This window comes from Microbacterium oleivorans NBRC 103075, assembly GCF_001552475.1.
Classification (GTDB): domain Bacteria; phylum Actinomycetota; class Actinomycetes; order Actinomycetales; family Microbacteriaceae; genus Microbacterium; species Microbacterium oleivorans.
Window position 1 is genome coordinate 169,528 of sequence record NZ_BCRG01000004.1, and the last position, 56,991, is coordinate 226,518.

Annotated in this window: 49 protein-coding genes, 2 tRNA genes and 1 other RNA gene (2 of these 52 cut by a window edge); 31 read left to right on the forward strand and 21 right to left on the reverse strand. The window is 69.8% G+C overall.

The features are described from left to right. The 3 genes in view from MO1_RS06585 to MO1_RS06595 are tightly spaced (at most 15 nt apart) and all read left to right on the forward strand, a layout consistent with a single transcriptional unit that may run on beyond the window. Nucleotides 1-431: the 3' portion of an ABC transporter ATP-binding protein gene (locus MO1_RS06585; protein WP_060915569.1), read on the forward strand. Its footprint begins 385 nt before the window's first position; 431 of the gene's 816 nt are visible here — the last part of the coding sequence; its start codon lies off the left edge, out of view; its stop codon occupies nucleotides 429-431. Next, a complete protein-coding gene (locus tag MO1_RS06590; protein ID WP_060915570.1) occupies nucleotides 428-1,273 on the forward strand; it encodes a siderophore-interacting protein in 846 nt (281 codons plus the stop codon). The genes MO1_RS06585 and MO1_RS06590 overlap by 4 nt, the downstream gene beginning before the upstream one ends. A 15-nt stretch (nucleotides 1,274-1,288) precedes the next feature. Then, entirely contained in the window at nucleotides 1,289-1,762 is a 474-nt protein-coding gene (locus tag MO1_RS06595) for an ASCH domain-containing protein (protein WP_036309965.1), read from the forward strand. A gap of 65 nt (nucleotides 1,763-1,827) precedes the next feature. Here the strand turns inward: MO1_RS06595 and MO1_RS06600 are convergent, their stop codons facing one another. Both MO1_RS06600 and MO1_RS06605 read right to left on the reverse strand, forming a co-directional pair. Next, nucleotides 1,828-2,868 carry an LLM class flavin-dependent oxidoreductase gene (locus MO1_RS06600; protein ID WP_060915571.1) on the reverse strand — a complete coding sequence of 347 codons (1,041 nt, stop codon included), beginning with the start codon at nucleotides 2,866-2,868 and terminating at the stop codon, nucleotides 1,828-1,830. A gap of 74 nt (nucleotides 2,869-2,942) precedes the next feature. Further along, entirely contained in the window at nucleotides 2,943-3,803 is an 861-nt protein-coding gene (locus MO1_RS06605; protein ID WP_060915625.1) for an SDR family oxidoreductase, read from the reverse strand. A 108-nt stretch (nucleotides 3,804-3,911) separates the two neighbouring features. Between MO1_RS06605 and MO1_RS06610 the strand changes: the two genes are divergently transcribed. From MO1_RS06610 to MO1_RS06625, 4 genes are read left to right on the forward strand one after another with little or no spacing between them, the layout of a single operon-like run. Beyond that, a complete protein-coding gene (locus MO1_RS06610) occupies nucleotides 3,912-4,274 on the forward strand; it encodes a winged helix-turn-helix transcriptional regulator (RefSeq protein ID WP_036309960.1) in 363 nt (120 codons plus the stop codon). 54 nt (nucleotides 4,275-4,328) lie between these two features. Beyond that, nucleotides 4,329-5,267, forward strand: a complete 939-nt coding sequence (locus MO1_RS06615; protein ID WP_036309959.1) for an aldo/keto reductase — start codon at nucleotides 4,329-4,331, stop codon at nucleotides 5,265-5,267. A gap of 41 nt (nucleotides 5,268-5,308) precedes the next feature. Then, nucleotides 5,309-6,040, forward strand: a complete 732-nt coding sequence (locus MO1_RS06620; protein ID WP_082724382.1) for a sulfurtransferase — start codon at nucleotides 5,309-5,311, stop codon at nucleotides 6,038-6,040. Between the two features lie 36 nt (nucleotides 6,041-6,076). Further along, on the forward strand, nucleotides 6,077-7,156 hold the full coding sequence (locus MO1_RS06625; RefSeq protein WP_060915573.1) for a DNA glycosylase AlkZ-like family protein: 1,080 nt from the start codon (nucleotides 6,077-6,079) through the stop codon (nucleotides 7,154-7,156). Between the two features lie 10 nt (nucleotides 7,157-7,166). Here the strand turns inward: MO1_RS06625 and MO1_RS06630 are convergent, their stop codons facing one another. The 5 genes from MO1_RS06630 to MO1_RS06650 all read right to left on the reverse strand — a co-directional run bounded on the left by MO1_RS06630 (nucleotide 7,167) and on the right by MO1_RS06650 (nucleotide 14,688). Then, nucleotides 7,167-10,160 (reverse strand): alpha-mannosidase, encoded by a 2,994-nt coding sequence (locus MO1_RS06630; RefSeq protein ID WP_060915574.1) that lies wholly within the window; start codon nucleotides 10,158-10,160, stop codon nucleotides 7,167-7,169. Nucleotides 10,161-10,214: 54 nt separating this feature from the next. After that, nucleotides 10,215-11,090: a carbohydrate ABC transporter permease gene (locus MO1_RS06635; RefSeq protein ID WP_060915575.1), complete on the reverse strand. Its 876-nt coding sequence runs from the start codon at nucleotides 11,088-11,090 to the stop codon at nucleotides 10,215-10,217. Next, the gene (locus tag MO1_RS06640) at nucleotides 11,087-12,031 is read right to left on the reverse strand and encodes a carbohydrate ABC transporter permease (RefSeq protein ID WP_060915576.1); all 945 of its coding nucleotides are present in this window, start codon (nucleotides 12,029-12,031) and stop codon (nucleotides 11,087-11,089) included. Before MO1_RS06640 ends, MO1_RS06635 begins: the two co-directional genes overlap by 4 nt. A 4-nt stretch (nucleotides 12,032-12,035) precedes the next feature. Beyond that, nucleotides 12,036-13,397 (reverse strand): extracellular solute-binding protein, encoded by a 1,362-nt coding sequence (locus tag MO1_RS06645; RefSeq protein ID WP_060915577.1) that lies wholly within the window; start codon nucleotides 13,395-13,397, stop codon nucleotides 12,036-12,038. Between the two features lie 112 nt (nucleotides 13,398-13,509). After that, nucleotides 13,510-14,688, reverse strand: coding sequence for an ROK family transcriptional regulator (locus tag MO1_RS06650; protein ID WP_060915578.1), 1,179 nt, complete (start codon nucleotides 14,686-14,688; stop codon nucleotides 13,510-13,512). Nucleotides 14,689-14,833: 145 nt separating this feature from the next. Here MO1_RS06650 and MO1_RS06655 point away from each other — a divergent pair, with 145 nt between their 5' ends. Beyond that, nucleotides 14,834-15,352 carry a GNAT family N-acetyltransferase gene (locus MO1_RS06655; protein ID WP_174520560.1) on the forward strand — a complete coding sequence of 173 codons (519 nt, stop codon included), beginning with the start codon at nucleotides 14,834-14,836 and terminating at the stop codon, nucleotides 15,350-15,352. A 6-nt stretch (nucleotides 15,353-15,358) separates the two neighbouring features. Here MO1_RS06655 and MO1_RS06660 read toward each other — a convergent pair whose 3' ends face one another. Then, on the reverse strand, nucleotides 15,359-16,162 hold the full coding sequence (locus MO1_RS06660) for a hypothetical protein (RefSeq protein ID WP_060915579.1): 804 nt from the start codon (nucleotides 16,160-16,162) through the stop codon (nucleotides 15,359-15,361). 148 nt (nucleotides 16,163-16,310) lie between these two features. Here MO1_RS06660 and MO1_RS06665 point away from each other — a divergent pair, with 148 nt between their 5' ends. From MO1_RS06665 to MO1_RS06675, 3 genes are all read left to right on the forward strand, one after another. Continuing rightward, a complete protein-coding gene (locus tag MO1_RS06665; protein WP_060915580.1) occupies nucleotides 16,311-16,757 on the forward strand; it encodes an SRPBCC family protein in 447 nt (148 codons plus the stop codon). A 73-nt stretch (nucleotides 16,758-16,830) separates the two neighbouring features. Beyond that, a complete protein-coding gene (locus MO1_RS06670) occupies nucleotides 16,831-17,607 on the forward strand; it encodes an isocitrate lyase/PEP mutase family protein (protein WP_036309948.1) in 777 nt (258 codons plus the stop codon). A gap of 75 nt (nucleotides 17,608-17,682) precedes the next feature. Then, nucleotides 17,683-17,774 (forward strand) — tRNA-Ser (locus MO1_RS06675). Nucleotides 17,775-17,834: 60 nt separating this feature from the next. On the opposite strand, the gene MO1_RS06680 is transcribed toward MO1_RS06675, so the two are convergent. From MO1_RS06680 to MO1_RS06690, 3 genes are read right to left on the reverse strand one after another with little or no spacing between them, the layout of a single operon-like run. Continuing rightward, nucleotides 17,835-20,078 (reverse strand): transglutaminase TgpA family protein, encoded by a 2,244-nt coding sequence (locus tag MO1_RS06680; RefSeq protein ID WP_060915581.1) that lies wholly within the window; start codon nucleotides 20,076-20,078, stop codon nucleotides 17,835-17,837. Then, entirely contained in the window at nucleotides 20,068-21,315 is a 1,248-nt protein-coding gene (locus MO1_RS06685; protein ID WP_060915582.1) for a DUF58 domain-containing protein, read from the reverse strand. The genes MO1_RS06680 and MO1_RS06685 overlap by 11 nt, the downstream gene beginning before the upstream one ends. Before the next feature lie 11 nt (nucleotides 21,316-21,326). Continuing rightward, entirely contained in the window at nucleotides 21,327-22,358 is a 1,032-nt protein-coding gene (locus tag MO1_RS06690) for an AAA family ATPase (RefSeq protein ID WP_174520561.1), read from the reverse strand. 91 nt (nucleotides 22,359-22,449) lie between these two features. Here MO1_RS06690 and ffs point away from each other — a divergent pair. The 5 genes from ffs to MO1_RS06715 all read left to right on the forward strand — a co-directional run bounded on the left by ffs (nucleotide 22,450) and on the right by MO1_RS06715 (nucleotide 29,389). Next, an RNA gene (gene ffs, locus MO1_RS06695) (signal recognition particle sRNA small type) lies at nucleotides 22,450-22,546 on the forward strand. Between the two features lie 72 nt (nucleotides 22,547-22,618). Further along, nucleotides 22,619-24,757 carry a phosphate acetyltransferase gene (gene pta, locus MO1_RS06700; RefSeq protein ID WP_036313355.1) on the forward strand — a complete coding sequence of 713 codons (2,139 nt, stop codon included), beginning with the start codon at nucleotides 22,619-22,621 and terminating at the stop codon, nucleotides 24,755-24,757. Beyond that, the gene (locus MO1_RS06705) at nucleotides 24,754-25,977 is read left to right on the forward strand and encodes an acetate/propionate family kinase (RefSeq protein WP_036313358.1); all 1,224 of its coding nucleotides are present in this window, start codon (nucleotides 24,754-24,756) and stop codon (nucleotides 25,975-25,977) included. The genes pta and MO1_RS06705 overlap by 4 nt, the downstream gene beginning before the upstream one ends. A gap of 31 nt (nucleotides 25,978-26,008) precedes the next feature. Then, complete coding sequence (locus MO1_RS06710; RefSeq protein ID WP_036313820.1) at nucleotides 26,009-26,731, forward strand: HAD family hydrolase; 723 nt, start codon at nucleotides 26,009-26,011, stop codon at nucleotides 26,729-26,731. Between the two features lie 60 nt (nucleotides 26,732-26,791). Continuing rightward, nucleotides 26,792-29,389: a glycoside hydrolase family 65 protein gene (locus MO1_RS06715; protein WP_060915583.1), complete on the forward strand. Its 2,598-nt coding sequence runs from the start codon at nucleotides 26,792-26,794 to the stop codon at nucleotides 29,387-29,389. Between the two features lie 2 nt (nucleotides 29,390-29,391). Here MO1_RS06715 and MO1_RS06720 read toward each other — a convergent pair whose 3' ends face one another. Next, nucleotides 29,392-30,498, reverse strand: a complete 1,107-nt coding sequence (locus MO1_RS06720; protein ID WP_060915584.1) for an NAD(P)-binding domain-containing protein — start codon at nucleotides 30,496-30,498, stop codon at nucleotides 29,392-29,394. Nucleotides 30,499-30,611: 113 nt separating this feature from the next. Here MO1_RS06720 and MO1_RS06725 point away from each other — a divergent pair, with 113 nt between their 5' ends. Further along, nucleotides 30,612-31,301: a FadR/GntR family transcriptional regulator gene (locus MO1_RS06725; protein ID WP_060915585.1), complete on the forward strand. Its 690-nt coding sequence runs from the start codon at nucleotides 30,612-30,614 to the stop codon at nucleotides 31,299-31,301. Here MO1_RS06725 and MO1_RS06730 read toward each other — a convergent pair. Then, on the reverse strand, nucleotides 31,261-32,664 hold the full coding sequence (locus MO1_RS06730; RefSeq protein WP_060915586.1) for an aspartate ammonia-lyase: 1,404 nt from the start codon (nucleotides 32,662-32,664) through the stop codon (nucleotides 31,261-31,263). The two genes, MO1_RS06725 and MO1_RS06730, sit on opposite strands and share 41 nt — an antisense overlap. 187 nt (nucleotides 32,665-32,851) lie before the next feature. Between MO1_RS06730 and MO1_RS06735 the strand changes: the two genes are divergently transcribed. From MO1_RS06735 to recR, 4 genes are read left to right on the forward strand one after another with little or no spacing between them, the layout of a single operon-like run. After that, nucleotides 32,852-34,354: an amino acid permease gene (locus tag MO1_RS06735; RefSeq protein WP_060915587.1), complete on the forward strand. Its 1,503-nt coding sequence runs from the start codon at nucleotides 32,852-32,854 to the stop codon at nucleotides 34,352-34,354. Beyond that, complete coding sequence (locus MO1_RS06740) at nucleotides 34,351-35,313, forward strand: asparaginase domain-containing protein (protein ID WP_060915588.1); 963 nt, start codon at nucleotides 34,351-34,353, stop codon at nucleotides 35,311-35,313. Before MO1_RS06735 ends, MO1_RS06740 begins: the two co-directional genes overlap by 4 nt. Further along, on the forward strand, nucleotides 35,310-37,379 hold the full coding sequence (locus tag MO1_RS06745) for a DNA polymerase III subunit gamma and tau (protein ID WP_174520562.1): 2,070 nt from the start codon (nucleotides 35,310-35,312) through the stop codon (nucleotides 37,377-37,379). The genes MO1_RS06740 and MO1_RS06745 overlap by 4 nt, the downstream gene beginning before the upstream one ends. A gap of 3 nt (nucleotides 37,380-37,382) precedes the next feature. Continuing rightward, nucleotides 37,383-37,976: a recombination mediator RecR gene (gene recR, locus MO1_RS06750; RefSeq protein WP_036313373.1), complete on the forward strand. Its 594-nt coding sequence runs from the start codon at nucleotides 37,383-37,385 to the stop codon at nucleotides 37,974-37,976. A gap of 3 nt (nucleotides 37,977-37,979) precedes the next feature. On the opposite strand, the gene MO1_RS06755 is transcribed toward recR, so the two are convergent. Further along, entirely contained in the window at nucleotides 37,980-38,378 is a 399-nt protein-coding gene (locus tag MO1_RS06755) for a DMP19 family protein (protein ID WP_060915590.1), read from the reverse strand. 37 nt (nucleotides 38,379-38,415) lie between these two features. Then, nucleotides 38,416-39,807 (reverse strand): threonine/serine exporter family protein, encoded by a 1,392-nt coding sequence (locus MO1_RS06760; protein ID WP_060915591.1) that lies wholly within the window; start codon nucleotides 39,805-39,807, stop codon nucleotides 38,416-38,418. 144 nt (nucleotides 39,808-39,951) lie between these two features. On the opposite strand from MO1_RS06760, the gene MO1_RS06765 reads away from it, so the two are divergent. Then, nucleotides 39,952-41,238, forward strand: a complete 1,287-nt coding sequence (locus MO1_RS06765; RefSeq protein WP_036313381.1) for an aspartate kinase — start codon at nucleotides 39,952-39,954, stop codon at nucleotides 41,236-41,238. A gap of 18 nt (nucleotides 41,239-41,256) precedes the next feature. Here MO1_RS06765 and MO1_RS06770 read toward each other — a convergent pair whose 3' ends face one another. Then, on the reverse strand, nucleotides 41,257-42,000 hold the full coding sequence (locus MO1_RS06770) for an SDR family oxidoreductase (protein ID WP_060915592.1): 744 nt from the start codon (nucleotides 41,998-42,000) through the stop codon (nucleotides 41,257-41,259). 52 nt (nucleotides 42,001-42,052) lie between these two features. Here MO1_RS06770 and sigJ point away from each other — a divergent pair, with 52 nt between their 5' ends. The 4 genes from sigJ to MO1_RS06790 all read left to right on the forward strand — a co-directional run bounded on the left by sigJ (nucleotide 42,053) and on the right by MO1_RS06790 (nucleotide 46,489). Then, nucleotides 42,053-42,958 (forward strand): RNA polymerase sigma factor SigJ, encoded by a 906-nt coding sequence (sigJ, locus tag MO1_RS06775; RefSeq protein ID WP_255209236.1) that lies wholly within the window; start codon nucleotides 42,053-42,055, stop codon nucleotides 42,956-42,958. Nucleotides 42,959-43,086: 128 nt separating this feature from the next. Further along, complete coding sequence (locus MO1_RS06780; protein ID WP_036313386.1) at nucleotides 43,087-44,157, forward strand: aspartate-semialdehyde dehydrogenase; 1,071 nt, start codon at nucleotides 43,087-43,089, stop codon at nucleotides 44,155-44,157. A gap of 133 nt (nucleotides 44,158-44,290) precedes the next feature. Next, the gene (locus MO1_RS06785; RefSeq protein WP_060915594.1) at nucleotides 44,291-45,841 is read left to right on the forward strand and encodes a malate:quinone oxidoreductase; all 1,551 of its coding nucleotides are present in this window, start codon (nucleotides 44,291-44,293) and stop codon (nucleotides 45,839-45,841) included. A gap of 9 nt (nucleotides 45,842-45,850) precedes the next feature. Next, nucleotides 45,851-46,489, forward strand: a complete 639-nt coding sequence (locus tag MO1_RS06790; RefSeq protein ID WP_036313391.1) for a thymidine kinase — start codon at nucleotides 45,851-45,853, stop codon at nucleotides 46,487-46,489. A gap of 35 nt (nucleotides 46,490-46,524) precedes the next feature. On the opposite strand, the gene MO1_RS06795 is transcribed toward MO1_RS06790, so the two are convergent. The 4 genes from MO1_RS06795 to MO1_RS06810 form a co-directional block, all read right to left on the reverse strand. Next, complete coding sequence (locus MO1_RS06795) at nucleotides 46,525-47,289, reverse strand: HAD-IIB family hydrolase (protein ID WP_036313394.1); 765 nt, start codon at nucleotides 47,287-47,289, stop codon at nucleotides 46,525-46,527. Nucleotides 47,290-47,375: 86 nt separating this feature from the next. After that, a tRNA-Pro gene (locus tag MO1_RS06800) sits at nucleotides 47,376-47,449 on the reverse strand. A 16-nt stretch (nucleotides 47,450-47,465) separates the two neighbouring features. After that, nucleotides 47,466-48,431 carry a metallophosphoesterase gene (locus MO1_RS06805; protein WP_060915595.1) on the reverse strand — a complete coding sequence of 322 codons (966 nt, stop codon included), beginning with the start codon at nucleotides 48,429-48,431 and terminating at the stop codon, nucleotides 47,466-47,468. Continuing rightward, nucleotides 48,428-51,106, reverse strand: a complete 2,679-nt coding sequence (locus MO1_RS06810) for a transglycosylase domain-containing protein (RefSeq protein ID WP_060915596.1) — start codon at nucleotides 51,104-51,106, stop codon at nucleotides 48,428-48,430. Before MO1_RS06810 ends, MO1_RS06805 begins: the two co-directional genes overlap by 4 nt. A gap of 97 nt (nucleotides 51,107-51,203) precedes the next feature. Here MO1_RS06810 and sp36 point away from each other — a divergent pair, with 97 nt between their 5' ends. The 3 genes from sp36 to MO1_RS06825 all read left to right on the forward strand — a co-directional run bounded on the left by sp36 (nucleotide 51,204) and on the right by MO1_RS06825 (nucleotide 52,935). Continuing rightward, entirely contained in the window at nucleotides 51,204-51,422 is a 219-nt protein-coding gene (gene sp36 / locus MO1_RS06815) for a Sp36 family protein (protein ID WP_036313401.1), read from the forward strand. Beyond that, nucleotides 51,422-51,889 carry a RidA family protein gene (locus MO1_RS06820; protein ID WP_036313403.1) on the forward strand — a complete coding sequence of 156 codons (468 nt, stop codon included), beginning with the start codon at nucleotides 51,422-51,424 and terminating at the stop codon, nucleotides 51,887-51,889. Before sp36 ends, MO1_RS06820 begins: the two co-directional genes overlap by 1 nt. A 74-nt stretch (nucleotides 51,890-51,963) precedes the next feature. Further along, nucleotides 51,964-52,935 carry a nuclear transport factor 2 family protein gene (locus MO1_RS06825; protein WP_036313406.1) on the forward strand — a complete coding sequence of 324 codons (972 nt, stop codon included), beginning with the start codon at nucleotides 51,964-51,966 and terminating at the stop codon, nucleotides 52,933-52,935. Between the two features lie 6 nt (nucleotides 52,936-52,941). Here the strand turns inward: MO1_RS06825 and acs are convergent, their stop codons facing one another. After that, complete coding sequence (gene acs, locus MO1_RS06830) at nucleotides 52,942-54,912, reverse strand: acetate--CoA ligase (RefSeq protein WP_060915597.1); 1,971 nt, start codon at nucleotides 54,910-54,912, stop codon at nucleotides 52,942-52,944. Nucleotides 54,913-55,277: 365 nt separating this feature from the next. Here acs and MO1_RS06835 point away from each other — a divergent pair, with 365 nt between their 5' ends. Beyond that, nucleotides 55,278-56,267: a TadA family conjugal transfer-associated ATPase gene (locus MO1_RS06835; protein ID WP_167542026.1), complete on the forward strand. Its 990-nt coding sequence runs from the start codon at nucleotides 55,278-55,280 to the stop codon at nucleotides 56,265-56,267. Next, on the forward strand, nucleotides 56,264-56,991 hold the 5' portion of the coding sequence (locus tag MO1_RS06840; protein ID WP_060915598.1) for a type II secretion system F family protein. The gene runs 163 nt beyond the window's last position; only the first 728 of its 891 coding nucleotides appear in the window; its start codon is at nucleotides 56,264-56,266; its stop codon lies off the right edge, out of view. Before MO1_RS06835 ends, MO1_RS06840 begins: the two co-directional genes overlap by 4 nt.

The following is a 56,991-nucleotide window of genomic DNA, read 5'->3' on the forward strand; positions in this document are numbered from 1 at the left end:
TCGAGGCGACGGGCACCACCGCGCTGGCGGACAGTCCGGTGGACGCCCTGTCGGGCGGCCAGCGCCAGCGGGTATGGATCGCCATGGTCCTCGCCCAGCAGACCGAGGTGCTCCTCCTCGACGAACCGACCACGTACCTCGACGTGGCGCATCAGGTGGAGCTGCTCGAACTCCTCGCCACGCTCCACGAGCAGGGCAGGACGGTCGTCGCGGTGCTGCACGATCTCAACCAGGCGGCGCGATACGCGACGACGGTCGTCGCGATGCGAGACGGGCGGGTCATCGCAGAGGGTCCGCCCGCCGAGGTCGTCACGAGCGAGAACGTCTCGGCGGTGTTCGGCCTCGCCAACACCGTCATCCCCGATCCCGTCACGGGAGGGCCGCTCGTCGTCCCGCTCCGCACGCCCTACACCACGGAGGTCCACCGATGACCGCAACTCTCGACCGTCCCTGGGCGTACAGTGCGTTCGAGGTGGAGGTCACCGCGTCCGTGCGGCTGAGCCCGAGGTTCGTGCGGATCACCCTGCGGGGCGAGGCGCTCCGGAACTTTGCGCCGTGGGGGCTCGACCAGCGCATCAAGCTCGTCCTGCCGTTGCCTGGCGGCGGGCTCGCCGATTTCGGATTGCTCGAGGAACCCACACCGCATCCGTCCGACTGGTACAGCCGGTGGAAGGAGCTCGACGAGGGGGAGCGGAACGTCCTCCGCACCTACACGCCCGCCGCGATCCGATCCGACGCGGGCGAGATCGACGTCGACGTGTACCTGCACACTCCCGCCGGTCCGGCCTCCGCCTGGACCGCGTCGGCCCGCCCCGGTGACCGGCTCGTCGTGACCGGGCCTGATCGTCGCATGGGGTGGACGGGATACGGTCTGCACTGGCATCCCGGGTCGGCGCGGCGGGTGCTGCTGGTTGCGGACGAGACCGCGTACCCGGCGGCGCGGAACATCGTGTCAGCGCTGGACGACGGTGTCGTCGCCGACGTGGTGGTGGATGCCGCGACCCCCGACGACGATCTGCTGTCACCGTACGTCGGTGCTCCGCATCGAGCCGTCCGGGTGGAACGCGAGGACTCGGGGGCACTCGAGCGCGCGGTCATCCAGTGGGCGACGGCGACGGCGGAACTGCCCCGAGAGGACCTCTACGTCTGGCTCGCCGGCGAGTCCGGCACTGTCACGTCGCTCCGTCGCCTACTGACCGGTCGGCTGGATATTCCGAAGGAGCAGGTCGCGTTCCTCGGCTATTGGCGCCAAGGCGGTCCGCTCGTCGGGTGAGGATAGGGTCGCGGGATGGGTTCGCGTGCGTCGGTGTCCGAGTTCTGGCAGGAGTGCCGTGAGATCGTCGGCGGGCTTCCCGAAGCCGAGCCGGAGGCGTGGGGTTTCGGGGCGACTCCGCCGCAGGCCGACGACCTGCTCTCACTGGTCCTCGCCGGCACCAAGACCGCCACGGCGTCGTCGCTGCGCGATTACGAGGTCGACGGCGACCCGGTGCCGGCGGCCGGCGACCTCAGCATCGTGCTCGACGGAAGCGGGGTGCCTCGCGCACTGATCCGGACGATCGCCGTCGACATCGTCCCGTTCCGCGAGGTGACGGCCGACCACGCCGTCGCGGAGGGGGAGGGCGACCTCTCGCTCGAATGGTGGCGCGCGGCGCACGAACGGTTCTGGCGCACCCACTCCAGCGACCCGCGGGGGTTCGAGCCCGACATGCCCGTCGTCTGCGAGCGCTTCGAGGTGCTGCATCCGGCGGCCGGGAGGCACTGAGGGCCTCGTCCTCGCACTGGCGCTGCGACCGCGCACGCCTCGCGCGGTCGCAGCCCGGGTGCGCGTCAGACGGTCGCGACCGCGTTCGACGGCACCCAGCCGAGCGACGGGGCGACGTACTTCGCGAACGAGTCGACGAGGCGCAGGTTGAAGGCGACGCCCAGCTGGCTCGGGATGGTGAGCATGAGGGTGTCGGCTTCGCGCACTGCGGCGTCGTGCTGCAACTGCTCGACCAGTTCGTCGGGCGTGCCGGCGTAGGTCTTGCCGAAGGTCGACCTCATCCCGTCGATGACGCCGATCTGGTCGCCGTCCGAGCGTCCGCCGAAGTACATGGCGTCCTCCGCCGTGGTGATCGGGAAGATGCTGCGGCTCACCGACACCCGCGGCGTACCGGCGTGCCCGGCCTCGCGCCACGAGGTGCGGAACGCGTCGATCTGCTCGGCCTGCAGGATGTCGAAAGGCCGTCCGTCGGCTGAGGTGAGGAGCGTCGACGACATGAGGTTGACACCCATGCGACCGGCCCATTCGGCCGAGTCGCGGTTGCCCGCGCCCCACCAGACGCGAGAGCGGAGCCCGGGGGAGTGCGGTTCGATCCGCTGCATCCCCTGTCCGCCGCCGAACGGGCTGTGCGGGTCGCTTTCGGCGAGGCCTTCGCCGTCGATCGCGCGGAGGAAGAGGTCGAAGTGCTCGCGGGCGAGGTCCGCGCCGCGGGGGTCTTCCGAGCCGGTGTATCCGAAGGTCTCGTAGCCGCGGACGACGCTCTCGGGTGACCCACGGCTGACGCCGAGGGCGAGTCGGCCGTCGCTGATGAGGTCGAGGGCCGCGGCCTCTTCGGCGAGGTAGAGCGGGTTCTCGTACCGCATGTCGATGACGCCGGTCCCGACCTCGATGTGCGAGGTGCGCGCCGCGATCGCGGCGAGCAGCGGCATGGGCGACGCCTGCTGGCGGGCGAAGTGGTGCACGCGGAAGTAGGCACCGTTGACACCCAGCTCGTCCATGCCCTGGGCCAGGTCGATCGCCTGCTTCAGCGAGTCGCCGGCGGTGAGTTCGCGACCCCCACCGAGGGGGCCGTAATGACCGAAGGACAGCGTTCCGAAGCTCTGCATACCCGTCCCAACGCCGAAGCCGCGGCATCCATTCCGATGAATATGGATGCCGCGGCTTCGGCAGTGTCGGTGGGTCAGCTCGCGGGGGCGATGGCGCGGAGTGCGTCGACCCACGACGTGGCGGGACGCCCGATGAGGTCGGTGAGGGCCGGGTCCGTCACGTCGAGGTCGCCGCGCGCGATGCCGGCGTCGAGCGCCACGACGAACCCGACCGTGCCCTCATCGAGCCCGAAGGACGACAGAAGGGCGGCGAGCTCGTCGGCAGTGGCCGGCGCGTAGACGACCTCGCGACCGAGCACCTCGCTCATCGCGGCGGCGATGTCGGCGTAGGTGGCCCGGGGGCCGGCCAGCTCGTAGGTGCGCCCGATGTGGGCAGCGTCCAACATGACCACCGCGGCCGCCTCCGCGAAGTCGATCCGCGCAGCAGCGGAGACGACGCCGTCGCCGACCGCGGCCGAGAGCACACCTGTCTGCGCGGCGGTGGCGAGGTCGCCCGCCGAGTTCTCGATGTACCAGTTGTTGCGCAGCAGAACGGCCGGGATGCCGCTGGCCGCGATCGCCTCTTCGGTCGCCTTGTGGTCGGGAGCGAGGACGAGCTCGCTCGTGTCGGCGTGGGAGACGCTCGTGTAGGCCAGCTTCTTCACGCCGGCGCGTGCCGCGGCTTCGATGACGTTGAGGTGACCGGCGAGGCGCACGCCCGGGTCGGACCCCGAGATCAGTAGCACGCTGTCGACGCCGTCGAGGGCGGCATCGATCGACTCGGGAACGGTGTAGTCGAGCGGCACGACGCGGACTCCCTTGTCGGCGAGGTCGGCGGCCTTCGCCACCGTGCGAGCACCCGCGACGATGCTGTCGGGGGAGGCCCCGCGGGCGATGAGCGCGTCGACGACGAGGTGTCCGAGTTGTCCGCTGGCGGCGGTGACGAGGATGGTCATGGCGAGTCCTTTCGATGATCGAGCGAGATGCGCGACATCGGGGAGAACCCGCGTTGCGGCCTTGAACATTCCATCTGGAGGGTACCCACTTTAAGGTAAGCTGCTCACATGTCGGTCAGTTACGCGCAGTTGCAGCAGGAGTCGCCGGGGATCTTCACGGAGGCCTGCCCCTCGCGGACCGTTCTCGATCACATCATGAGCAAGTGGGGCGTGCTCGTCCTCCTCTCCCTCACCGACGGCACGCGCCGATGGGGCGAATTGCGGCGCAGCGTCGACGGCATCAGCGAGAAGATGCTGGCGACCACTCTCCGCACCCTCGCCGCCGACGGCATCGTCGAGCGGACGTCGTACCCCGAGGTCCCGCCGCGGGTCGAGTACTCCCTGACGCCCCGAGGCATCGAGCTGATGGAGCGTGTCATGCCCCTCATGAGCTGGATCCAGGCCAACGCGGAGGACATCGTCACGCGCTGACATACGCCCGCGGACCCGCCCCCGGGCATCCGTCACCGTGTCAGGATCGAGATTATGACTGTTCTCGGCACGAGCGACCTGACTGTGTTCCCCCTGTCCTTCGGCGGCAACGTCTTCGGATGGACCGCGGACCGCGACACCTCGTTCGCCGTCCTCGACGCCTTCGCTGCTGCCGGCGGCGACTTCGTCGACACGGCGGACGTCTACAGCGCCTGGGCGCCGGGCAACTCCGGCGGCGAGAGCGAGACCATCCTCGGCGAGTGGATCGCTGCGCGGCGCCCGTCCGGCGTCGTGATCGCCACGAAGGTGTCGAAGCACCCCGAGTTCCCTGGTCTGTCGGCGGGCAACGTGCGGGCCGGTGCCGAGGCCTCGCTGAAGCGACTCGGAGTCGACACGATCGACGTCTACTACGCGCACGCCGAAGACGACGAGACTCCCCTCGAAGAGACGGTGGCCGCGTTCGGCGCGCTCGTCTCCGACGGCCTCATCCGCTACCCGGCGATCTCGAACTTCTCCGCCGAGAACACCCGTGAGTGGGTGCGCCTGGCCCGCGAACAGGGCGTCGCAGCGCCGATCGTCGCCCAGCCCCGGTACAACCTCGTCGACCGCGCGATCGAGCGCGACGTGAAGCCCGCGGCCGAGGAGCTCGGCCTCACGGTCGTCCCGTACTCGGCCCTGGCCAGCGGGTTCCTCACCGGCAAGTACCGCTCCACCGACGCGTCGGGTCAGTCCTCGCCGCGTGCCGGATCGGCCGCGGCCTACGCGACCCCCGAGGGACTCGCCGTGCTCTCGGCGCTCGACGACGTCGCAGCGGCGCACGATGTTGCCCCTGCATCCGTCGCCCTCGCCTGGCTGCGCGCGAAGGGCACCGTCCCCATTGCGTCGGCGTCGCGGGTCGACCAGGTCGACGCTCTCATCGCCGGCGCGACGATCGATCTCACCGCCGACGAGGTCGCCGCTCTCGACGCGGCATCCGCTCCGTTCGCGAGCTGACTGCTGAGGAACGGATGCCGCCTCCCGCCTACGCTGGTGGGGTGGCATCCGTCCTGAACATCTCCGCCTACCTCTTCACGCACATCGCCGACCCGGCGTCGCTGCGTCCCGTGCTGCAGGAGCGCGCAGATGCGAGCGGCCTGCGCGGCACGATCCTCATCGCCGAAGAGGGGATCAACCTGTTCCTGGCGGGACCGGCGGAGGACGTGCGCGGATTCGTCGACGCGCTGCGCGAAGACGAGCGCTTCGCTGCGCTGACGACGAAGGAGAGCTGGTCGGCCGACCAGCCGTTCCAGAAGATGCTCGTCAAGCACAAGCGCGAGATCATCCGCATGGACCGTCCGACGATCCGTCCCGAAGCCGGACGCGCTCCGGCCGTCGACCCGCTGACACTCCGCCGCTGGCTCGAGAGCGGCGTCGACGACGACGGCCGCGAGATCGTCCTGCTCGACACGCGCAACGCGTTCGAAGTCGATCACGGCACGTTCGCGGGTGCGCTCGACTGGCGCATCGAGAAGTTCACCGAGTTTCCGGATGCCGCGGCCGCGCACCGCGACGAGCTCGTCGGCAAGACTGTCGTCAGCTTCTGCACCGGCGGCATCCGCTGCGAGAAGGCGGCGCTCGTCCTCCGTGAGGACGGAATCGACGCGCGGCAGCTCGACGGCGGCATCCTCGGGTACTTCGAGCACGCCGGGGGAGACGGTTTCGAGGGGGACTGCTTCGTCTTCGACGAGCGACGGACCGTCGACGCGAAGCTCCAGCCCACGGGCTGATCCGCGGGCGTCGGAGGCGAGCGCTAGCCTCGTGCCATGCACCGGCTCACGAGGGACGAGGCCCGTCGCATCGCGGTGCGCGCGCAGCTGCTCGATGCGGACCGCCCCGGCGACGTCGTCGAGGTCGCCGAGCAGATCGGTGCGATCAAGATCGACCCGACGGCGGTCATCGCCCCCAGCGAGCAGTCCGTCTGCTGGACGCGGATCGGCTGGGCGTACGAACCCGGTCAGCTCTCGAAGGCCGTCGAGGTCGACCGGCTGCTCTTCGAATACGACGGGCACTTCCGCCCGGCATCCCTCCTTCCTGCCTTGCGGGCGATCATGCCCAGCCGACGGCTCGGCGGCGCGACGCGGCAGTACCTCGACGCCAACGCGGCGTTCCGCACCGAGATCCTGAAGCGCCTCGATCGGGACGGGCCGTTGCAGGCGTCGGAGATTCCCGACACCAGCGCTGTCCAGGCGAAGAACGAGAGCGGCTGGTACGGCGCCAATCAGGTGCCGCGCATGCTCGAGCTCATGTCGTACCTCGGCGACGTCGCGATCAGCGGTCGCGTCGGGCGTCAGCGGGTGTGGGACCTTCCCGAACGCGTGTACGCGGGGACGGATGCCGCGATGAACCTGGCCGACGCCGAAGAGGTGCTCGCGGGTCGGCGTCTGCAGGCACTCGGCATCGCGCGGCAGAAGTCTCCGTGGTCCGGCGTCGGCACCGCGGGGGAGGAGGCCGAGGTCGAGGGGAGCTCCTGGCGCTGGCGCGTCGACCCCGAGGCGATCGCGGCGCTCGACGACGACCCGGGAGGGCGCGCGGCGATCCTGAACCCGTACGACCGGATGCTGTTCGACCGACCGCGGCTGACCGAGCTGTTCGGCTTCACCTTCGTGCTCGAGCAGTTCAAGCCGAAGCATCAGCGGGTTTACGGCTACTTCGCGCATCCGATCCTGGTGGGCGACCGCTTCGTGGCTCTGCTCGACGCGGCTCTCGACAAGAAGAAGGAGAACCTCGTCGTCGCCGCGGTCCACGAGCTGGCCCAGATCGACGACGACGAGCGCGAGATGATCCACGCCGAGATCCGAGACCTCGGCGAGTGGCTCGGGGTCCCGGTTCGCGGCCTGGAGTGACGCCGGCCGGTCAGCGCGCCAGTCGAAGGGTGACGAGCTGGAACGGGGCAAGGTCCAGACGCACGGTGCCCGTCGTCTCGCGCAGAGCAGTCGGCTCGATTTCTCTTTCGAGCAGGTCGGTCTGCGTGACCGCCGCCACAGGGAACCCCGCCTCGATCTGCGCCGTCCGCGCCGAGCCGAGCGCCTCGTAGAGCCGCACGACGACGTCGCCCGATCCGTCGTCGGCGAGCTTGACCGCCTCGACGATCACTCCGGGCTCGCTCACCGTGAGGAGGGGGGCGACCTCGTCGGCGCCGTGCACGGTGACCGGCGGCAGGTTGAGGCGGAGCCCCTCGCCGATCGCCGCGGCGACCGAGGCTGAGGGCAGGACCGACAGGCGGAACTCGTGGGCGCCCTGGTCCGCTTCGGGGTCGGGGAACAGCGGCGCCCGCACGAGTGTGACGCGGGCGACGGTCCGTGCTCCGCCGTCGGGGCCGGGAGCGCGCTGCACGTCGTGGCCGTACATCGAATCGTTTGCGACGGCGACGCCGTAATCGCCCTCGACGATGCGGATCCAGCGGTGCGCGACGGTCTCGAACTTCGCGGCATCCCATGTCGTGTTCGCGTGGACCGACCGCGAGAGGTGACCGAACTGGATCTCCGACTCGGTGCGTTCGGCCCGCACGCGCAGGGGGAACGCGATCTTCAGCATCTTCTGCCGCTCTCGCCAGTCGAGGTGCATCTCGACCTCGAGCGCGCCCGAGAACGGGTCGACACGGTACCGCTGCTCGACGTGAGACGACCCGAATCGACGGCGCACGACGAGGTCCGCGCCGTCGGCGACGACCTCGACGACGTCGGTGAGGGTCGTGCCGAGCGCGCCGTCCTCGGCGTCGATGTTCCAGGCGTCCCACTCGCGGGGAGTGTCGCGGAACAACTGCAGCACGCCGCCCGGGAAGGCCGGGTCGATCAGTTCGCGGCCGGTGGTGAGGTCGACGGCGCCGACGACGAGGCCGCGCGCATCGATCGCCCAGTGGAACCGCTCGTGACGGAAAGTCCAGCCGTCGCCGTACCGCTCGGGAGTGACGGGCAGAACGGATGCCGCGACCGACACCCCGAGCGCAGGGGCACCGGCCAGCGCGATCGGTGCCGCGTTCGCCGTCAGGGCACGGTCGCCCGCGCCGGTGAGCGAGCGGACCGCGGTGTCGATGATTTCCTGCAGCTCGTCCGCGACGCGCGCGTACGTGGCTTCGGCTTCCTGGTGCACCCAGGCGATGGAGGTTCCCGGAAGGATGTCGTGGAACTGGTGCAGCAGCACGGTCTGCCAGAGCGATCGCAGCCGCTCCGCCGGGTAGGTCGCGCCTGTGCGGACGGTGTCGAGCGTGGCCCAGAGTTCGGCTGCGCGGAGCAGGTGCTCGCTGCGCCGGTTGCCGCGCTTCGTGCGGGCCTGCGCGCTGTACGTGCCGCGGTGGTACTCGAGGTAGAGCTCGCCCGACCACACCGGTGGTTCGGCGTACTCGGCTTCTGCCTCGGAGAAGAACTGCGCCGGTGAGCCGAGGCGCACGCGCGGCGATCCTTCGAGGTCGGCGGTGCGGCGGGCCGCGGCGATCATCTCGCGCGTGGGGCCGCCGCCGCCGTCGCCCCATCCGAACGGGACGAGGGAGTGCGAGGCATCCGCCTTCTCGGCGAACTGTCGCTCGGCGAGAGCGAGCTCCGCCGCCGACAGTTCGGAGTTGTAGGTGTCGACAGGCGGGAAGTGGGTGAAGACCCGGGTGCCGTCGATGCCCTCCCACAGGAACGTGTGGTGCGGCATGCGGTTCGTCTCGTTCCACGAGATCTTCTGCGTGAGGAACCAGCGCGAACCTGCGGCAGTGATGATCTGGGGGAGGGCGGCCGAGTAGCCGAACGAGTCGGGCAGCCACACCTCGAGCGGCTCGATACCGAACTCCTCAAGGAAGAATCGCTTGCCCTCGACGAACTGGCGGGCGAGGGCCTCGGATCCCGGCATGTTCGTGTCGGATTCGACCCACATGCCGCCGACCGGCGCGAAGCGTCCTGCGGCGACGGCATCCCGCATGCGCTCGAACAGCTCCGGGTAGTACTCCTTCATCCATGCGTACTGCTGCGCCGAGGAGGCGGCGAACACGAAGTCGTCCTCCGTGCGCATGAGGTCGAGGACGTTCGAGAACGTGCGGGCGACCTTCCGCACCGTCTCGCGGATCGGCCACAGCCACGCCGAGTCGATGTGCGCGTGTCCGACGGCGGTCAGCTGATGCGCCGAAGCGGATGCCGGGGCCGACAGCGCGGCGCGGAGCTCGTCCCGCCCTGCCTGCGCCGTGCCGGCCACGTCGTCCGGGTCGACCGCGTCGACCGCGCGGCCGAGAGCAGCCAGCACGCGGGCGTGGCGGGTGCGGTTCGGTTCGAGCTGGTCCACGAGCCCGCGAAGGGTCCAGATGTCCTGCTGGAGCTCCCACACCGTTTCGTCGAGCAGGCCCAACTCCATCCGGCGCAGTCGGTAGATGGGGTCGTCGCCCGCGGTCCGTCGGTCGCCGAGCGGGGTCGCCGCGAAGGTGAACGTTCCGGCGACGCTCGGGTTGCCAGCCGCTTCGATCCATAGGTCGATCTCGTCACCGTCGACCGGCACGAAGGCGTTCCGCGGCTCGACCGCCTTGACGATGGATCCGTCCGGGCGGAAGACGAGGGCCTCGGCCTGAAAACCGGGACCCGAGCCGTCGAAGCCGAGGTCGACGACCATCTCCGGGCGGGTTCCGTCGATTCCCCGCCAGGATGCCGGGACCCGTCCGGTCACGTGGAACCAGACCGTGCCCCAGGGGCGACCCCAGGCGGTTCCCTCGGAGACCGGCGTGTAGGTCTGTCCGACGGCGTCGCCGAATGGGACCGGCTCGCCGGGCACCTCCCACGCGGCGATGTGCAGGGGGACGGTCTCACGGTAGAGGGCCGGCGGCAGTCGGTCGCCGACGAGGCGGTCGATGCGCTGAAGCGCCAAGCGGTCGTTGCGGTGCATGGGGGTTCCTCCGAGCTTTCCGGGGGCGGATGGCGGGCGGGCGGGCTCTGCTGGTCAGCCCTTGACGGCGCCCGAGAGGGCGAACGTGCCGCCCAAGCCGCGGGTCACGATCATGTAGAGACCGAGGACGGGGATCGAGTAGAGCAGGGAGTATGCCGCCAGGCGCCCGTAGGCGATGGTGCCGTACTGCCCGAAGAAGGCGTAGATCGATACGGCGGCGGGCTGCCAGTCGGGGGTCAGGAGCAGGACGAACGGGACGAAGAAGTTCCCCCATGCCTGCAGGAAGACGAAGACGAAGACGACGCTCAGGGCGGGACGCATGAGCGGCACGACGATCGTGAAAAGTGCGCGCATCGCGCTCGCGCCGTCGACCCAGGCGGCTTCCTCGAGGCTCACGGGCACCGAATCCATGAAGTTCTTCGTCATCCAGAGCGCCATCGGCAGCGCGCTCGCGGCGAGGAACAGAGCCACCGCCCAGGGCTGGTTGATGAGCCGCAGTTGCACGAAGAGGCTGTAGACCGGCACCATGATCGCGGTGATCGGGAGGCAGCTGGCGAACAGGACCGAGTACAGGAACGGGGCGTTGAAGCGAGACCGGTAGCGCGACAGCGGGTAGGCCGCGAGGACCGACACAACGACGGTCACCACTGCCGCGCCCGTCGACAGCACAAGACTGTTGAGGAGCGGACGCAGCGTCAGCTCCGGCGTCAGCACCTCGGTGAAATTGTCGAGCGTCGGCTTCGTCGGCCAGGCCACCCGGTAGGTCGCCGCCGAGTCGATCGAAGCGAGCACGACCCAGGCGAGCGGCGCCGCGAACAGGAGCCCGATGACGATGAGCACGAGGTTCGCCCAGAACCGGGTGGTACTCCGCCGGGGGGAGGCGACCGACGGCGCCCTCACCGGGCGGCGTGCGGCGGTCGTGGCGCTCATGTGAGCCCGCCTCTGCGGCGCAGTGACACGACGTAGGCGAGCGAGAAGATCGCGCCGAGGGCCAGCATGACGATCGCGATCGCGTTGCCGTATCCGATGTCGCCGAACGAGAACGCTTCGGAGTATGCGAGCACAGGGAGCGTCGTCGACAGGTCGCCGGGCCCGCCCTTGGTCATGACCCAGATGAGGGTGAACACCGAGAGCGTCTGCAGCGTCGTGAGGAGGAGGTTGGTGAAGATGGTGCCCGAGATCATGGGAAGCGTGATGAAACGCAGACGCTGCCAGGTGCCGGCGCCGTCGATCATGGCCGATTCGGTCACTTCGGGCGGCACGTCGTCGAGAGCGGCGCGGTAGATCATCATCGAGAAGGCCGTGCCCCGCCACGTGTTGGCGAGGATGATCGCGAGCAACGGCAACGAGTAGAGCCAGTTGGGACCCGTCACGCCGACGAGCGACAGCGCCGCGTTGAGTGTGCCGTCGGCCGAGAGGAACGCGTAGCTGACGAACGCGGCCACGATCTCCGGGAGCACCCAGGCGGTCACGACGATCGCCCCGACGGTACCCGCGACGGCGCGGCTCCCCGCGCGGAAGAGGACTGCGAGGAGCAGGCCGAGGACGTTCTGTCCGATGATCGCCGAGCCCGCGACGAACACGACCGTGAGCAGGATCGACAGCGGCAGGACGGGGTCGGCGAACAACCGCGCGAAGTTGTCCAAACCGATGAACTCGGGCTTGGTGGCGCTCACGCCGGTGAGTGCTCGATCGGTGAGCGAACCCGCCACGGCCCAGGCGATGGGACCCGCGAGGAAGACGACGAGCAGGCCCGCGGCGGGCAGCATCGGAAGCGACCGCGCCGGCGTCGCCCGTGCACCGACCCTCGTGCGGGCGCGACGAGGCGTCGGTGCGGCCGGATCAGGATGCGGCGCGAGGGTCGTCGTCATGCGGTCACCCGGTGACGACCCCGTCGTCGCCGACGATCTTGCGGACGGCGTCGTCGTAGGCGGCGGCGGCCTCGGCCGGTGACTGCTGGCCCGTGATGACGGCCTCCGTGGCCTTCTGCGCGGCCACGGAGATCTGCGGGTAGTCGCTGTTCGCCGGGCGGAAGTGGGTGACCGCGACGGCATCCGTCACCGCTCCTACGAAGGGGTTCGACTCAAGGTACTCGGGCTCCTTCGCGACGTCGGTGCGAACGGCGATCTGCGCGTTGTTCACGGCGTACCAGAGCGCGTTCTCCTTGTTCACCACCGTCGTCATGAACTCGAACGCCAGATCGGGGACATCGGTCTGCGCAGAAGCAGCGAGCGTCCAGCCGCCGGACATACTGACCCCGCCGGGCTCTTGGCCGTCCTGCGTCGGGAAGAGTGCGACGCCCATCTTGTCGGTGTACTCGGGCCAGACGAACTGGCCGCCCTCAGCCCAGAACGACGGCGTGTACGAGCCTTCCACGGTCGCACCGAGCTTGTCCTTCGGGAACCACTCGCCGAACACCGCCTGCCACACGTTCGGGTCGAGCGCCTTGTCGGGGCTCACCGCGTAGCCCTCGTCGTAGAGCTTCTCGAGGAAGCTCAGCGAGTCGACGAAGCCCTGAGAGCCGACCACCCACTTGCCGGAGTCGTCATCGTAGAGTCCCTTGCCGTCGCCGGTGCCGTACAGGAGCTCGTAGAAGCTCTGCATGACGGTGCCTTCGGCGGTGCCGGTGCCGGCGTACATGTTGAAGGGGACGACGTCGGGCTGGCTCTTTTTGATCTCGGCCGCCGCGGCGAGGATGTCATCCCAGCTCTCGGGCTGCCACGGGGTGGTGATGCCGGCCTTCTTCAGAACGTCCTTGTTGTACCAGATGACCCGGGTGTCGGTCCCGAGCGGCAGTGCGTACGTGCTGCCGTCCTCGCCCTGGCCGGCCGTGCGACCCGCTTCGTCGAACAGCTTCCAGTCGTCCCACTCGGCGAGCTTGTCGTCGAGTTTGAGGAGGTAGCCGGCCTCGATGTCACTGCGCACGGTGAAGGTGTCTTCGTAGAACACGTCGGGAGCGGTGTCGGGCGACGCCAGGGAGAGTTGCAGACGGGTCTTGTAGTCGTCGTCCGTCGCGGTGATGGGCTCGAGCTTGACCGTGATCCCGTTGTGGGATGCCTCGAACTCCTTCTTCGCCGTCTTCATCAGGGTGTCGAGCGCGGTGAACGATTCCGTCTTCGAGTAGACGACCGTGACGGTGTCGCCCTGCTCTTGCCCGCCACCGGCGGAGCACCCGCCGAGCACGAGCGCGGCGACCGCGGCTGCGGCGATGGACGTGACGGCGGTGCGAACTTTCACGGGGCCCCCTTGCTCCGAACCATGACGCCCAGGCGGGCTGTCGGGACTCGGTAAGTCAAACGGTTGGAAATAGCGGAGTCAAGACGGCCCTCGGACCGTGATGGGAATGGAATCACGCCGTCGGAACCAGCAGGGACGTCGGTCTGGGCGTGAGTGCCTCATCGAGGATGAGGCAGGCCGCGCCGATGGCGCCGACGTCGGAGCCGAGTGCCGTGTCGGTCACGGTCACCGGGTGCACGCCGCGCGCGACGCGGAGTTCGTCGAGGCGCGGGGGCACCGTGTCCATGAGGGTTTCGCCGATGCGATCCCACAGCGGTCCACCCATGACGATCCGGTCGACGTCGAGCAGGTTCGACACGACAGCGAGCGCTCGGGCGACCTGCTCGCTGCACTCGCGCAGGAGCTTCTCAGCCGCCTCGTCGCCGCCGTCGGCGAGATGCACGAGGCGGGTCAGCGCGGCATCCACCTCGGTCGGATCGTCACCGCTGCGTTCCGCCGCGATGACACCGCGCCGCTCGGCTTCTTCGATGAGGGGGAGGGGGGCGCAGCTGACCGCGATGCACCCGCGCAGGCCGCAGCTGCAAGGGAGACCGTCGGGGTCGACGACGATGTGTCCAATCTCTCCGGCGTTGCCGGAGCCGCCTCGGACGACCTCGTCGCCGATCACGAGGCCGACGCCCAGACCGGTGCCGAGGTAGAGGAACGCGAAATTCTGGGCGCCGCCGGGGGCGGCGATCCACTTCTCCGCCACGGCCGCCGCGGTGACGTCCTTCTCGAGCATGACCGTCAGGCCCGTGGCATCCGCGATCGCATCGCGCAACGGCACGCGATCCCATCCCGCGAGATTCGGCGGGTCCAGCACGATGCCGCGCTGTATGTCGATGGGGCCGGGGGCTGCGACGCCGAGACCCACGATGCGGGTGCGGTCGATGCCCGAGCCGGCCAGAACCATCTCGATGTCCTGGATGAGTACGGCTGTGGTGTCGGCGGGGGCCTGCGCAGCAGGGGTCGCGCGCGCGTGGCGGGCGATGACTTCGCCGTCGATGGAGAGCACGACGACGGTGATGAGACCCGGGTCGAGGTGCACGCCCACGGCGTACCGGCTGCTTCCCACGAGGCGCAGGGTGGTCCGCGGCTTGCCGCGTCCCGAGCTGGTGCGGCCCGCCTCTTCGACGATCCCGGCGTCCAGCAGGCGCTGCACGATGTTCGACACGGTCTGCGCGGACAGCCCGGTGGTGTCGGCCAGCTCGACGCGGCTGTGTCCGTGCGACCGGCGGATCTGATCCAGCACGACCGCCTCGTTGTAACCACCGACGCTGGGTTGGTTTGCTCCGCGTCTGGCCATGGGTAACCTGCTTTGCTCCGGGGGGCGGTGGATCGAGCGTAGCGTGCCGCATCATGCGGGTCGATCCCGCCCGCCCCGCTACATTCGTGGCATGCCCGCTCCTTCTTCCCCCTCCTCCCGCACCCTCGACGACGGCGCGGTGCTCCGTGCTGCGGCGCCCGGCGACGAACCCGGTATCCTCGCCGCGATCCGCGCTCTCGCCGTGTACGAGCGTGAACCGGATGCCGTCCGCACGACGGTCGCCGACCTCACCGCCACCCTGTTCGGGGACGACCCCAAGGCGTTCGCTCACGTCATCGAGCGGGACGGCGAGATCCGGGCGATCGCGGTCTGGTTCCTCACCTTCTCGACGTGGACGGGCCGGCACGGGATCTGGCTCGAGGACCTCTTCGTCGACGAGACCGACCGTGGTCGCGGCTACGGCTCAGCCCTTCTCGGCTCGCTCGCCGCGGTCGCTCTCGAGCGCGGATACCCCCGGCTGGAGTGGACCGTCCTCGACTGGAACGCTCCCGCCGTCGGCTTCTACCGCTCGATCGGAGCGGAGGCCATGGACGAGTGGACGACGCAGCGGATGTCGGGGGACGCCCTCACCGATCTCGCGAGCCGCTGAGCTGGCTCAGGACAATGGCGAGATCGTGACGGGCTCGCCGACTCGGGAGAGCTTCTGCGACAGGGTTGCCGAGCGACCGAGGAACGCGGTCGTGGACTCCGTGGCCACGGGGCGTCCTTCCGCGGTGACCCACACGGTGTACGACTCGACGGGAATGCCGAACCAGGAGTACGGCGCCTCGCTGTCGACCCGGTAGGCCTCGACCGAGCCGTCCGGGGTCTCGACCTGCTGGCGAGCGGCCGACACCTTCCACGTCTTCCCCGCTTCGACGAGGTCCCCGATGAATCCGGGGTCGCAGTACACGCGATACGCATCCGCCGTCGAGCCCGCTTCCTTCTGAGCGGGGTCTGCGGCGTCGAGGTCCGCGACGATGGGACCGTCCCCCTCGTCCACGAGCGTGACTCCGTCGACGACGCTGATCGATGCGGGTCCCGCTCCGGTCTCCAGGTCGCCGCGGAACTCGAGGGTCGGGGTGTAGCGGTAGTCCACCGTTCCTGCGAGCTCGTCGCCCGAGATCGTGACCGTCCCCGTCTCGTCGCGCACGACGACCGCGCGGAGGCAGGGACCGAGGTCGCTTCCCGCCACCGTCCCCGCTGTGAGGTCGAGTGGTTCGCACTCGACGGGGGTCTGAACCTCCGGCGCATCCGTGGTGGGCGCGGGAGTCGCCGCCGCCGAACCGGACTCCGTCGGGGCCGGCGGCGCGCTCGAGGGCGCCGCGTTCAGCTCGGACGTCGCACCGCCGGCGCAGCCGGCCAAGCCGAGGACGAGGGTGACGGCCGCAGCGGACAGCGGGAGGGCGGAAGTGCGCACGAACAGGGCTCCTTGCATCGGCCTGGCGGAAGTCGGCGAAGAGCCTACCCGGAGCGTCTATCGAATCGGATGCCGCCAGCGCAAGCCCCTGGGACTCCGCGGTCCTCCCGCACGATCATGGTGGCCATACCCCGACGAGAGGAGAACCGTGGCCAGCATCATCGAAACAGTCGATGTCAGCGTGCCGGTGTCGACCGCGTACAACCAGTGGACCCAGTTCGAGTCCTTCCCGCACTTCCTGAGCTACGTCGAGTCGATCACGCAGATCGACGACACGACCAACCGCTGGAAGGTGAAGATCGGGACCGTGGAGCGCGAATTCACCGCGCACATCACGGAGCAGCATCCGGATGAGCGAGTCGCGTGGAAGAGCGTCGACGAGGATCATGCCGGTGTCGTGACCTTCCACCGCCTGAGCGACACCGAGACGCGCGTCACGGTCCAGCTCGACTGGAAGCCGGAGGGCTTCGTCGAGACCGTGGGTGCCGCGATCGGCATCGACAACCACGCGGTCAAGAAGGATCTGCAGAAGTTCAAAGAATTCATTGAATCCCGCGGCGCTGAAACCGGTGCCTGGAGAGGCGACGTGGGTTGAGCGGACGGCCCGTCCGATCGCTCGCGGCGGCCCGGTGGTGTATTCCACCGGGCCGTCGTGGCACGGTGGGGGGATGAGTATTCTCTCCCTCGAAGACCGCGCTCGCCGCCTTCGCGAACTCCACGCCGCCCCTGAGATCCTTCGCGTCATCAACGTCTGGGACGTCATCTCGGCGAAGGCCGTTCTGGCACTGCCGGAGACGCGCGCCATCGCGACCGCCGGTCATTCCATCGCAGCATCCTTCGGCTACGACGACGGCACCATCCCGCTTGAAACGACGCTCGACATGGTCGGACGCATCGTCGCCGCCGCCGGAGACGTCCCCGTCTCGGCGGACCTCGACGACGGCTACGAGGACACGGCCGACACCATCCGTCGTGCCATCGGGGTCGGGATCGTCGGAGCGAACATGGAAGACAGGCTGCGCCCGTTCGACGAGTCCGTCGCGCGGGTGTCGGCCGCCGTTGCCGCCGCCGAAGCCGAGGGCGTGCCCTTCGCTCTCAACGCGCGCACCGACGCCATCGCCCGCGGCGGGGACCGCCCGCTCGAGGAGTCCGTCGCCGACGCGATCGCGCGCGGTCGCGCCTTCCTCGACGCCGGCGCCGACGTCGTCTTCGTGCCGGGTGTCCTCGACGCCGAGACCACCGCGCGACTCGTCGAGGGGATCGGGCGCGTGAGCGTCATCGGCCTGCCGGGCGCCCTGCGCGCGGCGGAGTACGAGAAGCTCGGTGTCGCACGGATCTCCTACGGCCCCCTCACGCAGCGCGTCGCGCTCACCGCGTATCAGGACCTGGCCGCCGACCTCTACCGCGACGGCGTCATCCCCGAGAGCACGCGCGCCCTCAACTGAGTACACCCTGGCCGATGCCGCCGGGTCCTGGCCGCGGGCAGGGCGGGCGGAGCCTGCGTGGTAGGCTCTCCCGTTGGAAGCGTGTCCGAGCGGCCGAAGGAGCATGGCTGGAATCCATGTAGGCGGGGTAACTCGTCTCGCAGGTTCAAATCCTGTCGCTTCCGCCAGAACGAAGCCCCGCACCTCGAGGTGCGGGGCTTCGTCGTTTCCGTATCAGCGTCTCAACCTCAGCGCCCGAGCGGCATCGCCTCGGCGAACGTCGAGCCCGGACGGATGACGAGGGACCGCGGAATCAGGCGGCCGGTCAGGCGTCGTGGTGCGGACACGGTGGCGAACAGGCCCGCGCGGATCGCAGCGGCATCCGCGGTCAATTCGTCGCCATCGGCGTCACCGAACGACCCCGGCAGGGCGTAGCTCGCGCGCTCGACGGCGCCGACAAGACGCTCCACCGCCGCGGCGGGGGCGCCGTGGTCGTCGCGGAGTCGGTCGCCGAACGCGCGCGGTGAGTCGGAGCCCGGGACCGGGATGCCGACGTCGATGGCGGAGTCCTGGACGAGACGCCAGGCAGCGGCGGCGCTCCCGCGCCGGGCCAGCGCCACTCGGCGACGAGACAGCGCGAGCCGGATGAGGGCAGGGAGCGCGAGGACGAACACGACTCCCACAGCGATTCCGACGACGGGGAGGACGTTCACGACGGAGAACGTCGACGTCGGGGTCGTGCCTGCCGTGGGGTCATCCTCCGGGCGGGGGGCCGCGGAGGCGCTCGATGTCGGCTCCGGTGCCGCTGACGGGGTCGGCTCGGGCTCGGGTTCGTTCGACGCGGTGTCCTCCGACGCGAAGCGCTGGGCCGAGCCGAGGCTCTTGGTCGGCTCGAAGGCGACCCACCCGATGCCGTCGAAGTAGACCTCGGGCCACGCGTGCAGCTGTGCGGTGGTGGCCTGGTAGACGCGGTTCTCATCGACGACGTCTCCCGTGGGAAGTCCCGGGAGGAATCCGACGACGACCCGCGAGGGCATGTCGAGGGTCCGAGCCATGATCGCGAATGCCGACGCGAAGTGGACGCAATAGCCCGAGCGGACCTCCAGGAATCGCGAGACCGCCTCGACACCGGAACCGTCGAAGCCATCCTCCACCGGGGCGTCGAGCGAGTAGTCGAACTCAGGTCCGCGGAACCAGGTCTGCAGGGCGAGCAGGCGGTCGTAGTCGTTGGCGGCGTCCGCCGTCACCTCCGCCGCGAGGCGGCCCACGGTGGGGGGGATGCCGGCCGGCAACTCGCGAGCTTCGCGGGGACCGCCGCGCGCCTCGGCGGCCCGCGCCTGCTCGAGCGTGGGACGAGGAGTTCGGCTGACCACATCGAACTTCTGGCCGCGCGCCGCGGACGAGGGGGAGACGACCGTGCCGTTCGCGGCGGAGATCCGCCACGGCCCGTCGACACCGTCGAACGACACGGCGTCGGCCGGCACGGGAAGCTGTGCCGACGACAGGTCGAGGACCTCGACCGTCCGGTTCTCTTCGGCGATCGCGATTCCGGCCGCGGCGAAGTCCTCCGGGGCAAAGTCCTCGATGGGCACGGAGCGGTTGCGGTCCGGCCGCCACGAGTCGCCGTTCAGCTCGGTCAATGTCGCCACCCGGAGGTAGGCGGGCGCCGCGGACTCGCTCCACTGCCGCACCACCGGCACCTCGGCTGGCCGGCGCAGGTCGTCGCCGAGATTCAGCGAGGCATCGATCGCCGTCCCGCCGCCGAATCCGCCGAGCGGTGCGGCCGGGGTGGGGAGGGCGGGTGCGGCGACGACGGCCACGATGATCGCGGATGCGGCGATGGCGGCCGCCACGGCGCCGACCCCGCCTCGCGGGCTCTTCGCGGTGCGGAGCCGGTGGCGGGCGCGGGTCTCCGTGCGCAAGAGCCACAGCAGCGCAAGGGCGAGGAGCGCGAACGCCCAGAGGTCGACGGCCTGCGGCACGGCCAGAGTCGGGATGAGCCAGACAGCGATCAGGGCGACACCGGCGAGGAGCGGCATCCGCGCCGTCAGGACGACGTGGTCGAGCGCTATGGTCAACAGACCCACCGCGCCCACGATGAGGAAGGTGAGTGAGGCGGACGCTTGGAGCGGAGCGACACCGACCGCGATATCGGAGCTCGCGATCTCGATGAGCCGCGGGACTCGGGCGAACGCCTCTCCCGACGGGATGACGAAAAGCCACGCGACGTCGGAGAAGAAGACGGCGGTCATCAACGCCGTCCAGACGACGAGGAGGGCGGGTGTGACCACGATCGCCCCGAGCCCCGCGCGACGAAGCAGGTAGCTCGCCCCCAGCAGGATCCCTGCGAAGACGAACGCGAGTGCTGCCCACGCGCCCCCCGCGATGACGGTGAACAGCGGGATGAGGGCCGCGGCGAGGCCCAGGAGGAGGGCGAGCGTCGACGGTCCGTCGTGGCGGGGCCGCCGCTCGCCGGTGCGCTCAGCCGGCATGACTGCGGATCCCCTCGGCACCGGTGACGCCTGACCACAGGCGCTCGATCTCGTCCTCCGGCTCGAGCCGGTGGACCCGCCATCCCCCCTCGCGGGCCACCCGCAGGGCGTCACCCGCGCCGGTCAGTGTGAACAGGACCGGCATGCTGCTGTGGCTCACGATCGGGGCGAGGGATGCGGCATCCGCGGGAGAGACCTCGCCGGTCACCACGACGACGGGTCCGAGGGTCGATCCCGCGAACAGGGCGGCGAGCTCGGTGAGCGCTCCGTCGCGTCGGGCCGTGAGCGTCGCGAAGCCCGTCGCCATGGCCTCGATCGCAGCAGTGTCGCCGCCCTCGATGCCCTCCACCAGTTCGGTCCCGTCGACGTCGATCACCGCGACGCTGTAGCCCTCTCGCACGAATCGCGCCGCCGCGGACAGCACCGTCGAGACGGCAACTTCGAAGCCGGGATCCTCGCCGGGGGAGCGGAGGGCGTCGCTGGTCCAGCGCGCGAGGCTGCGGTCGAACACGACGACGGCCTCGGGGTTCGATTCGCGCTCTTCCTGTCGCACCATGAGCTCGCCCCGGTGGGCGCTGGCTCGCCAGTGGATGCGCCGCATCGAGTCGCCGGGAGCGTAAACACGCGGGATGAGGTTGTCAGCACCCTGGCCGAGCTTGTCCGTCATGGACTGCAGCGTGCCGCCCGCTGCCCCCGGCAGATCGTCGAGGACCTCGAGGGGCACCATCGCCGGAGCGACGGTCAGGGGCACGTTGCCACCGAGCTGCTGCAGACGGCGGGTCAGCCCGAACGGGTCGGTGGTCTCGACGAGAAGCGGGCCGATGGGGCGGACGCCGCGCCGACGAGCCTGCACGCGGTAGGCGATGTCGACGCGGTGGCTCCCCGAGACGAGGCCCGAGCGGAGCGCGGGGTAGACCCCGCTCGGCTCGCCCTCGACGCCGCGCGGGAGGCGGTCCTGCCAGGTTCCGACGACCGTCGGAAGGACGGAGCGGGAGTCCACGCGCACGCGCACATCGACGTCACCGCCGACGGTCGCGACGCTCGGCGCGAAGGAGCGTTGCACCCCGTCGGCCCGGTGCCCGAGCCACAGGGACGCGAACGACAGCACGACCGTCGCCACCAGCAGCACGCCGAAGAAGACGAGCGCGGGAATCGAGAACATCGGCGCGAGCACGAAGCACATCAGTCCGAGAAGGGCTGCGCCGGTGCCGCGTGCGGTGAGGGGCCATCGCGTCATGACGAGGCCGGTCAGTGCGCAGCGACGGGAACGCGCACCGACGCGACGACCTGCTCGAGCGCAGCCGCCACGACGTCGACGCCCCCGCGTCCGCGCGAGACCGCGCCGCCTCGGGCCGGGATCAGGCGATGGGCGAAGACCGGGTCGATGAGGCTCACCAGGTCGTCGGGGATCACGTACTCGCGACCCTCGAGCGCGGCCCACACCTTCGCGGCGCGGACGAGCTGGAGAGTTGCGCGCGGGCTCGCCCCCAGGCGGAGGTCGGCGTGCTCGCGGGTCGCCCGCGACAGGGCGACCGCATACTCCTCGACGGCGGGGGAGACGTGAACCGTCCGGGCCCACGTGATGAGTGCGGCGACGCGCTCGGCCGTGATGACCGGACGGATCGCATCGAGCGGATTGGCGCTGTCGCGCTGGCGGAGCATGAGAGCTTCGTTCGCGGCGTCTGGGTACCCCATGGAGATGCGCATCATGAAGCGGTCTCGCTGCGCCTCGGGGAGGGCGTACGTCCCCTCCATCTCGAGCGGGTTCTGGGTCGCCACGACGAGGAACGGGTCGGGGAGAGGCCGGCTGGTGCCGTCTACGGTGACCTGACGCTCCTCCATCGCCTCGAGGAGGGCGGACTGGGTCTTGGGCGACGAGCGGTTGATCTCGTCGGCGATGACGATGTGCGCGAAGATCGCGCCCGGCTTGAAGTCGAATCGGCCCTCGGACTGGTCGTAGACACTCACGCCCGTCACGTCGCTCGGGAGGAGGTCGGGAGTGAACTGGATGCGTCGCACAGTCGCCTGGATCGAGGATCCGAGTGCGCGGGCCAGCATCGTCTTGCCGACACCGGGAACGTCTTCGATGAGCAGGTGACCCTCGGCGAGGAGGCAGACGAGCGCGGCTCGGACGGCGTGCGGCTTGCCGTCGATGACCTTCGACACCGATGCGACGAGCGCCTCGGTCGTCTCGGCGAACACTCCCGCATCCACCCGACTCGTCGCTCTCGTTGCGGTGTCGCCCCCCGGCGCCGTCATCGTCGTGTGGTCGTCGGTCATGCGTCCCCCTCATGCGATCGGCGCATCAGCGCGCACGGACCGATGCTAACCCGGCCGTCGCAGGCGGGCGCCGGACGTCGGGTAGACTTGCAGCAGCTCTCCGCGAGACGGCACCCAGGCCAACTCCCCCAGGACGGAAACGTAGCAAGGGTAACCGGGCTCTGCCGGGTTCGCGGAGAGTCTTTCTTTTGCCCGCTGTCCCGCCTGCGGCATCCCGTTGTTCCCAGCCGTGTCATCGGGCGCGAGCCTAGGCTGGGACCGTGGCTCAGAGCATCTACATCACGTCGGCAGAAGGTCACTCCGGCAAGTCGACCATCGCCCTCGGTGTCCTCGACACCCTCAGCCGTCGCTCCCCGCGCGTCGGAGTGTTCCGCGCGATCGCGCGATCGACCGAGGAGCGCGACTACGTCCTCGAGATGCTGCTCGACCACGACGGTGTCGACCTCGGCTACGACGAGTGCATCGGTGCCACGTACGACGAGGTGCGCTCCGACCCCGAGGCCGCGCTCGGGCGGATCGTCGAGCGCTACAAGGCTGTCGAGGCGCAGTGCGACGCGGTCGTCATCATCGGCAGCGACTACACCGACGTCGGCAGTCCGGCGGAGCTCGGCTACAACGCCCGCATCGCGGCCAACCTGGGCGCGCCCGTCCTCGTCGTGCTCTCGGGCCAGCCCGCCGACGGTGAGCGCGCACCGGATGCCGGTGGCCTCCCGCCCGCGCAGGTGGGAAACCTCGCGACCCTCGCTCTGGCGGAGCTCAAGCACGAGCGCGCGGGCATCTTCGCCGTCGTCGTCAACCGCGCCGACCCGGACCGCCTCGATGAGATCGTCGCGGCCGTCCGAGAGGTTCCCGCGGCCGCCGGCGACATCGGTGTCTGGGCCATCCCCGAAGACGCCTACCTCGTCGCTCCCTCGGTGGGCGATGTCGCGCGCTCGCTCGGGGCGACGCTCGTCAAGGGCGACAAGACGCTCCTGGACCGCGAGGTGCTGCACGTCGTGGTGGCGGGCATGTCGCTCAACAACGTCCTCCCGCGCCTCGAAGAGGCTGCGATCCTCGCCGTCGCCGCCGACCGCACCGAGGTGCTCCTCGCCGCGCTCCTCGCCAATGCGTCGGGGACCTTCCCGTCGCTGTCGGGAATCGTGCTCTACGGCCCGTTCGAGCTCCCTGAGCACGTCGAGCGTCTCATCGACGGCCTCGACTCGAACCTCCCGATCCTTGCGACGGATCAGGGCACGTACGAGACCGTGCGCGGCATCATGAGCGCCCGGGGACGTCTGGCCGCAGACTCGCAGCGCCGCTACGACACCGCGTTGTCGCTGTTCGAGCAGCACGTCGACACCGAAGACCTGCTGCGTCGCATCGGCTTGGCGAGCTCGAGCGTCGTCACGCCCCTCATGTTCCAGTACGGGCTCATCGAGCGCGCCCGCAGTGAGCGTCGTCGGATCGTCCTCCCCGAAGGCGGCGACGACCGCATCCTGCGGGCTGCCGCCACCGCGTTGGCCCGCGGGATCGCCGACATCACGATCCTCGGGGAGCCCATCGAGGTGCGCGCGCGTGCCCTTGAGCTCGGCCTCGACATCCAGGCCGCCGAGGTGCTGAGCCCCTTCGACGCCGTGCACGTCGACAAGTTCGCCCGCGAGTACGAGCGACTCCGCGCCCATAAGGGGATCACGTTCCGTCAGGCCGCCGACACCGTCACCGACGTCTCGTACTTCGGCACGTTGATGGTGCACCTGGGTCTCGCCGACGGCATGGTCTCGGGCGCCGCGCACACGACGGCGCACACGATCCGACCCGCGTTCGAGATCATCAAGACCAAGCCCGGCGTCGACGTGGTCTCGAGCGTCTTCCTCATGGCGCTCGCCGATCGCGTCCTCGTGTACGGCGACTGCGCCGTGATCCCCGACCCGACCGCGGTGCAGTTGGCCGACATCGCCGTGTCGTCGGCGGCGACGGCCGACCAGTTCGGGATCTCGCCGCGCGTCGCGATGCTGTCCTACTCGACCGGTGAGTCCGGCTCGGGCGCCGACGTCGAGAAGGTCCGCGAGGCGACGGCGCTGGTGCGCGAACGGGCCCCGAAACTGCTCGTCGAGGGGCCGATCCAGTACGACGCGGCCACCGACGCCGCGGTCGCGGCGACGAAGATGCCCGGATCGGATGTCGCAGGCCGGGCGACCGTGTTCGTCTTCCCCGACCTCAACACCGGCAACAACACCTACAAGGCCGTGCAGCGCTCCGCCGGCGCCGTCGCGATGGGGCCGGTCCTCCAGGGCCTCAACAAGCCCATCAACGATCTGTCCCGCGGCGCGCTCGTGGAAGACATCGTCAACACGATCGCGATCACCGCGATCCAGGCACAGAACGCGACGGATGCCGTCGCCCCGGAGACCCGCGCATGACCCCCGTCCTCGTCATCAACAGCGGTTCCTCCTCGTTCAAGTACCAGCTCGTCGACGTCGAGAACGAGCGGGCTCTCGCTTCCGGGCTCGTCGAGCGGATCGGCGAGGAGACCGGTGTCGCCACGCACACCGTCTTCCTCGGCGGCGAGGCGACCTCCGTCACCGCAACGAAGGCGACGTCGCGCATCGAGCGGTCGATCCCCGATCACACGACCGGCTTCGCCGTCATGCTCGAGGCGTTCGCCGCTCAGGGCCCGTCGCTCGAGAACGCTCGCCCGGTCGCCGTGGGGCACCGCGTCGTCCAGGGCGGCGCGCGCTTCTTCGAGCCGACGCTCGTCACGCCCCTCGTAGAGATCAACATCGACGAGCTCTCATCGCTCGCCCCGCTCCACAACCCCGGGGCCCTCCAAGGCATCCGCGCGGCGCGCGCCGCCTTCGCCGACGTCCCTCACGTGGCGGTCTTCGACACCGCCTTCCACCAGACCATGCCGGCCGAGGCATACACCTACGCGATCGACCGTGAGATGGCCGAGAAGCACCGTATCCGCAAGTACGGGTTCCACGGCACGAGCCACAAGTTCGTGAGCGAAGCCGCCGCCGCCTTCCTCGGCCGTCCCGTGACGGAGCTGTCGCAGATCGTCCTCCACCTGGGCAACGGCGCCTCGGCGACCGCGATCCGCGGCGGGGAATCCGTCGACACCTCGATGGGGCTCACCCCGCTCGAGGGCCTCGTCATGGGGACGCGCTCGGGTGACATAGACCCGTCCGTCCTGGGCGTGCTCGCCCGCCGCGAGGACATGACGCCGGGGGAGCTCGACTCCTTCCTCAACAAGAAGAGCGGTCTGCTCGGACTCGCCGGTGCGTCCGACATGCGCGACATCGACACTCGCCGCCGCGACGGGGATGCCGCAGCCCAGCTCGCCTTCGACGTCTACATCCACCGCCTCCGCGCCTACATCGGCGCCTACCTCGCGCAGCTCGGCGGCGCCGATGTCATCTCGTTCACGGCGGGCGTGGGGGAGAACTCCGCGGTGGTCCGCGCCGCAGCGCTCGAGACCTTCGGATTCGCGGGCGTCCGCCTGGATGCCGAGCGAAACGCGTCGGGTGGGCGCGGCATCCGCGTCATCTCCACCGACGACTCGCCGGTCACCGTCCTCGTGGTCCCGACCGATGAGGAACTCGAGATCGCGCGCCAAGCCCACGCGGTCGCCGCGGCGTGAGCGAGGCGACGGATACGCTGGTGCGGTGACGATGGCCGACCTTCCCGACCTCACCCGATTCGACGGCGTCCTCTTCGACCTCGACGGCGTGCTGACCCCGACCGCAGAAGTCCACATGCACGCGTGGCAGAGCATGTTCACCGAGCTGTTCACCGCCTGGGGGGTCGAGCCGGCGTACGCCGAAGGAGACTACTTCGAGCACCTCGACGGCAAGAAGCGCTACGACGGCGTCGCGAGCCTGCTGCGCTCGCGCGACATCGAAGTGCCGTGGGGCGACCCTTCGGATGACCCGTCCGAGGACACCGTGTGCGGCATCGGCAACCGCAAGAACGTCGTCTTCGAGCGCGTGCTGCGCGCCGACGGCATCGCCGCCTATCCCGGCTCGCTCGCGCTGGTCGAGAAGCTCCAGGCCGCCGGCATCCCGATCGCGGTCGTCTCCAGCTCCAAGAACGCCCGCGAGGTCCTGACCGCCGCCGGCATCATCGACCGCTTCCCGGTCATCATGGACGGCGTCGTCGCCGAGGCCGAGAACCTCGAATCCAAGCCCGCCCCCGACGTCTTCGCCCGTGCGGCCGAGATGCTCGGCGTCGATCCCGCCCGGAGCGCCGCCGTCGAGGACGCGCACTCCGGCGTGCGTTCCGCCGCGGCGGCCGGGTACGGTCTCGTCGTGGGTGTCGACCGCGGCGCCGGTGCCGACGCGCTCCGCGCAGCGGGTGCCGACGTCGTCGTCGACGACCTCGCCGTGTTCGTCTGACCCGCGCCGTCCCCCCCCGGCATCCCCCATTCCCGTCCTGTCACCCGAAGAAGGACCAGCATGATCGATCGTCAGCGTTTCCCTGTTGACCCGTGGCGTCTCGTCGAAACCTCGTTCTCGCTCGACGACCCGGGCGTCACCGAGACCCTGTTCGCCGAGGGGAACGGCTACCTCGGCCTCCGCGGCAACCACCCCGAGGGCAGGCACGCCCTTGAGCACGGGACCTTCCTCAACGGCTTCCACGAGGTGTTCCCCATTCGTCACGCGGAGCGCGCGTTCGGGTTCGCCGAGGTCGGGCAGACGATCATCAACGCCCCCGACAGCAAGGTCATGCGCGTCTACGTCGACGATGAGCCGCTCTCGCTCGACATCGCCGAGCTCCGCGAGTACGAGCGTGCTCTCGACATGCGGCGAGGCGTGCTCACCCGACACATCCGGTGGATGACGCCGAGCGGCAAGGACGTCGTCATCGAGTACGAGCGGCTGGTGTCGTTCGAGGAGCGTCACGTCGCCGTCATGCGGATCTCGGTGACCGTCCTGAACGCCGACGCGCCCGTGACGGTCAGCTGCCAGCTCATCAACCGTCAGGACGGCCAGGACGTCTACGGTGGTGCGGGACTCGGGAAGCAGGCTGCCGCAGGGTTCGACCCGCGCAAGGCCGAAGGCTTCCAGGACCGGGTCCTGCAGCCCGAGGAGTACTGGCAGGACGGCGACCGTTCCGCACTGTCGTACAAGGTGACCGCGTCGGGGATGACCGTCGCGGTCGTCGCCGATCACCTCGTGGAGACCGAGAACGAATACTCGTCTCGCTCGCTCGTCGAGCCCGACATCGCCAAGAACGTCTTCCGCGTGCAGGCCCGCCAGGGTGTGCCCGTGACCATCACGAAAGCCGTCGCGTATCACACGTCTCGGGGGGTCCCCGCTCGCGAACTGGTCGAGCGCGGCCGTCGCACCCTCGACCGCGTCGAGCACGAAGGCATCCAGAACCTCTTCGATCGCCAGGAGGCCTGGGTCGCAGACTTCTGGGACCGTTCCGACGTCGTCATCGAGGGTCAGGACGACCTCCAGCAGGCGACCCGCTGGTGTCTGTACCAGCTCGCTCAGGCCGCGGCGCGGGCCGACTCGCTGGGCGTTCCGGCGAAGGGCGTGACCGGCTCGGGCTACAGCGGGCACTACTTCTGGGACACCGAGGTCTACGTCCTCCCCTTCCTCGCGTACACGACGCCGCTCTGGGCGCGAAACGCCCTCCGGATGCGGTATCTCATGCTCCCCGCAGCCCGGAAACGCGCGGGCCAGCTGAACGAGGCGGGCGCGCTCTTCCCGTGGCGGACCATCAACGGCGAGGAAGCCTCGGCCTATTACGCCGCCGGCACCGCGCAGTACCACATCAACGCCGACATCGCCTTCGCGCTCGGCAAGTACGTCCGTGCCACCGGAGACACCGACTTCCTCTACCGCGAGGGCGTCGATATCCTCGTGGAGACGGCGCGGCTGTGGGCGACGCTCGGCTTCTGGCGGTTCACCGAGACGGGCGAGCCGGAGAGCTTCCACATCCACGGCGTCACCGGTCCGGACGAGTACACAACGGTCGTCAACGACAACCTGTTCACGAACGTCATGGCCCGCTACAACCTGCGCTACGCCGCGCGCGTCGTGCGGGAGATGTCGATCGACCAGCCCGACGCCTACCGGGCGATGGTGGAGCGGCTCGACCTCGACGAGGCGGAGCCCGTCGCCTGGCAGAGCGCCGGCGAGGCCATGCACATCCCGTACAGCGAGGCCCTCGGCATCCACCCGCAGGACGCTGTCTTCCTCGAGCGCGAGGTGTGGGACCTCGAGAACACACCCGAAGAGCAGCGGCCACTGCTGCTGCACTTCCACCCGCTCGTCATCTACCGGTACCAGGTGTTGAAGCAGGCCGATGTGGTGCTGGCGCTCTACCTGCAGGGCAACCAGTTCACCCCGGCCGAGAAGCTCGCCGACTTCGAGTACTACGACGCGTTGACCACGGGGGATTCGACCCTGTCTGCCGTCGTGCAGGCGATCCTCGCCGCGGAGGTCGGGTACCAGGACCTCGCCCTCGACTACTTCCGCGAGTCCGCGTTCGTCGACCTGGGCGACCTCCACAGCAATGCGTCCGACGGTGTGCACGTCGCGTCGGCGGGTGGCGTGTGGACGGCGCTCGTCGCCGGGTTCGGCGGCATGCGCGACCACCGCGGTGCGCTGAGCTTCGACCCGCGGCTTCCCGCGGCGTGGCCCTCCCTGTCGTACACGCTGCACTGGCACGGCACGCGCCTGAAGATCACCGTTCGGCGCGACGAGATGACCGTGACGGCCGGTGAGGGGGCGGACGTCTCCTTCACCGTCCGCGGCGCCGGCTACACGGTCGCCGCCGGCGAGGCGGTCACCGTGCCGCTGCAGGGTCAGGGCCCCGTGATCGCGGGCCGCCCGACGCTGAAGCAGATCGGTGAGCAGCTCCGCGAGGACGGCACGCTCCTGTCCGCCTCGGTCCCCGACGCGACCGCCGCCACGTCCGTTCCGGTGCACACCGGCACGATCCCCGTCGTGACGGTCGACTCGGGAACGACGGATGCCGCACCCGAGCCCGACGTGCGCACCCAGCAAATCCCGACGATCGACGCGACCGCGAAGGTCTGAGCTCAGACCGTCGCCGCGGTGCGGTCCCGCACGATCGCGCGGACCGCGTCGCGGCCGGCACGGTTCGCGCCGATCGTCGACTGCGACGGTCCGTAGCCGATCAGGAACAGTCGGGGCTCGTCGGTCGCGCGGGTGTCTCGGACGCGCACCCCACCGGCGGCGGTGCGGAGCCCCAGCGGGGCGAGGTGGGCGATGTCGGCGCGGAAGCCCGTGGCCCACAGGATGACGTCCGCGGGCTCGAGGGTGCCGTCCGGCATCCGCACCCCGTCGGCTTCGATGGCGGTGAACATCGGATGCCACACGAGAGCGCCGCGGTCGTTCGCGGCCTGAGCCCACGGCGACCAGTGCGCGCCGGTGACCGAGACGACGCTGCCCGGCGGGAGCCCCTGGCGCACGCGCTCCTCGACCCCGGCGATCGCCTCGATCCGCGCGGCGGTGTCGAACGCCTTCGCGCCCCACTGCGGTTCGGCGCGGGCGACCCACAACGTGTCGGTCACCTGCGAGATCTCGTCGAGCAGTTGGATCGCGGAGACACCGGCCCCCACGATCACGACCCGCTGTCCGCGGAACTCCTCCGCCGAGCGGTAGTCGTGCACGTGCAGCTGGTGTCCTGCGAACGACGCCTGGCCCGGGTAGGTCGGCCAGAAGGGCTTCCGCCACGTGCCGGTCGCGTTGATGACGTAGCGCGCCGACCATGAGACGGGGCGCCCGGCATCCTCCGCCGCGACACGGAGTCGCCCATGCGGGTCGTCGTCCTCGCGCCGTACGGCGCGGACGCGGACGGGCCGGTGCACACGCAGGTCGAAACGTGCTTCGTACTCGGCGAAGTAGTCCGGCAGCACCTCGCGGCTGGGAGAGAGCGGGTCTGCGGGAGGCACCGCGTAACCGGGGAGTTCATGGATGCCGTTGACCGTCCCCATCCGCAGCGTCGCCCAACGGTGCTGCCAGGCCCCGCCCGACCGTGCCTCCGCGTCCAGGACGACGAACGTCGGGGCGTCGTCTGCCGACGAACCGAGCGGGACGAACCCGCGTCTGCGGAGGTGGTACGCGGCGCTCAAACCGGCCTGGCCGGCGCCGATCACGACGACGTCGACAGGGGTGGCGGGCATGACCCGTGCAACATCGCCTCGCGGTGGCCTGTTCCCGCGGCCCGGCCGAGCGTGCCGCGACTGCCCGTTAGGCTGACCGGATGGCGCGTGATGTGGCGGACCCGGGGAGCAGCATGAGCTCGTCCTCCGTGGGTGCCCGCGCCGCCGACGGCGTGTTCGAGGGGCTCCGCGAGGACATCGTCGCGGGCCGCCTCGCGGTCGGGGAGCGACTTCCCTCCGAAGCGGCTCTCGCCGAGCGGTACGGCGTGAGTCGTCCGAGCGTTCGCGAGGCCATTCGTTCGCTCCAGGCCCTCGGCCTTACTCGCACCCGCACCGGCAGCGGCACCTACGTGGCCTCCGACCGGCCGGCCCTTGCGCTCGGCTACGGGGGATTCTCGCCACGGGACCTCAGCGAAGCGCGCCCGCACATCGAGGTGCCCGCCGCGGGCCTCGCCGCGGAGCGGCGAAGCGAGCAGCAGCGCGCCGATCTGGCCGCTCTCTGCGATCAAATGGACGCGACGACCGATCCCGCGGAGTGGGTCGAGCTCGACTCCCGCTTCCACGTGCTCGTGGCCGAGGCATCCGGGAATGCGGTCTTCGCGCGCGCCGTCGGCGATATCCGTGATGCCCTCAGCCACCAATCCGGCGTCGTGAACCTCATCGCCCACCGGCGCGAACCGTCGTCGCGCGAGCACCGCGCCATCGCCGAGGCGATCGGCATCGGCTCGGCGATCGAAGCACGCGAGGCGATGCGCGCACACCTCGGCGCCGTCGAGCGGGTCGTCAGCCCGCTGACGCCGTCGGAACCAGGTTCGCGGGACTGAGGGCCGCCGCCAGCGCCTCCGGCGAGAGGAGCCCGCGCTCGAGCACGACCTCGGGGACGGTCCGCCCGGACAGGAGCGCGTCGCCCGCGACCTCGGTCGCCGCGCGGTAGCCGATGAGCGGGTTCAGCGCGGTAGCGAGACCGATCGAGTCGGTGACCCGTGCGGCCATCACCTCGGGGCGGGCCTGGATGCCGCTGACGCACCGCTCGGCGAGCAGGTGGCACGCGGCGGTCAGGTGCGCGATGCTCTGCGACAGGGCGCGGACGATGACCGGCTCGAACGCGTTCAGCTGCAGTTGCCCGGCCTCGGCGGCGAGGGTCACGGCGAGGTCGTCGGCGATCACCGTGTAGGCGACCTGCGTGACCATCTCGGGGATGACGGGGTTCACCTTGCCCGGCATGATGCTCGACCCCGCTTGCAGGGCGGGGAGCGTGATCTCGCCGAGACCCGCCCGCGGGCCCGACGACAGCAAGCGGAGGTCGTTGCACGTCTTGGAGAGCTTCACGGCGATGCGCTTGAGCATCCCCGACAGGTGCACGAACGCGCCCGGGTCCTGCGTGGCCTCGACGAGGTCGGTCGCAGACGTGAACGGGCGGCCGGTCAGCTCGGCGAGGTGTGCCACGGCGACCGGCCCGTAACCCATGGGGGCATTCAGGCCCGTGCCGATGGCCGTCGCGCCGAGGTTCACTTCCAGCAGCAGCTGCGCGGACTCCCGCAGCCGGTGCCGGTCCTCGTCGAGCATGACCGCGAACGCGCCGAACTCCTGACCGAGTGTCATGGGGACGGCATCCTGCAACTGCGTGCGACCGATCTTCACGTACCCCGAGAACTCGGCGGCCTTCGCTGCGAAAGCCTCGTGAAGCACGCCCATCGCGGCGTCCAGTCTGTCGACGCCTTCGATCAGCGCGACGTCGATCGCGGTCGGGTAGGCGTCGTTCGTCGACTGGCTGAGGTTGACGTGGTCGTTGGGGTGCAGGTGCGAGTACTCGCCTTTGGCGTGGCCGAGGATCTCGAGCGCCCGGTTGGCGATGACCTCGTTCGCGTTCATGTTGGTCGACGTGCCGGCGCCGCCCTGGATGACGTCGACGACGAACTGGTCGGCGAGTGCTCCCTCGCGGATCTCGCGGCACGCTACCGAGATGGCGTTGGCTCGGTCGCTGTCGAGGAGGCCGAGGTCGCGGTTGGCGAGGGCCGCGGCCTCCTTGACATAGGCGAGGCCGCGAAGGAGGAACGGGTAGGTACCGATCGGCACGCCGGTCACCGGGAAGTTGGCCCGGGCGCGGGCGGTGTGGACTCCCCAGTAGGCGTCGGCGGGGATCTCCGCCGGGCCCAGCAGGTCGGATTCGGTGCGCGTGGTCGTCATGTCGCTCTCTTCCTCGAGGTGGACGAACGGCGCAAACCTATCAGACAGATTCGCCTTTTCGACCGTGGATATCGGTCTCAGACTTGACGGATTGCGGGTTGCGGGTGTTCAGTGTTCCCGAACCTGTAAGGCAGATACCACATCCCCTCGCGGCGACGGTGCCGACGAGACGAGAAAGCGAGTTCCCATGACAACGGAGTCGACTCCGACGGAGACGGATGCCGCACTGCTCCGCACGGCCTCGATCGCGCAGGCTGAGGGGGCGGGGTTCCACAAGGGCCTCCGGCCCCGTCAGATCCAGATGATCGCCATCGGCGGTGCGATCGGCACCGGCTTGTTCATGGGCGCGGGCGGTCGGCTCGCCGAGGCGGGACCCGCCCTCGTCCTCGTCTACGCCGTCTGCGCCGTGTTCGCGTTCCTCGTGATGCGTGCACTGGGCGAGCTCATCCTCCACCGTCCCTCGACGGGGTCGTTCGTCTCGTACGCCCGCGAGTTCTACGGCGAGAAGATGGCGTTCGCCGCCGGATGGATGTACTGGCTGAACTGGGCGATGACCTCGGTCGCCGATGTCACCGCGGTCGCGCTGTACATGAACTTCTTCAAGCAGTACGTGCCCGCCTTCGCCGGCATCCCGCAGTGGGTCTTCGCTCTGGTCGCCCTCGTGCTCGTGCTGGCGATGAACCTCGTCTCGGTGAAGGTTTTCGGCGAGCTCGAATTCTGGTTCGCGGTCATCAAGGTCGCCGCGCTCGTGACCTTCCTCGTCGTCGGCATCTTCTTCGTCGTCACCGGCACGCCCGTCGCGGGGACGACCCCCGGTTTCCACCTGATCACCGACAACGGCGGCGTGTTCCCCAACGGCATCCTGCCCGCGCTCATCGTCGTGCAGGGCGTCATCTTCGCCTACGCGTCGATCGAACTCGTCGGCACCGCCGCGGGCGAGACCGAGAATGCCCGGACGATCATGCCCAAGGCGATCCGCGCCGTCGTCTTCCGCCTTGCTGTCTTCTACGTCGGATCGGTGCTGCTGTTCGCTCTTCTCATGCCGTACACGAGCTACGAGTCCGGTGTCAGCCCATTCGTCACCTTCTTCGGGTCGATCGGCGTGCAGGGCGCCGACGTGATCATGAACCTCGTCGTCCTCACGGCCGTCGTGTCGTCGCTCAACGCGGGGCTCTACTCGACCGGGCGCATCCTGCACTCGATGGCCGTCACGGGCTCCGCTCCCGCACCCCTCATGCGCATGAACCGCGCCGGCGTCCCGTACATGGGCATCGCCGTCACCGCGGTCGTCACGGCCATGGGCGTCGTGCTCAACGCGCTCTACCCGTCGGACGCGTTCGAGATCGCCCTCAACGTCTCGGCGCTCGGCATCATCAGTGCCTGGGCCGTCATCGTCCTCTGCCAGATCAAGCTGCAGCGACTGGCTCGGGCCGGCGTCATCGAGCGCCCGTCGTTCCGGATGCCGGGAGCCCCGTACACGGGATGGGTGACCCTCGTGTTCCTCGCGTCGGTCATCGTCCTCATGTCGCTCGACTACCCGATCGGCTCCTTCACGGTCGGCTCTCTCATCGTGATCGTGCCCGCGCTCATCGGCGGCTGGTTCCTCATGCGCGACCGTATCCGGATGCTGGCCGCCCAGCAGACCGGCACGATCGCCGCCCTGCAGCGAAGCGACGAGGGCGGCGCGTGACGAGGCGCCACCTCGTCGTCATCGCGACCGGCGGCACCATTGCGAGCCGCCGGTCGCCGGACGGATCGAGCGCTCCCGTCCTCGGCGGGAGCGCTCTGCTCCACGGCCTCGCCCCCGATGATGACGTGCGGGTCGTCGATGCCCTCGCGGCGGACTCGGCGACGTTCACTCTGGCCGACATGCAGCACATCGTCGACGCCGTGGCCGAGGCGGTGGCCGACGACGCGGTGCACAGTGTGCTCGTGCTCCACGGCACGGACTCGCTCGAGGAGACGTCGCTGCTCGCGGCCCTCCAGGTGGGGCTGCCCCGGATCCCCGTCGTCTTCACGGGTGCGCAGTTCACCGCCGACGACCCGGCCTCGGACGGACCCGACAACATTCGGGTCGCGCTCGCAGCCACCCGGGCCGCCGTCCCCGGCGTGTGGGTCGCGTTCGGCGGCCGCATCCTCTCGACGTGGGGGCTCTCGAAGGTGACGACCGACCGCGCCGACGCCTTCGGTCACTCGCGGCGGGATGCCGCCACGGTGCCGCACCTGCCCGGCGACGTGTCCCGCCTGCGGGTCGACGTCGTGGCCCTGCCCCCGGGCGCCGACGACGTGCATCTCCGGGCCAGCCTCGCCGCCGGTGCCGACGGTCTCGTCCTCGAAGCGCTCGGGTCGGGCAACACGACCCCCACGGTCGTCGCGGCCGTCCGAGACGCGGTGACGGCCGGCATCCCCGTCGTCGTGTCGAGTCGGGTCCCGCGGGGGCTCCTCGTTCCGTCGTACGGCGGGGGAGGGGGCGGTGCGGACCTCGCCGCAGCCGGCGCGATGCACTCCCCGACGCTTCGTCCGGGCCAGGCGCGGATCCTCTTGGCGGCGCTCCTGGCCGCGGGTGCCGACCGCGACGCGATCGCTGCCGCCGTCGAGGGACGAACGCCGGATCGGATGTCGGCACCACGCCGTAGTCTGTTGTGGTGACCACCGCTCTGTACCGCCGCTATCGCCCGGAGACCTTCGGCGAGATGATCGGGCAGGGCCAGGTGACCGAGCCGCTCATGACGGCACTCCGCAGCGACCGCGTGGGCCACGCCTACCTGTTCTCGGGTCCTCGAGGGTGCGGTAAGACGACGTCGGCGCGCATCCTCGCCCGCTGCCTCAACTGCGCGCAGGGACCGACCGACACCCCGTGCGGCACGTGCGACTCGTGCGTCGAGCTCAGCCGCGGCGGCGGCGGATCGCTCGACGTCGTCGAGATCGACGCGGCATCCCACAACGGTGTCGACGATGCCCGCGATCTCCGCGAGCGCGCCGTCTTCGCTCCCGCGCGCGACCGGTTCAAGATCTTCATCCTCGACGAGGCCCACATGGTCACGGCGCAGGGATTCAACGCGCTCCTCAAGCTCGTCGAAGAGCCCCCGGCGCACGTCAAGTTCATCTTCGCGACGACCGAGCCCGAGAAGGTCATCGGCACGATCCGCTCGCGCACCCACCACTATCCGTTCCGTCTCGTCGCGCCCGCGGCGATGCTCGAATACGTCGAGCAGCTCTGCGCGACCGAGGGCGTGACCGTCGAGCCCGGCGTCCTTCCGCTCGTCGTCCGCGCCGGCGGCGGCTCGCCGCGTGACACGCTGTCGCTGCTCGATCAGCTGATCGCCGGTTCCGAAGACGGGGCCGTCGCCTACGAGCGCGCGGTCTCCCTCCTCGGGTACACGCACGCCGAGCTGCTCGACGAGGTCGTCGACGCGTTCTCGTCGCACGATGCGGCCGCCGCGTTCGGCGCTGTCGACCGGGTCGTGCAGACCGGTCAGGACCCCCGTCGTTTCGTCGACGACCTCCTCGAGCGCCTGCGAGACCTCATCATCGTCGCCGCCACCGGTGAAGGAGCGCGCGCCGTGCTCCGCGGCGTCCCCGTGGACGAGCTCGAGCGCATGGCGCGTCAGGCCGCCGCGTTCGGCACTGACCGCCTGTCGCGCATCGCCGATCTCGTCGTCACCGCCCTCGATGACATGACGGGCACGACCTCGCCGCGTCTGCAGCTCGAACTTCTCGTGGCGCGTGTTCTCGCCGCAACGGATGCCGGGGCACCCGCACCATCCGTTCCCGCCGCCGCGCCGCCCCGCACCGAAGCGCCCCGCGTCACACCGGCGGCACAGGCCCCCGCCCCGGCGGCACCGGTCCCGGCGACACAGGCCCCGGCTCCCTCGACCCCTGTCGCGGCTCCTGAGCCCGAACCGGCACCCGCCGCGGCGACACCCGAGCCCGCCGTCCCGAGCGGTCCCGTGACGTTCGAGCAGATCCGCGACTCGTGGCCTGAGATCCTCCGCCGGCTCGAGGATCTCAGCCGTACGTCGTGGATGATCGCGACGGCGTCGCGCCCCGTCGCGTACGCGGAGGGCGACATCCTCACCCTGTCGTTCCAGAGCCACGCCGACGTGCAGTCGTTCAAGAAGCTCACGGGCGGCAAGGGGCCGAGCGAAGACCTCCGCACCGCGATCCTCGCCGTCCTGGGCGTGCGGGTGAAGTACCTGACCCGCCACGACACCGACCCCACCCCGCCGCCGCCCGGCGGTGTGGGCCCCGATGCGCCGCCCGAGCCCGACGCTCCCGAGGGCGGCTACGGGGTTCCGGCTGCGGCATCCCGTCCCGCGTCGGCGCCCCGCTCCGCCTCCGCGGCGGCAGCGCCCGTGACCGAGTGGGCCGTCGCACCGATCCCCACCGACGATGGCGCGGCCTCAGCCCAGTTCGCCGTCGACGACGAGCCCGAGGATGCCGCTCCGGCGCCGGTGCGTACACTCACCGTCCAGCGCGAGGGCGACGTCTTGCCCGCCGAGGCGCCCGACGACGATGAGGACGACGTGCCGCCGCCGGTGGATGCGGACGCACCGGTTCCCGTGCGGACGCCGCCGCCCCGGCTCGCTCCCGAGCCGTCGCGTGGGCCGAAGCCGGGAGGGATCGAGCGGGTCGGCGAAGCCGCTGTTCGTCAGCTCCTGGGGGCGCGCTTCGTGCGCGAAGAGTCGTACACTCCTCCGACGAGGTTCAACTGACCCATGTATGACGGCATCGTCCAAGACCTGATCGACGAGTTCGGCCGCCTTCCGGGCATCGGTCCGAAGTCGGCGCAGCGCATCGCGTTCCACATCCTGCAGACCCCGTCCTTCGATGTGTCCCGGTTGGCGCAGCTGCTCTCCGAGCTCCGTGAGCGCGTGCGTTTCTGTGAGATCTGCGGAAACGTCTCCGAGCAGACGCAGTGCTCCATCTGCCGCGACCCGCGCCGCGACCGCACCTTCATCTGCGTCGTCGAAGACGCGAAGGACGTCTCGGCCATCGAGCGCACCCGCGAGTTCCGGGGGCTTTACCACGTGCTCGGCGGCTCGATCAGCCCGATGGCGGGCATCGGCCCCGACGACCTCCGTATCACGCAGCTCATGCAGCGCCTCGCCGACGGAACGGTCGTGGAGGTCATCCTCGCCACGAACCCGAACCTCGAGGGCGAAGCGACAGCAACCTATCTCAGCCGGCTGCTCCGGACGCTCGAGATCAGCGTCACCCGACTCGCGTCGGGTCTGCCGGTCGGCGGCGACCTCGAATACGCCGACGAGGTCACCCTCGGGCGCGCCTTCGAAGGTCGACGCGCGGTCTGACCCTCAGTCGGTCGGCGCGAACAGCTCCGGCTCCTGCGCGAGTGTCCGCTCGATCGCGGCGGAGATGTCCGCGTCATCGATGCGGTAATCCTCGTTGATGCGCTCCTCGGCTTCAGCCCACGCGTCGTCGTCGCCGATGCCGGTGGTCTGCTCGTACTCCGCCGCGGCGCGGTCCACCGCCTCTGCGGTCGCCTCGAGGCCGAGCGTGCGGTAGGCCTCGGCGATCGCGTCGAGCGGGAACTCCTCGTCGGCGGCGTGAACCTCGATCGCGTACCAGAGCCCACCGTTGTGGACCATGCCGTGGAAGGTCAGGGCCCGTCGGACCGCGAGATCGCCGGCGAGCGGGGCCGGCACGTCGAAGTCGAGGGCGCGGTTCCAGATCTCGTCACTCGGGGAGCTCATGCGGCGAGCATATTGCGTGCGTGCTGCCGACGCCGGATCACGACCGCTCGCGAGCGCGGGCGCGGATGACCGAGCCGAGCGACGCGCGGAGCGGCTGACCGACGTAGATGCCGAGCGAGGCGCCGACGGCGAGGGCGATCCCGACGGTCGCGGCCGAGGCGAGGGTCGTGAACCCCAGGAGCAGGGTCACCGTGCTCCGGCCCGATTCGACGACACCGAGGAGCCCGCGGAACACCGCCGCTCCCGGCACCATCGGCAGGATCGCGGCCGTCGTGATGGCGACCGACGGCACATGCAGCCGGTAGGCGGCCACGATCCCGACGAGGCTTCCCGCGAACGCACCCACGCCGCTCGCCGCCGCCGTGTCGAATCCGAGAGCGGATGCCGCGGTGTACCCCACCCACGCGACGACGCTCAACCCGACGCTGACCGCGACGACGCGCAGCCCCGCGCCGTTGTAGATCGTCACGGACACGGCGATGAGGGCGGCTCCCACGAACTGAAGGGGGAGAGGCCCGAAGGGGAGCGGGTCGTTGGGGACGTCCATGCCCGCGCCGACGACGCGCGCCGTCTCGAGGCCTGCGAGGATGCCGAGGACGACGCCCAGGGTCTGAGTTGTGAGTTCGAGGATGCGGCCGGTCGCCGTCAGGGCGAACCCGTCGATCGCATCCTGCGCGGCTCCGACGACGGTGAGCCCGGCGAGCATGAGGACGATCCCCGAGGCGACGATCACCGTCGGTCGTATCTCCTGCGCGGCCATCCACCCGGTGGCTTCGAGGCGGGGGGCTGCCGCGGCGATGAGCGTCAGGACGAACGCGCCGGCGACCTGGCTGAAGAAGAACGGCACGTGCGCGCGTCCGAGGAGGAACTGGGTGACCGCGGCTCCGCCGGCGGCGATGAACGACAGCAGGATCACGAGCCAGTTCGCCCCGAACATCAGGGCGACGCCGACGGCGAGCAGCGCCTGCGCTCCGACGATGACGGGCGGGTGGTACGCGAAGGGTGTGCGACGAATCACCCGGAACTCGGCGCGGGCGGCGTCCACGGGCATCCCGCCGCGGATCTCGGCGACGAGTGCCTGCAACCGCTGCAAGCGGGCGTGGTCGGGAGCCTGACTGCGGACGACCCGCATGAGGGTGATCGGCCGGTCTGCGCCGCTTCGGTGATGCGCGACGGTGATCGAGTTGTAGCTGACGTCGACGTGGACCGGATCCAGCCCGTACACCCCCGCGACCCGGACGATCGTGAGGGTCACCTCGCTGGCGGGCGCCCCTGACGAGAGCATCGACTCCCCGATGCGGATGCCGAGATCCAGCACTCCCACCGCGAACGCGTCGTCGATCACCGGCAGCATCTCGGTGTACGGCGAGGAGTTCTCGGGGGAGCGGACGAGAGCCTGCAGCGACGTGAAGAACTGGCGTCGTCCCATACCTGCCAGCCTAAATGAGCGCACCTGCGTGGCCGGTCCGCGCCGTCACATGGCCGAGCGCGCACGCGTCCCTCCGTAGGATGGTGCCCGGGCGTGAGTCACCGCCCGCCGGCTCCGCCCGGCATCCACCCGGGAGTATCCGACATGGCCCTGATCGTCCAGAAGTACGGCGGTTCGTCCGTCGCCGACGCCGAGAGCATCCGTCGCGTCGCGAAGCGGATCGTCGACGCCCGCCGCTCCGGCAACGACGTCGTCGTCGCCGTCAGCGCGATGGGCGACACGACCGACGAGCTGCTCGACCTGGCCTCGCAGGTCTCGCCGCTTCCGGCGCCCCGCGAACTCGACATGCTGCTCTCCAGCGGTGAGCGCATCTCGATGGCCCTTCTGGCGATGGCCATCAACTCGATGGGCTTCGAAGCCCGCTCATTCACGGGCAGCCAGGCCGGCATGATCACCGACAGCTCACACGGCGCCGCGCGCATCGTCGACGTGACCCCGGTGCGGGTGCGCGAAGCGCTCGACGAGGGCGCGATCGTCATCGTCGCCGGTTTCCAGGGCTTCAGCCGCGACACCCGTGACATCACGACGCTCGGCCGCGGCGGGTCCGACACCACCGCCGTCGCGCTCGCCGCCGCGCTGAACGCGGACGTCTGCGAGATCTACAGCGACGTTGACGGCATCTTCACCGCCGATCCGCGCGTCGTGCCGAAGGCCCGCAAGCTCGCGACGGTCCAGTCCGAGGAGATGCTCGAGCTCGCCGCCAACGGTGCGAAGGTGCTCTATATCCGCGCCGTCGAGTTCGCCCGTCGTCACGGCGTCATGATCCATGCCCGCTCGACGTTCAGTTCGGGCGTCGGCACCTATGTTCTCGGTGCGGGGATGACCGCCCCCGACCACGAAGAGGGAGAAGAGATGGAAGAGCCCATCGTCACCGGTGTCGCCACCGACCTCAGCCAGGCGAAGATCACTGTCGTCGGTGTGCCCGACGTTCCCGGCAAGGCCGCCGACATCTTCAAGATCGTCGCCAAGTCCGGCGCGAACGTCGACATGATCGTGCAGAACGTGTCGGCCGCAGCGACCGGTCGCACCGATATCTCGTTCACTTTGCCGAAGGCCGAGGCGTCGACGGCGCTCCGCGCGCTGTCGGTGGAGCAGAGCGCCGTCGGCTTCGACAAGCTCGTCCACGACGACCAGATCGGCAAGCTCTCGGTCGTCGGCGCGGGTATGCGGACGCACTCCGGCGTCTCGGCGACCCTGTTCGAGGCGCTGTCGACCACGGGCGTCAACATCGAGATGATCTCGACGTCCGAGATCCGCATCTCAGTCGTGGTTCGCGGTGACGACCTCGCGGGAGCCGCGCGCGTCGTGCACACCGCGTACGGTCTCGACGGCGACACCGAGGCCGTCGTCCACGCCGGGACCGGCCGCTGAGGCGGCGTCCGGAGCGGGTCACCCGCGCGCGCTGAGCCACTCCTCGAAGGTCGGTCCCGCGATCGTCGCACCCGCGCCCGGCAGGGCGAGCCCCTCGCGCATGCCCCGCATCTGCGCGCCCGGGATGCTCACCGGGATGACCGGCCGCCGCGATCCGCTGTGCCGCACCCACGTGCGAATCATCTGATCGAGCCGCTCCTCGCAGGGCCCCGCCAGATCGGACACGCGACCCTGAGCGCCCGCCACGGCGAGGTCGATCACCCGTGCCGCCACCTCCGCCGCAGCCACCGGCCGCACCCGCGCCCGCGGCGCGAGCTGCAGAGGTCCGAGGCGGGCCTGCGCGGCGACCTGGCCGGCGAACTCGTGGAACTGCGTCGCCCGGAGGATGCTCCACGGCACCGTGCTGTCCTCGAACATCTGCTCCTGGAGCACCTTGCCGGCGTAGTACCCGTGGGGGTTGCGGTCGATGCCGACGATCGACAGCAGCACCGCGTGTCCGACTCCGGCGCTGGCGGCCGCGTCGAGCAGGGTGCCGGATGCCGCCTGGAAGAACTCCGTCGAGGTCACCGCATCCATGGTCCCGACGCTGGCCGCGTCGACGACCGCATCGACCCCTGTGAGAGCGCGGTCTACCGTGGCCCTGTCCCGCAGGTCGACACCTGCCGCCCGCGAGAGGACGACCGCGTCGTGCCCCATCGCCCGTGCTCGCTCCACCACGAGCCGCCCGACCGTTCCGGTTCCGCCTGCAACTGCGATCTTCATGTCGCCCCTTTCCGAGGTGTGTCACTGTGGTGACGATGCAGCCTCCCGGAATGTGAGGTCGGAGACGGAGATCGCGATGACGGATGCCGCAACGCGGTCGGTCGGCGACGTCGACGCCCATCGCCGGGTGCTCGTCGCCGCCGCGTACCGCATGCTCGGAACGGTCGCCGAAGCTGAGGATGCCGCGCAAGAGGCGTACGTCCGATGGTTGCGGCTGAGCGACGCCGAGCGGGAGGCCATCGCCAACCCCGGGGGCTGGCTGATGCGCGTCACGGGGAGGATCTGTCTTGACGTCCTCGGCTCGGCGCGGGTACGGCGCGAGACCTACGTGGGGGAGTGGCTACCGGAGCCGGTGCCCGCGTCCTCCGAGACCGGGGATCCGGCGGACGCGGTGATCGGCGCCGAGAGCGTGTCGACCGCGCTTCTGCTCGTCCTCGAGACGCTCACACCCGCAGAGCGGGTGGCCTTCGTGCTTCATGAGGTCTTCGCGGTGCCGTTCGCGGAGATCGCGGAGGTGCTCGGTCGTTCCGCAGCCGCGTGCCGGCAGTTGGCGGCATCCGCTCGTCGTCTCGTGGGTCGGCGCCGCGGTGCGACCGTGCCCCGCACTCGGCACGACCAGGTGGTTGCCGCCTTCGCCGCCGCGAGCGCGACGGGCAGTCTCGAGGCGCTCGTAAGGGTGCTCGCGCCCGACGTGGTGCTCGTCTCGGACGGCGGCGGGGTCGTCTCCGCGGCGAGGCGGCCGGTTCGCGGCGCCGATCACGTTGCGCGTTTCCTCCTCGGCCTTGCACGCAAGCAGCCGACCGCCGTCTACGAGCCGGCGGTCACGGGGGACGGCCTCGGCTTCGCGATCCGGGTCGACGGCGTCATCGCCGCAGCCGTGGCGTTCGCCACCGACGGTGAACGGGTCACCGACGTCTGGATGATGCGCAACCCCCACAAGCTGCGCGCCTGGGTGTAGCGGACGGACCCCCGGCGACACATGCGGATCGCGGTACCCGGGGCGCCGGTAGAATCGCGGAAACCCGCTCTCCTGCGCCCTGCCGCGACGTCCTGTCGCGCGGCGCCGCACCCTCGAGGAACCGCACCATGACCGTCTTCTCCGAATCGGGATTCTCCGTCGCCGTCGTCGGCGCCACCGGCCAGGTCGGGACGGTGATGCGCGACATCCTCGTCGACAGGGCGTTCCCGATCCGTGAGCTGCGCCTGTTCGCCACGGCGCGCTCCGCCGGCTCGAGCATCGAGGTCGACGGCCGCGAGATCGTCGTCGAGGACATCGCGACGGCGGATCCCGCCGGCATCCAAATCGCCCTCTTCTCCGCAGGCGCCACCGGCTCCCGCGCTCACGCTCCGCGCTTCGCCGAGGCGGGCGCCGTCGTCATCGACAACTCCAGCGCGTGGCGCATGGACCCTGAGGTGCCACTCGTCGTCAGCGAGGTCAACCCGCACGCGATCGAAGACCTGCCCAAGGGGATCATCGCGAACCCCAACTGCACGACGATGGCCGCGATGCCCGTGCTCAAGCCGCTCCACGTCGAGGCCGGCCTCGTGCGCCTGACCGTGAGCACGTACCAAGCGGTATCGGGCTCCGGCCTCGCCGGTGCCGAGGAACTCCTCGGACAGGTCGAGTCGGTCGTCGCTCAGGGCGGGGCGATCAACCTGGTCCACGACGGCGCTGCGGTCGACTTCCCCGCCCCGCAGAAGTACGTCGCGCCCATCGCTTTCAACGTCATCCCCTTCGCCGGCAGCCTCGTCGAGGACGGCGACAACGAGACCGACGAAGAGAAGAAGCTCCGCAACGAGAGCCGGAAGATCCTCGAGCTGCCCGACCTCCGCGTCGCCGGCACGTGCGTCCGCGTCCCGGTCTTCACCGGCCACTCGCTCTCCATCCACGCCGAGTTCGACCGCGACATCACCCCCGACCGTGCGCGCGCAGTACTGGCCGACGCTGCCGGAGTGGCGCTCGCCGACGTCCCCACCCCGCTCGCGGCCGCGGGCGCCGACCCGAGCCTCGTGGGACGCATCCGCGCCGACCAGTCCGCGCCGGAAGGAAAGGGCCTCGTGTTCTTCATCAGCAACGACAACCTCCGCAAGGGCGCCGCGCTCAACGCGGTCCAGATCGCCGAGCTGGTCGCAGCCAGCCTGGCGGCCCGCGTCTGACGACGGATGCCGGGGCCCGGCCCGCGCGCCAGGCGCCCCGGCATCCGCCTTTCACCTGGGGAAAGAACCCCTTTTCCTGCAGCAGGAACGGCCGTGACCCGGCGTCCTCGGCGGTGGTGGAGACGTAGACTGGATGACCGTGACTGACAAATCCGGAGCAGACGATCACGCCGCCGAGAACGCCGCAGCGGCCAGTGCCGCGTCAGTGAGCCCGACGAAGACCTATGACGCCCTGTTGATCGGCGGCGGCATCATGAGCGCGACTCTCGGCACCCTCCTGCAGCAGCTCGAGCCGGACTGGAAGATCGGCGTCTTCGAGCGGCTCTCGGAGGTCGCACAGGAGTCCTCGAACGCGTGGAACAACGCGGGGACGGGTCACGCCGCGCTCTGCGAGCTGAACTACACGCCCGAAGCCTCCGACGGCACGATCGACCCCGCGAAGGCGATCGGCATCAACGAGCAGTTCCAGCAGTCGCGGCAGCTCTGGAGCGCCCTCATCGAGCGGGGCGTCCTCGACGAGCCGACCACCTTCATCAATGCGACGCCGCACATGACGTTCGTCCGCGGCGAGAAGGATGTCGCTTTCCTCAAGAAGCGCTACGAGGTCCTCAAGCAGCAGCCGCTGTTCGCCGGCATCGAGTACTCCGAGGACTCCCGCGTCATCAACGAGTGGGCGCCCCTGCTCATGAAGAAGCGCCGCAAGGGTGAGCCGTTCGCGGCGACCCGCGTGCCGGCCGGCACCGACGTCGACTTCGGTGCGTTGACCCGGCAGCTGTTCGCCCACCTCTCCGAGCAGGGCGTCGACGTCGAGACCAACCGCGAGGTGCGCAACCTCAGCCGTCAGAAGGACGGTTCGTGGGAGGTCACCTACCGCCATACGGTGGGCAAGACGCCCGGTAAGGTCAGCGCCCGTTTCGTGTTCGTGGGCGCCGGCGGCTGGGCAATCAAGCTTCTGCAGCGTTCCGGGATCCCCGAGATCTCCGGCTACGGCGTCTTCCCGATCGGCGGCCAGTGGCTGAAGACCTCGAAGCCCGAGCTCGTCGCGCAGCACAAGGCGAAGGTGTACTCGCAAGCATCCGTCGGTGCGCCGCCCATGTCGGTGCCGCACCTCGACACCCGCGTCGTCGACGGTGAAGCGTCGCTCCTGTTCGGTCCGTTCGCGACGTTCAGCCCGAAGTTCTTGAAGAACGGCCGGATGACGGACATCGTCGCCCAGGTGCGGCCGGGCAACATCCTCCCGATGCTGAAAGTCGCGATCGACAACCCCGGCCTCATCAAGTACCTCGTGAGCGAGCTGCTGAAGGGGCACGCGAAGAAGGTCGACTCGCTCCGCGACTTCATGCCGAGCGCGCGCGACGAGGACTGGGAGCTTCTCCAGGCGGGTCAGCGCGCGCAGGTCATGAAGAAGGACCCGAAGAAGGGCGGCGTGCTGCAGTTCGGCACCGAGGTCGTCAGCTCCGCCGACGGTTCGATCGCCGGACTCCTCGGCGCATCGCCGGGTGCCTCGACGGGCGCGTCGATCATGCTCGGTCTGCTGAAGACCTGCTTCCCCGACCGTATCGCGACGTGGGAGCCCACGTTGAAGGCCCTGATCCCGACGTACGGTCAGACCCTGAACAGCGCACCCGAGACGGCGCACGAGGTTGTTCAGAAGACGGCAGCCGCGTTGCAGATCAACGTCTGAGGCGCGCCCGTGGCGAAGCTCTACTTCCGCTACGGCGCGATGAACTCGGGCAAGTCGACGGCATTGCTGCAAGCCGCGTTCAACTACGAGGAGCGCGGTCAGCACGTGCTGCTCGCCAAGCCCGAGATCGACACGAAGGGCGCCGACCAGATTTCGAGCCGCCTCGGCGTCGAGCGGACCGTGGACTTCCTGATCGGGCCCGAGGACGACGCCCGCGAGTTGTTCGCGGAGCACCGTCGTCGCGTGCAGCGCGAGGCCGAGGCAGCTCTCGTCCCCGACGTCCGGACGGACGTCGCCTGCCTCCTCGTCGACGAGGCGCAATTCCTGCAGCCCGAGCAGATCGACGACCTCCTGAGGGTCGCGGTCAGTGACGGGATCCCGGTGCTCGCCTATGGCATCCGCACCGACTTCCAGACCCGCGCCTTCCCGGGGTCCGCGCGGCTCATGGAGCTCGCGCACAGCCTGGAAGAGCTCAAGACGATTTGCCGGTGCGGCAGCAAGGCGCTCTTCAACGCACGGCTCGTCGGCGGTCGCTTCGTCTTCGACGGCGACCAGGTTGCGATCGACGAGCTGTCAGCCGACCGGGTCACGTACGAGTCGATGTGCGCGCGCTGCTATCTGCGCGAGTCGGGCGAGCGGCTCCGCTGAGTCTCTTGCCGCGGCGTCGCGTGACGCGCTGGGCCTCAGCGCGGGGGCAGGGTGGGGATCAGCTCATCGAGGAAGGCGGCGGTGTCCTCCCAGCCTTCCACGGCGTGACAGGCCACCCCCATGGCCAACACGGGGTAGTCGTTCCCGTGCTCGTCGAGGCGGTCTCCGACGAACAGCATGTCGTCGAGGGAGATGCCGGTCTGCTCGGCGAGCTTCTGCATGCCGTACGACTTGTCGATGCCGCGGTGAGTGATGTCGACGGACGTCGACCCACCCGAGCGAACCTCGAGGTCGGGGATGCGGGCCGCCACTGCGTCGCGCAGGCTGTTCTTCTTCTCGCCCGTCGGGTCCCACGCGGTCTTGGCGTCGAGGGGAGCGGACTGGCCGAGAGCGGAGAAGGTGATCTGCGAGCCGCGGTCCTCGAGGATCGGACCCCAGGTCTCGCTCTCCCACAGGCCGAGGCGCTTCGCCTCCTCCTCGACGGCGGCCAGGGCGCGGGCCTTCTCGTCGCCGGTAAGTGACAGCGCGTACACCGTCTCGATCCCCGCCTCGGTGAGCCGGTAATACTGGGTGCCGCACGTGGGCATGAGGTGCAGGCGGTCAAGTGTCGCGGCATCCGTCTCGGGAAGGCGTTCGACGACCTGCGTCTTGAACTGCTGCAGCTGTCCACCCGAGATGATCGCGACCTCGACCCGGTCGGCGAGACGCAGAAGCAGATCGCCCATTCGGGGATCGATCGCCGTCTTCGAGGGGGCGAGCGTGTCGTCGAGATCGAAGGCGACGAGGCGGGGAGAGGTCATGATGCTCCGTTTCGAGGGAGGTGCGATGGCCCCTCCGAGGAGGGATGCGAAAGGCCCCGCCGGTATCCGGCGGAGCCTCTCTGCGGTCGGGGTGACAGGATTTGAACCTGCGGCCTCGTCGTCCCGAACGACGCGCGCTACCAAGCTGCGCCACACCCCGTGGCAACCCTCCGAGTCTACCCTGCCGACTGCCTCTCGGGCGAATCGGCAGCGCTCCGAGCCCGCAGGACGAGGACGGATGCCTCGGGTCGGCAGCCGAAGCGGACCGGCGCGTAGATCGAGTGACCGAGCCCCGCGCTGACATTCAGTGGGATGGTCCGGCTGTCGTGCGTCCAGAGGCTCCGGCCGCGTGCCTGGTCGAGCGGGATGTCGCAGTTGGCGACGAGCGCCTTCTTCGCGAACGGGACGCGGACCTGGCCGCCGTGCGTGTGTCCGGCCACGAGGAGGTTGGCCCCGGCATCCGTGAAGGCGTCCAGAACCCGGCGGTAAGGGGCGTGGGTGACGCCGAGGCGGACTCGGGGACCTTCGCCCTCCGGGAGCGCCTGGAAGGCCGTGAGGGCGGCATCCAGGTCGTCCCATTCGCGGTGGGCGTCGTCGACCCCGAGGGCGTCGATGCGGAGCCCGCCCACGCGAACACTCGCGGCGGTGTTGTCGATGAGCGTCTGCCCGAGGTCGGTCAGGTACGCGTCGAGAGCGTCAGTGTCGAGCGCAGGCGCGTACACGGGGTGGTCGGACGGGCCGCTGAAGTACTTGAACGGGTTGCGTTTGCCCGGAGCGACCTTGTCGTTCGACCCGTGCACGAAGAAGCCCGGCACGCCGCGGAGGGGGCCGAAGGCCGCTCGGATGCCGCGGATCCCGTCCTCGTGTCCGAGGTTGTCGCCCGTGTTGATCACGAGGTCGGGCTGAACCTTTTCAGAAAGGTCCGCGATCCACTGCTGCTTCCGGTGCTGCCACGGTGCCATGTGTGCATCCGAGAGGTGCAGGACGGTCACCGAGGGACTGCCGGCCGGGAGGATCGCCAGCTCGTGTCGGCGGACGGTGAAGAGGTACCGCTCGATACCGACGCCCCAGACACCGGCGGCGACGCCGACCGCCCCCACCGCGCCGAGCGTGGTGAGGGCGGTCCTTACGGCTGACCTCACGGGCCGTTGCCGTTGCCGGGGCCGTTCCCGTTGCCGGGGGCGTTCCCGTTGCCGGGGCCGCCGTCTTCGTTGTCTCCACCGCCGCCACCGCCCTCGCCGCAGTCCTTCGCCTGGAACTGGATGGCGATGGCGCTGTCGCGCGCGACGGTCTGACCGGCGGCAGGATCGGTCCCGGTGACGACACCCTCGGCCGGGGCATCATCGGCGGCCGTGCAGCTCTGTGTGAGGTTCGTGAACCCAGCTGCGCGGAGCGCATCCGCAGCCTGCTGCGGGGTGCCGCTCACTCCGGGTACCACGACGCCCTTACCATCGCTCGGGCTGAGGGTGACCGTCGTTCCCGACACGACGCGACCGGCACCGGGCGTCTGCTCGACGACCGTTCCTTCCGCCTCGGGCGACGGGACCGGGCTGCCCACGATGACGGTGAAGCCGGCATCCTCGATGCGCTTGGTCGCTGCATCGATGTCGAGGCCGATGACGCTCGGCAGCCGCGCGTAGGAGCGCTTCGTGAGCTCCTTCGACGGCTCGGGGAACGCCGCGCCGCCGAACTCGGCGTTGGCGGCGCGCTGCATGGCGGGCCAGATCTGATTGCGGATGCGGGACAGGCGCGAACCGTTGGCGTAGTGGTTCTCGAGGCGCTCATCGCCCTTGACGTTTCCGACCCAGACGGCCGTCGTCACCTTGCTGCTCGACCCGATCATCCAGGTGTGGATGAACTGGTGGATGCCGGTCTTGCCGAAGATCGGGACACCGTCGAACGTACGGGCGCCACTACCGGTGCCGCTCCCGGTCATGACGCTCTGCAGGACGTACGCCGCGGTCGCTGCGACATCCTCGCTGAGCTTCCGCTCGCACTTCGTCTCGGGGATGGGTCGATCCTGGCCGTCCGCGTCGACGACACGGTCGATCGCCTTGGCCGCGCACAGCGTGCCGTTCGAGGCGATGGTCGCGTAGGCGTTCGCCATATCGATGGGGGCCACCGCCTGCGATCCCAGCACGTCGTACGGCCGGTTCAGCTCGTCGAGCGCCCCGCCGTCTCCGAGCGTGACACCCAGATCCTGGGCGACCCGGTTCGTGGTGCACACCGGGATCTTCTCCGCCATGGTCAGGAAGCCGGAGTTGAGCGAATCCTTCGTGAAACGGGCGACGGTGCCGGTGTAGCCCCGGTTGCCTTCGAAGTTGCCGATGCGCTGGGCGCCGTCGGGGCCGATGCCTTCACCGGTGTAGACGGTCTGCGTGTTCCCGTCGCACGTCTGCACGGTCTTCTTGCCGACGCGACCGTTGAGGACCTCGTTCACCGAGTGGCCCTGCTGCATCCAGTTGATGAGGCTGAAGACCTTGTACGTCGATCCCGCAGAGTGGCCGCCGCCGCCGTTCTTGACGGGCACGTTGTAGTTGAGCTGGGTCGTCTTCTTGTCGTCTGCCTGGTCGCTCCAGGGACGGTTCTGCACCATCGAGAGCACCCGGCCGGTGCCGACCTCGACCTGCACGCCGGAGGCGCCGAGGTCCATGTACGACACGCTGGCGGGAACGACGGAGATCGCCTTGTTGGCCGCCTTCTGCAACGACGTGTCGAGCGTCGTGTAGATCTTCAGGCCGCCGCGGCGAAGTGCCGCGATCCGGTCGTTCAGAGTCTTGCCGAACGCCGCATCACCGCGGATGATCGAGGTGACGTAGGCGCAGAAGAACTCCGAGCCCTTCGCCACCGAACAGCCCTGCGGGCGGGAGGTGATCTTCGGCTCGATCGGAGCCTTGATCGCCTTATCGTGTTCGGCCTGGGTGATCTTCTTGTCCTGGAAGAGGCGATCGAGGACGTAGTCCTGGCGCTCCTTGGCCAGCTTGTAACCATCAGCCTTGCCGTTGAGCGGGGACCCGTCCTTCGCCGTGAGGGTGCCGCCCGGCTTGTCGATGCGCAGCGTGTTCGGCTCCTGCACCAGACCGGCGATCACGGCCGCCTGAGCGATCGTGAGCTTGTCCGGGGTGGTGTCGAAGTAGTGGCGCGCCGCAGCGCCGATTCCGTAGACCGAACCGCCGAAGTGCGCGATGTTGAGGTACCCGATGAGGATCTCGTCCTTCGAGTACTCCTTCTCGATCTGGATCGCGTAACGCATCTCCTGGATCTTGCGCTGGTACCCCTCGGTGCCCTTGTTGGCCGTCGTCTCCTCGTAGCAGGCGCGGACCTCCTCGGCGCTGACGGCCTTCGCCTCACAGGTCTGCTGCAGGACGTTCTTGACGTACTGCTGCGTGATGGAGGAACCGCCGCGGTTCGAGCCGGAGCTGGCGTTGCGTGCGAGGGCGCCGAGCGTTCCGATGAGATCGATGCCGCCGTGGGTGTAGAAGTTCTTGTCCTCACTCGAGAGGATCGCGTCGTACATCACGGGGGCGACCTTGTCGAAGGTCACCGGGATGCGGTTCTGGTCGTAGAACTCGGTGAGGCGGACGTTCTTGCCCTCTTCGTTCTTCGCGTAGATCGTCGTCGGCAGCATGAGCTTCTCGATCTTGAGGTAGCTCGGCATCTTGTCGAACATCTCGATGGCGCTCGAAGCGGCATAACCCGACACCGCGATCGCGGGGGTGATGGTCGCCGTGACGAGGAGACCGGCCACGGTGCTGAGACCGATGAGGCCCATGAGGCCTCCGAGCACACCGGTGGCCGTGCGTTTCGAGTGGGGCATAGGCTGATCGTAAGGGAGATAGCTGGGGGATGCCTCGGTGACGCTCCCCATGTCGAGCCCGCCAGGGCCGCGCCGCGACGACCTCCGGGAGACCCGAATGATCACGTGGGAGTACATGACCACGCCCCTGCTCATCCACAACACCGCTGCCATCCTCAACAGCTGGGGCAAGCAGGGGTGGGAGCTCGTCCAGGTGGTGACCGGGCCCGAAGGCGGCCTCGTCGGCTACTTCAAGCGCCCTTCGGGCGGTGACGGTTCCGCGAACGCCGGGCTGGGTGCCGCCGCTGTCGCCGCACGTCAGTTCGGTGAAGGCTGATGTCCGTCACCGCGCGCCTCGCTGAGCTCGGAATCGAGCTCGGAGAGGTCGTCCCGCCGCTCGCCGCATACGTTCCCGCGAAGGTGCACGGCGATCTCGTCTACACCTCGGGTCAGCTCCCCATGCTCGAGGGCCGGATGCCGGTGGTCGGCAAGGTCGGCGACGGCGAAGGACTCGTGTCCGCTGACGACGCCGCAGCCCTCGCGCGTCAGTGCGCTCTCAACGCCGTCTCGGCTGCCGCTGCTGCCGTCGGTGGTGTCGATCGACTGACCGGCGTTCTGAAGGTGACCGGGTTCGTGGCATCCGTGCCAGAGTTCACCGGCCACCCCACCGTGATCAACGGTGCGAGCACGGTGCTGGGTGAGATCTTCGGGGAGTCCGGCCGCCACGCGCGTTCCGCCGTCGGCGTCGCCGCGCTCCCGCTCGACAGCCCGGTCGAGGTCGAGGTCGTCTTCTCCCTTTCTTGAACCGGGTGCACTTTCTCAGCGGGCTGATACCCGGTTGGTGATCGGCGTACAGACGGCGGTTCCACGCTGAGGGCATGACCCGCACACGCGTCTTCTCGCCCCTGCTTCTGCGCACCGCCGTCGTCTTCACCGGTGCCGCTCTGCTGACCGGATGCGCCGCTGGCGTGCCCGCGGCATCCGTCCGCACCGCTCAACCGGACTCATCCGCCCGCGCGGCGTCAGAGGCACCCGGTGGCTCGACCGTGAGCCGCTTGGACACCATGGCGGAGGAGGCGAATCTGGCTGTCGTGACGCGGCTGTTTTCGGTCGCTTTCGACGATCCCGATTCCGCGGAGGCGCAAGCGGCGGCCGCGACGAGCGTCGCGAAGGATGCCGTCGCGCACGGAAGCGGCTCGGCGTCAGGACCCGCGGGCCTCCTCGCCCAGTTCGCCGCGGATCACCAGCGGGTCACGGGTGCGCAGATGGTCGCAAAGCACATGGCGGCCGATGGGGACCTCGTCGCGATCCACTACCAGATCACCGCCGACCCGACGGATGAACGGACCGGTGAGGCAGCGGCAGACGTCTTCCGGCTCTCGAAGGGCAAGATCGTCGAGCGCTGGACGTTCACTCAGCCGGTGCCACAGGGAAAAGCAGCCAGCGGCAATACCAACACCATGTTCAGCGACCTGTACTCGCCGGCGAAACCGTCACCGTCGCCGAGTGAAGCTCAGGAGGAGAAGAATCGGGCCTTCGCGGTGAATGCCTACGACGCCCTCTTCCGCGACCACGACGTCAGCATCCTCGACCGTGCGTTCGACCCCGCGTACCTGCAGCACAACCCGGTCGCACCGAACGGCACAACGGCCCTCAAGGGCTTCTTCAGCGGCGGGGCGTCCCTCCCCGCGATGGAGTCCACCGTCTCGCTCGCCGACGGCGACCTCGTGTGGACGCTCTCGCAGTCCGTAGGGGCGGAGACCGATGACCCCTACGGCGCCCTCGACATCTTCCGCGTCGACGGTGGTCTCATCCGCGAGCACTGGGACGTGGTCCCCGCCGCGGGTTGAGCGCGGCTAGTTCTTCGTCACCTGCCCCTTGATCGTCGACATCACCATCGTGTCGGCGAGGGTCGTCGTGTCGCCGACCTCGCGTCCTTCGGCGACGTCGCGCAGGAGGCGCCGCATGATCTTGCCGCTTCGGGTCTTGGGGAGTTCGGTCACGATGTAGACGTCACGCGGACGGGCGATGGGGCCGATCTGGTCCCCGACCCAGGCGCGCAGCTTATCGACGAGCCCATCAAGGGAGTGCGCCTTCATGTACGACTCCTTGATGACGCAGAAAGCGACGACCGCCTGGCCGGTGGTCTCATCCGATGCGCCGACCACGGCTGCCTCGGCGACCGCCTCGTTGCCGACCAGGGCGGATTCGATCTCGGTCGTGGACAGGCGGTGCCCGGAGACGTTCATGACGTCGTCCACGCGCCCCAGGAACCAGACGTCGCCGTCTTCGTCGAGTCGCGCACCGTCGCCGGCGAAGTAGTAGCCCTGCTGAGCGAACTTGTCCCAGTAGGTTTCTTTGAAACGCTCGGGGTCGCCCCAGATGCCGCGCAGCATGCTCGGCCACGGTTCGGTCAGCACGAGAAGGCCGCCGTTGCCGTTGCCGACCTCCTGGCCCTGGTCGTCGACCACGTCGAGGCTGACGCCGGGGAGCGGCACCTGGGCGCTGCCGGGCTTCGTCTCCGTGACGCCCGGGAGGGCCGACACCATGATCGCGCCGGTCTCGGTCTGCCACCACGTGTCGATGATGGGCGCCCGGTCGCCGCCGATGACGTGGCGGTACCACATCCAGGCCTCGGGGTTGATGGGTTCGCCGACGCTGCCGAGCAGGCGAAGTGACGACAGGTCGTGCTGTTCGGGGATGCTGCGCCCGAGTTTCATGAACGAGCGTATGGCCGTGGGCGCCGTGTAGAGGATCGTGACGCCGTACTTCGCGATGATCTCCCACCATCGACCGGGATGCGGGGTGTCGGGCGTTCCCTCGTAGATCACCTGCGTCGCACCGTTGGCGAGCGGGCCGTACGTCACGTACGTATGCCCGGTGACCCACCCGATGTCGGCGGTGCACCAGTAGACGTCGGTCTCGGGGTGGAGGTCGTGCACGACCCGGTTGGTGAAGGCCGCCTGGGTGAGATACCCGCCGCTGGTGTGCAGGATCCCCTTGGGCTTTCCGGTGGTGCCGGAGGTGTAGAGGATGAAGAGCGGGTTCTCAGCCGGGAACGGCTGTGCGACGTGATCAGCGGATGCCGCGGGCACGACCTCGTGCCACCAGACGTCGCGACCCTCCGCCCAGCTGACCTCGTTCTCGGTGCGCTTGACGACGAGCACGTGCTCCACCGTCTCCTGCGGGCCGTGGCCGCGGTCGGCGAGGGCCTGGTCGACCGCGGGCTTGAGCGGGGACACCTTCCCCTTGCGGAAGCCGCCGTCGCTCGTGATGACGAGCTTGGCGCCGGCGTCGTCGATGCGGGAGCGAAGGCTGTCGGCGGAGAAGCCGCCGAACACGACGGAGTGGATCGCGCCGATGCGGGCGACCGCGAGCATCGAGGCGACCGCTTCGGGGATCATGGGCAGGTAGATGGCGACGCGATCGCCGGCCTCGACGCCCAGATCGGTCAGCACGTTCGCGAGGCGCTTCACCTCATCGGTGAGCTCGGCGTAGGTGACGCGGCGCTCGTCGCCGGGCTCTCCTTCCCACAGCAGCGCGACCCGGTCGCCGAGGCCCGCTTCCACGTGCCGGTCGAGGCAGTTGTAGGCGACGTTCAGCTCGCCGTCCTCGAACCAGGTCGCGAACGGCGGGTTCGACCAGTCCAACGTTTTCGTGAACGGCTTCTCCCAGTGAAGCGTGCGCGCCTGCTCCGCCCAGAACGCCTCGCGGTCTGAGCGGGCCGCGTCGTAGAGATCGGCGTGGGCGTTCGCCTGCGCCGCGAAGTCCGCGGACGGCGCGAAGCGCCGGGTCTCGGAGAGGAGATGGTCGATCTGGCTGCTCATGCGGCGCTCCTTTGCGTCAGGCCTCCGTGGCCTCGTGCGGCGATGCCGTCACTCTAAGTTTCGTTCCTGGGGCGCGACTACCGCCGATAGTGGGTGCGTTGAGGCGCGGAGTGCAAGAGGCACGTGCACGGTGTGGATGAGCGTAAGATTGTTACCGCCCGAACATCGATTCGGCTTCGCGATCGTGCTGATCCCCCCTGAAGCGCGATCGCGTGGGCGGCACCCTTTCCCCCAATGGGTGTCGCCCTCCTCTTTTTTCCGGCCGATGGATGCCGGTTCCTGCACACCCCTCCGCCCGGTGAGATCACTCACCTCCGCTCGTTCTGCGGCCGTTCGGAAGCGACGTGCCGCTTAGCGTCTCGGGCATGACGTACCCGTTCATCGTCGCTCCTCGAGGGCCCGGCGCCGCCGCTGAGCCGCGACCGGTGCCGCGGCATCCGATCGTCGCGCCCCTGCGGCGGTATCTCGCCGACCCGGCCGTGACGGACGTCTTCGTGAACGGGACCGACGGCCTGTACGTCGATCGCGGTGCGGGTGCCGAGCGGGTGCCGGAGTGGACGCTCGGCGAAGAGGCCGTGCGAGAGCTGGCGGTCGGACTCATCTCGCTGGGCGGCCGCCACCTCGACGACGCGACGCCGTGTGCCGACGTGCGCTGGGAGCAGGGTGCGCGCGTCCACGCGGTCCTTCCTCCCATCTCATGCGCGGGTGCGACCATCTCGATCCGACTCCCCGGTACCGGCATGCCCGACTTGGACGACCTCGGCCGTCGCGGCGCGTTCGACGCCGCGACGGGAGCACGACTCGAGCGCCTCGTCGACGAGCGCACGAACGTGCTCGTCACCGGCGCGACCGGAGCGGGCAAGACGACGCTGCTTGCCGCGCTCCTCGGTCGTGTCCCGGTGTCGGAGCGCATCGTCACGATCGAGGACGTCGCCGAGCTCCGCATCGCCCACCCGCACCACGTCCGGCTCGAAGCCCGGCAGGCCAATCTCGAGGGTGTCGGGGCGATCGCGCTCGGGCGGCTCCTGCGGGAAGCGTTGCGGATGCGCCCGGATCGCCTCGTCGTGGGGGAGTGTCGGGGCGAGGAGGTCCGTGAGCTCCTCACGGCGCTCAACACGGGCCACGACGGCGGCGCGGGAACCGTGCACGCGAGTGGCCTCGCCGATGTCCCCGCGCGCCTCGAGGCACTCGGCGCCCTCGCCGGGATGGACGATCGCGCGCTGGCGCGGCAGACCGCGAGCGCGATCGGCGCCGTCGTCCACATCGAACGCGGCCGTGACGGTGTGCGGCGCGTGATCGGCATCGCTCGTCCCACTGTGCGCGATGACCGGCTCGGTGTCGAGGCTGTCGCGTGAGGCGCCGGAGGAGTGCGGATGCCGCGGCTCCGGACGCCGTCGCGGTCGCGGGTGTCGTGCAGCGCCTCGCCGTGCTCCTGCAGGCGGGCATCGCTCCGACCGCCGCCTGGAGGCATCTCGGGGGCGCCGGCGATACGACAGCAGACGCTGTCTGCGAACGGCTGGACGCGGGGGGATCGGCCTCATCCGCCCTCACCGATCGAGGCGGCGCATGGCAGCAGATCGGCGTCGCGTGGCAGGTGGCCACGGTGGTCGGCGCCCCGCTCGCCGTGAGCCTGTGCGGCCTCGCGGAGGCGCTCCGCGACGCCCACCAGGCACGCGATGACGTCCGCTCCGCGCTCGCCGAGCCGCAGACGACCGCGCGGTTGATCGCATGGTTGCCCCTCGTGGCGCTCGGCCTGGGCGCCGCGCTCGGGTTCGACCCGTTCGCCGCGCTCGCGACGCCGCTCGGAGCCGTGTGCCTCTTCGCCGGCGGACTCCTCATGTTCGGGGCGTACAGGTGGACCCGCGCCCTCGTCGCCCGCGCGCAACCAGGGGAGGAGATCCCCGGACTCGACGCCGAGGTGATCGCGATCGCGCTGTCGGGCGGCGTGTCCATCCCGCGGGCGCTCGAGGTCGTCGCGGCCGCATCCGGCCTCGAACCCACTCCGGAAACCGAGTCCGTGCTCGCCCTCTCCCGTTCGGCGGGTGCTCCCGCCGTCGAGCTGCTGCGAGCGGATGCCGC

Coding starts and splice junctions, on each gene's coding strand:
- MO1_RS06605 (WP_060915625.1), bottom strand. CDS start 3,803: ATGACCATCCTCGTCACCGCCGCCAGCGGACAACTCGGACACCTCGTC.
- MO1_RS06610 (WP_036309960.1), top strand. CDS start 3,912: ATGTCGGTCAGTTACGCGCAGTTGCAGCAGGAGTCGCCGGGGATCTTC.
- MO1_RS06590 (WP_060915570.1), top strand. CDS start 428: ATGACCGCAACTCTCGACCGTCCCTGGGCGTACAGTGCGTTCGAGGTG.
- MO1_RS06780 (WP_036313386.1), top strand. CDS start 43,087: ATGACCGTCTTCTCCGAATCGGGATTCTCCGTCGCCGTCGTCGGCGCC.
- MO1_RS06615 (WP_036309959.1), top strand. CDS start 4,329: ATGACTGTTCTCGGCACGAGCGACCTGACTGTGTTCCCCCTGTCCTTC.
- MO1_RS06785 (WP_060915594.1), top strand. CDS start 44,291: ATGACCGTGACTGACAAATCCGGAGCAGACGATCACGCCGCCGAGAAC.
- MO1_RS06715 (WP_060915583.1), top strand. CDS start 26,792: ATGATCGATCGTCAGCGTTTCCCTGTTGACCCGTGGCGTCTCGTCGAA.
- MO1_RS06735 (WP_060915587.1), top strand. CDS start 32,852: ATGACAACGGAGTCGACTCCGACGGAGACGGATGCCGCACTGCTCCGC.
- MO1_RS06635 (WP_060915575.1), bottom strand. CDS start 11,090: ATGAGCGCCACGACCGCCGCACGCCGCCCGGTGAGGGCGCCGTCGGTC.
- MO1_RS06835 (WP_167542026.1), top strand. CDS start 55,278: ATGACGTACCCGTTCATCGTCGCTCCTCGAGGGCCCGGCGCCGCCGCT.
- MO1_RS06725 (WP_060915585.1), top strand. CDS start 30,612: ATGAGCTCGTCCTCCGTGGGTGCCCGCGCCGCCGACGGCGTGTTCGAG.
- MO1_RS06810 (WP_060915596.1), bottom strand. CDS start 51,106: ATGCCCCACTCGAAACGCACGGCCACCGGTGTGCTCGGAGGCCTCATG.
- MO1_RS06705 (WP_036313358.1), top strand. CDS start 24,754: ATGACCCCCGTCCTCGTCATCAACAGCGGTTCCTCCTCGTTCAAGTAC.
- MO1_RS06755 (WP_060915590.1), bottom strand. CDS start 38,378: ATGAGCTCCCCGAGTGACGAGATCTGGAACCGCGCCCTCGACTTCGAC.
- MO1_RS06720 (WP_060915584.1), bottom strand. CDS start 30,498: ATGCCCGCCACCCCTGTCGACGTCGTCGTGATCGGCGCCGGCCAGGCC.
- MO1_RS06670 (WP_036309948.1), top strand. CDS start 16,831: ATGAGTATTCTCTCCCTCGAAGACCGCGCTCGCCGCCTTCGCGAACTC.
- MO1_RS06655 (WP_174520560.1), top strand. CDS start 14,834: ATGCCCGCTCCTTCTTCCCCCTCCTCCCGCACCCTCGACGACGGCGCG.
- MO1_RS06730 (WP_060915586.1), bottom strand. CDS start 32,664: ATGACGACCACGCGCACCGAATCCGACCTGCTGGGCCCGGCGGAGATC.
- MO1_RS06630 (WP_060915574.1), bottom strand. CDS start 10,160: ATGCACCGCAACGACCGCTTGGCGCTTCAGCGCATCGACCGCCTCGTC.
- MO1_RS06825 (WP_036313406.1), top strand. CDS start 51,964: ATGACCCGCACACGCGTCTTCTCGCCCCTGCTTCTGCGCACCGCCGTC.
- MO1_RS06625 (WP_060915573.1), top strand. CDS start 6,077: ATGCACCGGCTCACGAGGGACGAGGCCCGTCGCATCGCGGTGCGCGCG.
- sp36 (WP_036313401.1), top strand. CDS start 51,204: ATGATCACGTGGGAGTACATGACCACGCCCCTGCTCATCCACAACACC.
- MO1_RS06680 (WP_060915581.1), bottom strand. CDS start 20,078: ATGCCGGCTGAGCGCACCGGCGAGCGGCGGCCCCGCCACGACGGACCG.
- MO1_RS06710 (WP_036313820.1), top strand. CDS start 26,009: ATGGCCGACCTTCCCGACCTCACCCGATTCGACGGCGTCCTCTTCGAC.
- MO1_RS06760 (WP_060915591.1), bottom strand. CDS start 39,807: ATGGGACGACGCCAGTTCTTCACGTCGCTGCAGGCTCTCGTCCGCTCC.
- MO1_RS06690 (WP_174520561.1), bottom strand. CDS start 22,358: ATGACCGACGACCACACGACGATGACGGCGCCGGGGGGCGACACCGCA.
- acs (WP_060915597.1), bottom strand. CDS start 54,912: ATGAGCAGCCAGATCGACCATCTCCTCTCCGAGACCCGGCGCTTCGCG.
- MO1_RS06685 (WP_060915582.1), bottom strand. CDS start 21,315: ATGACGCGATGGCCCCTCACCGCACGCGGCACCGGCGCAGCCCTTCTC.
- MO1_RS06640 (WP_060915576.1), bottom strand. CDS start 12,031: ATGACGACGACCCTCGCGCCGCATCCTGATCCGGCCGCACCGACGCCT.
- MO1_RS06600 (WP_060915571.1), bottom strand. CDS start 2,868: ATGCAGAGCTTCGGAACGCTGTCCTTCGGTCATTACGGCCCCCTCGGT.
- recR (WP_036313373.1), top strand. CDS start 37,383: ATGTATGACGGCATCGTCCAAGACCTGATCGACGAGTTCGGCCGCCTT.
- MO1_RS06795 (WP_036313394.1), bottom strand. CDS start 47,289: ATGACCTCTCCCCGCCTCGTCGCCTTCGATCTCGACGACACGCTCGCC.
- MO1_RS06595 (WP_036309965.1), top strand. CDS start 1,289: ATGGGTTCGCGTGCGTCGGTGTCCGAGTTCTGGCAGGAGTGCCGTGAG.
- MO1_RS06770 (WP_060915592.1), bottom strand. CDS start 42,000: ATGAAGATCGCAGTTGCAGGCGGAACCGGAACGGTCGGGCGGCTCGTG.
- MO1_RS06820 (WP_036313403.1), top strand. CDS start 51,422: ATGTCCGTCACCGCGCGCCTCGCTGAGCTCGGAATCGAGCTCGGAGAG.
- MO1_RS06765 (WP_036313381.1), top strand. CDS start 39,952: ATGGCCCTGATCGTCCAGAAGTACGGCGGTTCGTCCGTCGCCGACGCC.